Here is a 57,098-nt window from a genome sequence, read left to right on the forward strand (position 1 = left end):
CCGGCCGCGGCCCCCGCCGCCCCGAGCGAGCCGCCCGCGGCCGCCCCGAGCGAGCCCGCCGAGCCGCCGCCGCCTCCGCCCAAGGCCGACCCGCCCAAGCCCAAGGCCGATCCGCCCAAGCCCAAGGCCGATCCGCCCAAGCCCAAGGAGCCCAAGGAGCCCAAGGAACCCAAAACGGAGCCGGAGGAGCCAGTCCCCCCCTCCGACGAGCGATCCCCCAGCTCCGACGAGCGATCCCCCAGCTCCGACGAGCGATCCCCCAGCTCCGGCGAGCGATCCCCCGTATCCAAAAACACATCCCCCCGCACCAAAACGACGCCCCCCGTGTCGAAAAACACATCCCCCAGCTCCGGCGACGGATCCCCCCCGGGGGAATCGTCTCCGGGAGGCGGGGGCTCGTTCGGCAGTGAGGGGGCCTCGTCGGTCCGGGACCTGGGGCGGGCTTTTACACGCGCTCTGCCGATGGCCAGCGGATCGGATGCGGCCTGGGGGAAGCTGCCGGTCGGCAGCGGCGGGTCGATCGAGGTGGCCATGATCATCAGCGAGGAGGGCAAGATCACCGGCGTCGAGCCCCTCGCGCCGAACCCGCCCGCGCACCTGCTCAAGGCCGCCAAGAACACCATGGCCCTGCTCCGCGGCGGGACCTTCGCGCTGCAAGGCGGCTCGGTGACCGCGGGCAAGCAGATCCTCCGGCTCTCGGTCGAGCTCAGCGACACGGAGGCGCCCGAGGATCCGAGCGGCGCCGGCGCGTTTGGCCTGGCGCATCGCTGGGAGGGCAAACGCGGCGTCGCCTCGTTCACGCAGACGAGCGGGCGTCACGTCGAGATCAAGGTCGAGTTCCTGAGGGTCGAGCTCACGCGGGGGTAGGGTCCCGCCGCCACGTCGCTTGCGACCCAAGGGGACGGCTCTACGTGCCGTCCATGACGTCCTCCGCGCTGGCCTTCACGCTTGGCCTGGCCCTCTCTCAGGGGGTCCCGGCTTGCAGCAACCGCGCCGATGCGACCACGCACGATCGCGACTTCACGCCCGTCGCGGCGGCGGCTGCGTTGCCCCCGGCCCCGCCGGGAGAGGCGGGCGTCGCGCTCGACATCTCGGCCCTCGTCGAGACCGTCCGGCCGACCGTGGTGAGCATCGCGGCCACACGCGGAGCCGAGGAGCGCGGCGATCCGCAGCGCGTGCGCGCGGGCGGGACGTCACGCTCGATCGAGCGGTCGCTGGGATCGGGCTTCATCGTGAGCCCCGACGGGCTCGTCGTGACGAATGCGCACGTGGTGCACGGCGCCGAGCGGGTGCGGGTGCAGCTCGCGGATGGGCGCGAGCACGAAGCGTCGGTGCTCGGTGAAGACGAGAAGCTCGACGTGGCGTTGCTCGCGCTGCGCGGCGCGACGGGCCTGCCCGTGGCGCAGTTCGGGACGAGCGAGGCCCTCCGCGTGGGCGACTACCTCGTGGCGATCGGGAGCCCGTTCGGCCTCCGGCACACGGTGACGCTCGGGATCGTGAGCGCGAAGGAGCGCGTGCTCGGCCTCGGGCCCTTCGACCACCTCATCCAGACGGACGCAAGCATCAACCCCGGGTCGAGCGGCGGCCCGGTCTTCGACGGGCGCGGTCGCGTCGTCGGGGTGAGCACGGTCATCCACGCGCGCGGGCAGGGCATCGGCTTCGCGATCCCCATCGACGACGTGCGCGCCGTCATCCCGGAGCTGCGCGACGAGGGGCGCGTGTCGCGCGGCGTGCTCGGCGTCGCGTTCCAGGCGATCTCGTACGACCTCGCGCGCGCTCTGTCGCTGCCGGGGCCGGCGGGCGCGCTCGTGACCGACGTGGAGCCGGGCGGGCCGGCGGAGAAGGTGGGGATCGAGCCGGGCGACGTGATCCTCTCGGCGGACGAAGAGCCGATCGATCAGGCGGCCGAGCTCGCGCGGATGCTCGGGCACCGAAAGCCCGGCGAGTCGATGCGCCTCGTCGTCCGGCACGGCAAGGACGAGCAGATCAAGCGCGTGGTGCTGGCCAAGCCCGCGTCCGAGGAGAACCCGGCGCAGAAGCCCGAGGACGTCGGGCCGCGCAAGACCATCGGGGTGTCGGTGAGCGACGCGCTCGGCGGCGGCGCACGCATCGACGGGCTCGACCCACGCGGCGCCGCGGCGGGCGAGCTCGAGGTGGGCGACGTGGTCGTGGAGGTGAACGGCCAGCGGGTCGAGCACGGCGCGGACTTTTTGCGCGTGGTCGACAAGGCGAAGAAGCCGGGGACGTTGCTCGTGCGGCTGCGCCGCGACGGCGAGGCGCTCTACGCGGCGGTGCGCGTGGAGTGAAGCTCAGCCGCCGGGCTCGAGCCTGCGGCGGATCGAGCGGAGCAGCACGTCGACCGCGGGTCTGTAGCCGAAGGTGGGCTGCACGGGTGAGCTGACCTTGTCGGCGCAGATCGAGGCGACGACGGCCTGCGTGCCGAGCTCTTTCATGACGGCGAGCGGGCGCGTGGCGGGCACGGCGCGGGCGAAGCGCTGCGTCGAGCCGTAGCTGCCGTCGGGGGCCTGGCAGATGGGGTTCGTCGGGGCGTCGACGCCCGCGCACTCACAGTCGGGCTGGCCCGTGCACTCCTTGGGCACGCGGAGCGGGTAGATGCACGCGTACTGGAGGTCGTCGCGGCCTGGGATCGTACGCTCGTGCCCGTTGATCGGGTTCGCGAGCGCGCTCGTCGCCGAGGGCTCTGCGAGCGGGATGCCCGTGAGCGGATGGATGCCGTCGCGCGGATCGATCGAGGGCTGCATCAGGGGATCCGCGGGCGGCTCGCCGGTCTCGGGATCGCCGAGGAGGAGCGACCAGTCGAGCTCCGTCGCGGGGCGCAAGCCCGTCGCGAGCGACTTGGGTTCGACCGCGATGTCCTGCCACGGCACGCCGAGGATGCCGGCGAAGAAGACGAGCTCGCTCGGACGGCCGCTCGCGAAGAGGGGGTTCTGCACGAGCTCGCCGGCGCGGGTTGGGATGACGTCGCGCGCGAAGCCGTCGACGTAACGCGAGGTCGGGTAGAGGAAGTCGATGCCGAAGCGGCGCTTCTGATCGAAGCAGCGGAGGTTCAAGGGATCCTCGCTCGGCTCGACGGGCGTGTTGCACGCGGGATCGAGCTCCACGTCGAGGCAGCCCGGCGGCGTGGGCTGCCCGCAGGAGACGCAGCAAGGATCGTTCGGCGTCGCGGCGCACGCGCTGCGGCCGCGCGGCATGCGGAAGGCCTTGCCGTTCGTGTCCGTGGCCTGGTTGACGGCGTAGAACTGGCCGCCGTCGCGCGTCGAGCAGTCGTCCTCGTCCGTGAGCAAGAGGACGGCGACGAGCGAGTCGGGGCGGAGGAAGTCCGCGCGCTGCTGGAGCAGGACGTCGTCGACGCCGCTCGGAACGGCCTTGTTCCCCTCGACCGTGATGTCGAGGTAGGGCTCGGGGTCGACGAGGAAGCGGTAGATGCTCTCGAGCTGCGCCTCGAAGCCGCAGCCCTTCGTGCCGGCGCCGCCCACGATCTCCGCGAGCTTCGCGCCGAGCGCGCCGAGGTCCGCGTCGCCCGGCGGGCTCTCTGCCTGGCCCGGGTCCCACGCGAGGAAGCCCTTGTTTCCCCACGTCGGCACGGCGCCGCCGCTCGCCGCGCGGGTGAGGAGCCGCGCGCGATCGTTCGTCGTCGGATCGAACGTCGGGCTCACGGGGCTGCAGACGTCCGCGCCGTGGCCGCCGATGCTCGTGGTGATGACGCCGATGTGGATGTCCCTGACAGGCGCGAAGTCCCGCACGCCGACGGGGCAAGGCTCCTCGAGGCTCGCGGTCTCGGAGACGACGGTGCCGAAGCCGTTGACGCAAGCGGGGCGCGTGAGCCGGTCGAGCAGGTAAGGTAACGTCTCGACGAGGAGGCCGTGCGCCGCGTCGAGGTTGCGCGAGTTGTCCACGACGAGCAGAAAATCGAGCTTGTCGGCGCGGGCGGCCGCGGGGGGCGGACCCGCGTCGATCGGCGGGACGGAAGCGTCGGCGGCTTCGTCTTCGAGGGTGGTGGCGAGGTCGGCGCGACCCGCACATCCGAGAGGCAGCGCCGCGGCGAGCACGAATGCCGCGGCCCGGTTCCACGAGCGCATGATGCCCCCGAGGCTACATGCTCGCCCGGGAGGCTGCTACGTTAGCGCCATCATGGGAGCATCCTCCCGATCGACTTGCCCGCAGTGCGGCCGCGAGGCCGTGCTCGGGCCCGACAACCCTGCGCGTCCCTTCTGCTCGGCACGGTGCAAGGTGCTCGACCTGGAGCGCTGGCTCACGGGTGCCTACCGTGTGCCAGGCCCACCCGTCGACACGAGCACGCTGGAGGGCGAGGGGCCGCGCAGGGACGACGACACCGACGAACCGAAGGGAGACGAAGAAACGTGACGACGAAACGTACGGCCCGGCTCGCCGGGATCACGCTCGCCTCCGCGGTCTGGCTCGTATCCTTGGCTTACGTAAGGACCGCAGAAGCACAGGACATGTCGGCCGGAGGCCTCGCGCCTCCGCCCCCGATGGCGCCCGCGCAAAGCCAGGCCCCGGCGGCCTCGGAGACGTCGCAAGACCTCGACGACGCGAAGAAGAGCGACTCGGGCCGCGGCCTCGAGTGGTTTTACCTGGAGGCCGAAGGCGGCTTCCAGCACGTGGGTCTCCGGACCTTCAACATCGACGAGCAGAGCTTCAGCGCGGGGTTCATCGAGACGCAGGCGAACGGCCCGGTGATCGGCGCGGGGCTCGGCGTGCGGCTCTTCTTCATCACGCTCGGCGCGCGCGGCCGCGTGGGCTTCTTCAACTCGTGGGACCTCTTCAGCGTCGGCGGCGAGCTCGGCCTGCACCTGCCGCTCGGCAACCTCGAGCCGCACTTCGAGCTCGGCGGCGGCTACACGGCGCTCGGCAGCTTCAAGAGCGCGCTGCAGAGCGGCGCGGCGGCGACGGCCCTGCAGAACACGCAGATCCACGGGTTTTACGTGCGCGCTCAGGCCGGGCTCGACTACTACATCACGCCGATCTTCTCTCTCGGCGTGAGCGCGAGCGCCGAGGTCCTCGGCCTCACGCGCCCGGGCCTCGATCCCTCGAAGGTCACGGAAATCCAGAGCGACCCGAGCCTCACGTCCCTCCAGCAAGCACGCGCGGAGGTGCTCAAGGCCGAGGGTTCGAGCTACGGTGCCGCGGTCACCGGCACCGCCGTTCTCGGGCTCCACTTCTAGACCGTTGCTCGCCCTGCAGATCCTCATCGGCTTGCTCGCGCTCGCGGCGCCCGTCGCGCTGTACGTGGGGTTTGCCTCGCGCGAAGCGTGGAGACCGTCGAGCCCACGCTCGGTCGTCGCGACGTTCGCGCTCGGCATGCTCGCCAGCGTCCCGGCGGAGCTCTGCGAGCGCGCGCTGACGGGTCTGGTCGGGCCGCGCAAGGTCGGCGTGGGGATCGATCTCGCGGCGCTCGTGTACGCCTACCTCGTGGCCGCGCCGCTCGAGGAGGCGCTCAAGGTCGCGGCCGCGACGCCGGCGTTCCGGCTGCGCGTGGGGCAACATCGGCCGATCGACGCGATCGCGTACGCGACGGCGGCGGCGCTCGGGTTCATGTCGCTGAAGAGCGGGCTGTTCCTGATCGGGCAGCCGTTCTCGCTCATCGCGCCGGCGCGGACGGCGCTGACGACGCTCACGGCGACGTGCCTCGCGACGTGGTGGGGCTTCGCGCTCGGCCGCGACAAGCAGGGCCGCATGGGCGGCGGCTGGTTCAACGGGGCCTGGGTCTGCGCCGCGGGCGGCAACGCGGTCGCGCACCACGTCGCGTTCGCCCGAGGGCCGGCGGCGCTGCTCGCGACGCTCCCGATCCTCGCGTTCGCCGCGGCCATCGCCTGGCTCGCCTTCCGCGACGTGCTGCAGCGAGGCACGGACAAACCGCACATCGAGGCGCGCGAGCGCGAGCACGAGCCGAAGAAGCCGCGCCTCCTGCCGCTGGCGCCGCCGTCGCTGCGAGCGATGCGCGAGGCGCTGAAGCGCTCGGAGCGGCCGATCTCGTTCCTCTGGATCGGGATCGGCATGCTCGTGACGACGGGCGTGATCACCGCGATGCTGGTGGGCGCGGTGCTGCTCGGTCGACGGCTCGGCTTCGAGTTCGCGGCGATCGATCGGGACGCGTCGAACGCCATCGCGCCGCTGCTCCTCCTGGCGAGCGCGGCGCTCTTGTCGTTCCTGTTCGCGGGGTGGATCGTGGCGCGCGCGTCGGCGGCGCGGAGCGTGCTCGAACCGGCGATCAGCGCGCTCCTGGCGATCGGCGGGACGATCGTGCTGCTCGGGCTCGCGGCGCCGGTGGCGGTGGTGATCGCTCTGGCGTGCGCGCCACTCGCGTTCGGGCTCGCGTGCCTGGGCGCGTGGCTGGGGCTGTCGGACGCTTAGCTCAGGACGTCGTCGCCGCGCTCTTCGCGGTCTCGTTCTCGTGGCCGAGTTCGGCCTGAAGCTCCTTCAGGAGCTCCTGCGCGCGGGCCGAGACCTTCTTCGGCACCTGCACCTGCACGACGACCTGGAGCGAGCCGCGGCCGCGGCCGTCGACGCGCGGCATGCCCTTGCCGCGCACGGTGATCACCTCGCCGGGCTGCGTGCCCGCGGGGATGTCGATGCGGACCGTGCTCTCGTCGGGCAGCTCGATCTCGGACGCGCCGCCGAGCGTCGCGCTGGCGAACGACACGGTCGCGCGCGTGACGAGGTCGGCGCCGTCGCGCTCGAAGCGCTCGTCGGGCTGGAGGTCGACGTCGACGTAGAGGTCGCCGGAAGGCCCGCCGAGCGCGCCGGGCATGCCTTGTCCGGCCATGCGGAGGCGCTGGCCGGCGTCGATGCCGGGCGGGAAGCTCACCACGACCTTGCGCGACTTCTCGACCGCGCCGGCGCCGTTGCAGGCGGAGCACGGCGTCTTCACGACCGTGCCTTCGCCGCGGCACTCGGGGCAGGTCTGGGTGAACATGACGAACCCGCGCGCGGTGGACACCTGCCCGGCGCCCTCGCACGTGCCGCACGTCTTGCGCTTCGTGCCGGGCTTCGCGCCGCTGCCCTGGCACTCCTCGCAGGCGACGGGCGTCCGCAGCACGACCTCGCGCTTCGTGCCCGTCATCGCCTCGCGCAGCGTGAGGCGTTGCTCGACGCGGAGGTCTTGCCCGCGCGCCGGACCACGCGAACGACGTTGCCCGCCGAAGCCGCCGCCGCCGCCGCCGAAGCCGCCGAACAGCTCCGAGAAGATGTCCTGGAAGTGCGTGAAGATGTCCTGGCCGCCCATGTCGGGCATGCCCTCGACGCCGGCGTGACCGAAGCGGTCGTAACGCGCGCGCTTCTGGTCGTCGGACAGGACCTGATAGGCCTCGGTGGCTTCTTTGAAGCGCGCCTCGGCCTCCTTGTCGCCCGGGTTCCGGTCCGGGTGGTTCTTGAGGGCAGCCGCCCTGTACGCTTTGCGGATCTCGTCGGCCGAAGCTTCCTTCGCCAGTCCGAGGACGTCGTAAAAATCCCGTTTTTGACTCATGATCGCGGGCGACAGGGACGCCCCGCACAGGTCGCAGGGCCGTGAGACGATAAGTCGCCCCTAGGGGCTGTCAACCAAAGGAGCGAGCGCCACCGCGCGCTCCGAGCCCGTTCCGGAGCCCGTCCCGGTTCGAACGCGAGCCGAAACGGAGCGAAGCGAAGTTGGAGGCGAGCGGCGGGGGGTGTGGGGGGCAAAGGAAGGCCCGACGATCCTCCGCTGCGCGGAGAATCGTCTCAGGGCCGACCGGAGCCCCCGACCATCACTGACCGCGGCGCTGGAAGGCCGGCGTGTCCCAGTCCGCGTCGAGCGGCGGGACGAAGGTCGCGCGCTCGCGCGAGGGCGTGCCCGAGGCGCCCGAGGACAGCGACGCCGGGGCCGGCTGCTGGGCCGGCGCGCCACGACCGCCGCGCACCGTGTAGGCCGGCTCCTCGCGCTGCGGCTGCGGCATGCTGCGCTGCGGCGCCGAGAGCGGCGGCGGGTTCGAACGCGACCCACCGCCCGTGAGGGCGCTCGTCAGCGCGTTCGTGAGTGACGGCGCCGTCGAGATCGGCATCGCCTGCGGCGTACGCGCGCCCGGCATCATCGCGCCCGTGGCTTGCTGCGCGGCGTCGGAGACGTTCATGTCGAAGCCCGTCGCGATGACCGTGACCTTGATCATGTCGCCCATCGTCTCGTCGATGGTCGCGCCGAAGATGATGTTCGCGTCCTCGTGCGCCTGCTCCTGCACGAGCGTCGCGGCCTCCTCGATCTCGCGCATGCGCATGTCGGGGCCGCCGACGACGTTGATGAGCACGCCCATCGCGCCCTCGACCGAGATGTCGTCGAGCAGCGGCGAGGTGATGGCCATCTCGGCGGCGAGGCGCGCGCGGCCCTGGCCCTTCGCGCAGCCCGTGCCCATGAGCGCGCGGCCCATGTTGCTCATGACCGTCTTCACGTCGGCGAAGTCGACGTTGACGATGCCGTTCTGCGTGATGAGGTCGCTGATGCCCTTGATCGCCTGGTAGAGGACCTCGTCGGCTTTGCGGAAGGCGTCCACGAAGGAGAGCTCCTCGTCGCCGAGCGTCAGGAGCTTCTGGTTCGGGATCGTGATGAGCGTGTCGACGTGCTCGGAGAGCATGGCGAGGCCGAGCTCGGCGCGACGCGCCCGCTGCTTGCCCTCGAAGAAGAAGGGCTTCGTCACGACGCCGACGGTGAGGCAACCTTCCTCGCGGGCGAGCTGCGCGATCACCGGCGCCGCGCCCGTGCCCGTGCCGCCGCCCATGCCGGCGGTCACGAAGACCATGTCGGCGCCCTGGATGAGCTCCTTCAGGCGCTGCACGTCCTCGAGCGCCGCCTTGCGGCCCTTCTCGGGATCGGCGCCCGCGCCGAGGCCTCGGGTGACGTTCGAGCCGATGTGCACCTTGATCGGCGCGATGCTCGCCGATAGCGCCTGGGCGTCGGTGTTCACGACCTGGAACTCGACCCCTTCGAGGCCGAAGTTGATCATCGTGTTGACGGCATTGCCGCCCGACCCGCCACAGCCGATCACCTTGATCCGGGCGTCGTAGCCCGCGTGCTCGTCGGCAAACTCGATGGAGAAACTCATGAAACGCCTCCCGGGATTTCTTTCCGGCCGCTCGGGGCCAAGGGAGCCTCGCCTGCTCCCAAGGGCGACTCCATGGGGTGCCTCTCCCCCATGAAACCGCCTATCAATCTCTCACGCTTTCCGAAACTCGACTTCGTTTTACGAAATTTACCCTCGTGCGTCAGCTCAGAAAGCTGCGCGCAACCAATTCCAGAACCGGCCGCCTTGACGTTTTTCGACGACGGGATCCTCGACGAGGTCCCTTCGATCCGGCCGCGAAGGCGCCGTCACGCGCGGCGCCGTCTGGCGCGGCGGCGGCTGCGACTCCACGACGACGCGCGGCTCGCGCGCCTCGCGAAGCTGGTTCGCCCCGTAGTGGAGCAGCCCCACGCCCGTAGCATATTGCGGGCCCGCGACGAGCTGCGTGATTCCACGCATCCCGACCGGTACGCCGAGACGAACCGGCATACCCAGGATCTCCTCGGCGAATTCGCTCATGCCTTCCATCAGCACCGCGCCGCCCGTGAGAACCGCGCCCGCCGCGAGCTGATCGAGCAGGCCCGCGTCCTCGATGCGCTTGCGGATCACTGCAAAAATCTCCTCGATCCGCGGCTCGATGATGTCCGAAAGCACGCGGCGCGGAACCTTGCGCGGCGGATGCCCGCCGACGCCCGGCACCTCGACCTCCTCGTCATCCGCCACCATACGACCGAGCGCGCAGCCGAAATTGCGCTTCAAACGTTCCGCCTCGGCCATCGGCGTGCGCAGGCCCGCCGCGAGATCCGCCGTCACGTTATTCCCGCCGGCAGGGATCACGCTCGCATGCGCGATTCCGCCGTCCACGTAAATCAGCAAATCCGTCGTACCGCCGCCGATATCGATCACGGCGACGCCGATCTCTTTTTCGTCCTCGGAGAGAACCGCTTCCGCGCTCGCGAGCGGCTCGAGGACCACGTCCGCCACGGTCAATCCGCAGCGCTCCGCGCAACGGACCACGTTTTGCACGCAGGACGTGGCGGCCGTGATGAGGTTCACCTTCACGCCGAGGCGAACGCCGCTCATTCCCACGGGATCACGAATGCCGTCCTGGTTGTCGACCGTGAACTCGCGCGGCAGGGCGTGCAGGATCTGCCGATCGGCGTCGATCGGAATGGCACGCGCGCCTTCGAGGACACGCCCCACGTCGACGTCCGTCACCTCGCCGCCGCCCACCGCGACCACGCCGTCCGAGGACTGGCCGCGGATGTGGTTGCCGGCGACGCCCGCATACACCGTGCGAATCTCGACGCCGGCCATCGTCTGCGCCGCCTCGATGGCCTCGGCGATCGACCGGACGGTCCAGTCGATGTTCGCCACGATGCCTTTGCGCAGCCCGCGGCACGGGACGTTGCCCACGCCGAGGATGGTGATCCCATCGGCGTCGACCTCGCCGACGACGGCAGACACCTTCGTCGTCCCGATGTCGAGACCGACGACAATCTCGCTCTGCTCCATCCTGCTCTTCATTCGCATCCACCCGATACGGAGGCCGTGCGCCTCGCGAAGCAGGCCGACGCTGACATGGCGAGCGGTGGCTGGCCAAATTTCGCGAACGACAACGACGAGGCGCGCGCGTTCATCGCATCCTCACGACGACCCGCTCGGGGTGCGCTTCGTTGTCCAGGAAGATCACCGCGGGATTCGCCTTGCGCTTTCCGAGCTCCATCAAGACGCGCGCGGCCTGCTCGATCTTCTCGCGAAACCGCGTCTGGCCCAGGTAAAGCGAGATCGCGTCCTTGCCGATCGTCATCACGATCGTGCCGTCGCGCTCGAGGTGGACCTCCTGGATGGGGTATCGCTTGCTGATCCCGGCCCGGTCCATGTCCTCGACCACGTCGAGCGCGCGACGCAGCGCGGCGACCACGCCGGGCCGGTCCGCCACGACCTTTTCGGGCGTGATGCCGGTCACGACGGGCAGGTCGATCGGGTCGCCGTCGGAGACGCGCTTGAACGGGTCGCCGTCGCGCGTGACGAGGTAGAGCTCGCCGCCGATCGTGGCCACGGCCCAGGCCTCGCGCTCGACGACCGTGATGCGCACGGTCGAGGGGAGCGTGCGCGTCACCTGGGCCTTTTCGATCCAGGGCTCGGTGGTGATGGTGGCGCTCGCCGTCTCGAGGTCGAGTTCGAAGATGTTGCGGCCCACGGTGACGCCGCCCGTGCCGGCGACCTGCTCGGCCGGCAAGCGGCGGTTTCCATCGACGAGCACCGTGCGGATCGCGAAGCGCGGGCTCGTCGTGATGTACCGGCGCGCGCCCCAGGCGACCGCGACCGAGGCCGAGAGGACCACCATCACGCCGAGCAGGAGCGACAGCGCGCGCGGGAGCTTCGGCCGCGGGAGCGTGAGGCGCGGCTTCGCCTTGGGCTTCGGCGGGCGGATCGTGCTCGTCGTGGCCCCGGGCGGCGGCGGCGAGTCGTGCTCGGGTTCGGGATCCTTTGGAGCAGCAACGACCGGCGGCGTCGAGGGCTTCTTCAGCCGGCGGTTCGGGGGCAGCGTGTCGCTCATGGACCACCCTCCCGGCTCGCCGGCGGAGGCTCGGTGACGCCCTCGAGCCGCGCGCGCAGGCCCTTCAGCATGTTGTTGATGTCGCCCGCGCCGAGGGCGATCACGACGTCGCCGGGGCGCACGACCTTCGCGAGGACCTCGGGCAAATCGGCCTTGTTCGGCACGTACGTGGCGTCGTGGTGGCCGTGCTCGCGGATCGACTGCACGAGCCGCTCGGCGCTCACGCCGGGCAGCGGCGCCTCGCCCGCGGCGTAGATGTCCGTGACGAAGAGGACGTCCGCGAGATTGAACGCGCGCGTAAAGTCTTCGAAGAGATCCTTCGTGCGCGTGTAGCGGTGCGGCTGGAAGGCCACGACGATGCGGTGCGCGTCGTCGGGGTAGGCGCGGCGCGCGGCCTCGATCGTCGCGCGGATCTCGGCCGGGTGATGGCCGTAGTCGTCGACGAGGGTGACGCCCTGATGCACGCCGACGACCGTGAAGCGACGCGCGACGCCGCCGAACGTGGCGAGGGCTTGCTTCGTGACGTCGAGCGGCACCTCGAGCTCGTCGGCGACGGCGATCGTCGCGAGGCAGTTCAGCACGTTGTGCGCGCCGGGCATCTTCACGGTGAAGCCGCCGAGGGGCTGGCCGCGACGATACGCGTTGAAGCTCGTCTCGAGGCCGCGGAACTGGATGCCACGCGCGCAGTAGTCCGCGTGCGGCGACACGCCGTAGGTGACGTGGCGGCGCGGGATGCGCGGCAGGATGTCCTGCACGTGGGGATGATCGAGGCAGAGCACCGCGAGGCCGTAGAACGGCACGCGCGCGGCGAACTCGATGAAGGCGTCCTTGATCTTCTCGTGCGTGCCGTAGTGATCGAGGTGCTCGGGGTCGATGTTCGTGACCACCGCGATCGTGGGCGTCAGCCGCAGGAACGAGCCGTCGCTCTCGTCGGCCTCGGCGACGAGCAGATCGCCGGCGCCGAGGCGCGCGTTCGAGCCGAGCGCGGCCATCTTGCCGCCGACGACGACCGTGGGATCGAGGCCCGCGTGGCGCAGCACCGTGGCGACGAGCGAGGTCGTCGTGGTTTTTCCGTGCGAACCCGCGATGGCCACGCCGTACTTCACGCGCATCAGCTCGGCGAGCATCTCGGCGCGACCGATGACGGGGATGCCGAGGGCGCGGGCCTCGACGAGCTCGGGGTTCTCCGGGCGGATCGCGCTCGAATACACGACGACGTCGACGCCGCGGACGTTCTCGGCGCGGTGGCCGATGTCGATGCGAACGCCGAGCGAGGCGAGTCGCTGCGTGGTACCGCCGCTCTTCACGTCGGAGCCGGAGACGTCGAACTCGAGCGAGCGGAGGATCTCCGCGAGGCCGCTCATGCCGACGCCGCCGATGCCCACGAAGTGGATGTGCCGGACGCGCCCGCGGAACATCATGCCGTCCTTCCCCGGGCTTTCTCCCGGTGTTTCGATTCCCGCAAACGCGCGAGCTCGAGCAAGTCCGCCGCCACGGCCTTCGCCGCGTCGGGCGCCCCGATCTCGGTCGCGGCGCGCGCCATGGAAGCGCGTCGCTCGGGTGAGCCCGCGAGCTTCCGGATCTCGTCCGCGACCCGATCGGCCGTGGCCTCGGCCTGCGGCAGCGCCACGGCCGCGCCGCGCTTCTCCAGCGAGCGCGCGTTCTTGAGCTGATGATCGTCGGCCGCGAACGGATACGGGACGAGGATCGCGGGGCGTCCGACGGCGCAGAGCTCGGCGAGCGTGGAGGCGCCGGCGCGGGCGATCACGAGGTCGGCCGAGGCGAGCGCGCGCGCCATGTCGTCGATGAACGGGACGACCTCGGCGGCCCCGGACAAACCGAGCGACTCGTAGAGCGCGCGCGCTTCGACCTCTCGCTCGCGGCCCGTCTGATGGGTGACGCGCAAGCCTGGGACCTGGCTTCCGATCTGGGAAATCGCGCGCGGCACGGTCTCGTTCAGGGCTTTCGCACCCTGGCTGCCACCGAGGACGAGGATCGAGAGTTTGTCCTTCTGGACCTCGTACGGCGCGGGGGCGAAGGCCTTGCGGAGCGGCACGCCGAGGCGGCGCACGATGCTCGGGCGGAAGAAGCGATCGACCTCGGGGAACGTGGTGTACGCGCGCACGGCGAACGGCGCGAGCAGGCGGTTCGACAGGCCCATCACGCTGTTCGGTTCGAGCACGGTCACGGCGACGCCGAGCGTGCGCGCAGCGAAGCAGACCGGGCCGCCCGCGTAACCGCCGACGGAGAGGACGGCCGAAGGCCCGAGGCGGCGGACGAGATCCCGCGCCGCAGGGATCGAGGCCGCGGCGTGCTGCGCGCCCTTGAGGAACCCGGACAAACCACCGCCGCGAAGGGGCAGGATGTCGAGCAGCTCGAGCTCGCCGCCCTGCTCGGGCACGACGCGCGCTTCGAGGCCGCGAGCCGTGCCGACGTAGACGACACGCGCGGAAGGGTCGGCGGCGCGAACGGCTTCGCCCACCGCGAGCATCGGGAAGACGTGGCCGCCGGTGCCGCCGCCTGCGAGGAGAAGGGTCGTCACGCGCTCGCTCCCTCCGCGGCCGCGGCGCCTTCCCGGGCCTCTGTGGCGATGAGGACCGACGCGCTCGGCGCGCCCTCACTCGTGCGCACGGGCGCGGGTTTGTCTTGCGGAACTTCGTTCGTCCGCGGACGGCTGATGCTGAGCAGGATGCCCGCGCCGGCGGCGTTCACGAGCAGCGACGAGCCGCCGTAGCTCATGAACGGCAGCGTGAGGCCCTTCGTCGGCAGGATGGCCATGGCGACGGCGAGGTTCACGAGCGCTTGCACGCCGAAGAGCGTGGCGATGCCGAAGGCCATGAAGCTGCCGTAGTCGTCGTGCGCCTCGAGGGCGATCTTCACGCCGCGCGAGACGATGACGAGGTAAGCGCTGACGAGGCCGAGGATGCCGAGGAAACCGAGCTCCTCGCCGATGATCGCGCTGATGAAGTCCGTGTGCGCCTCGGGCAGGTAGAGCACCTGCAGGCCCTTGCCGAGCCCGAGGCCGGTCCACCCGCCCGAGCCGAAGCTCATGACGGACTGGAACGGCTGATAGGCGAGGTCCTGGCGGTGGTTGTCCATGTCGATGAACGCCAGGTAGCGCCGGTAGCGGTAGTCGCTGAAGGCCACGAGCGCGGCGGCGCCCATGCCGAGCAGAGCCGTGAACGCCGCGATGTACGGCAGGCGCGCGCCCGCGACGAAGAGCAGCGTGAACGTGAGGAACAGGAGCACGACGGCGCTGCCGAAGTCGGGCTGCTTCAAGAGCAGCATGATGAGGAAGCCGACGACGATGAGGTGCGGCAAGAAGCCGATCGAGAAGCTCTTGATCTTGTCGGCCTTCTTCGACAGCGAGTACGCGAGCCAGAGGACGATGCCGAGCTTGGCCGTCTCCGCTGGCTGGATGTGCACGGGGCCGATCGCGATCCAGCGGTAGGCGTTGCCCGCCTTGTGACCGAGGCCGAGGATCGTCAGGCCCAGCATGAGCGTGACCGCGACGAGGATCGGGTACGTGAAAGGCTTGAGCTTGCGGTAGTCGAAGCGGCTCACGAGCCACATCGTCGAGAGCGCGACGAGCGCGTAGACACCCTGGCGCTTCAGGAAGAACTGCGCGTCGTGGTACTTCACGGTCGCTTCGATCGCGCTCGCGCTGTAGACCATGACCACGCCGAAGCCCACGAGCGCGATCACCACGGCCGCGAGCACCGAGTCGACGGGGCCGGCCTTGCTCGAACGGAGGAGCGCGGTGACGCCGCTCCCTGCGCTCTCCTTGCGCGGCGCGCGGGGTTCGTTCTTCGGCGGCGCGGGCGGCGGATCACTCGGCGGAAGGAGGCGGTTCCTCGGCGGAGGCGCGCTCGAATGGCGGCGCTCGCCGACGACGTTGTTGCCCGAGAGGACGGCGCTGCTGCTCACGACCGAACCTCCAGCATGGACTGGACCGTCTGGGCAAATTGGTCGCCGCGATCCTTGTAGTCGCGGAACATGTCGAAGCTCGCACAGGCCGGGCTGAGCAGGACGGCGTCGCCGGGTTCGGCCAAACGGCGCGCGGCCTGCACGGCCTCGGCCATGGATCCGGCGCGCTCGATGGGAAGCACGCCCTTGGCGGCCGCGGCGATGCGATCGGCCGCCTCGCCGATGAGCACGAGAGCGCGGCCCTTGTCGCGGAGCGCGTCGACGAGCGGCTCGTACGCGCCGAGTTTGTCCTTGCCGCCCGCGATGAGGACGGCCTTGTCCTCGGCGAGGCCACGCAGCGCGGCGACCGAAGCGCCGACGTTCGTGCCCTTCGAGTCGTCGTAGTAACGAACGCCGTCGATCTCGCCGACGAGCACGGTGCGATGGCCGAGGCCGCGGAAGTTGCGGACGGCGCGCGCGAGCCACGAGTCGGCGCTGTCGCCTCCCGGCACGTCGAACGCGGCCACGACGCCGAGCGCCGCGCAGGCGTTCTCGACGTTGTGTTTGCCTGCGATCTGGAGCGCGCCCCGCGGGAAGCTGTGCCACGCGTCGCGATGCACGATGTTGCCGCCCACAGGACGAACCGTGGCGGCCTCCTCGGTCGCGCTGAACGTGACCACACGCGCGCCGCCACGCGCGGCTTGCTTCGCGCAGAGCGGATCCCCGTACGGGATCACGGCCGTGTCCTCGGCCGTCATCCGCACGAACGGGTTTCCCTTCGCGTCCGCGTACGCCTGGAAGTTCGGGTAGCGATCGAGGTGATCGTCCGTGATGTTGAGCAGCGCGTGCGCGCGCGCATGCAACGTGGGCACGCGCTCGGCCTGGAAGCTCGAAATTTCGAGGACGATCGCGTCGAACGACTGCCCCACGACCTCGGCGAGCGGCGTGCCGAAGTTGCCGCCGATGAACGTCTTCTTCCCGGCCGATTCGAGCATCGCGTGCACGAGCGCCGTCGTCGTGCTCTTGCCGTTCGTCCCACCGATCAGCGCGATCGGCGTCCCCACGAAGAACCGCGCCGCGAGCTCGAGCTCGCCGATGACCTCGCCGCCCGCCCTCTCGAACGCTTCGAGCGCGGGAAACGAGGGCACGCCGGGCGAGATCACGACGAGGTCGATCCCGTCGAAGAGCGAGGCCGGATGCCCGCCCGCGACGAGCGTCGCGCCCGCGGCTTCGAGCGCGAGCGCCTCCTTGGACAAACGCTCGCGCGGGGTCGCGTCGGTCGCCGTGACACGCGCGCCCTTGTCGAGGCAGAGCCGCGCCGCGGCGACGCCGCTCCGGCCGAGCCCGATGGTGAGAACCCTTTGACCTCCAAGATCCATGGGCCTCACCGGAGCTTCATGGACGCCAGCGAGACCAGCGCCAGGAGGATGGAGATGATCCAGAAGCGAACGATGATCTTGGGCTCCGCCCACCCCTTCTTCTCGTAGTGGTGGTGGATCGGCGCCATCAAGAACACGCGCTTGCCCGTGAGCTTGAACGACGTCACCTGCGCGATGACGCTGACCGTCTCGACGAAGAAGACGCCGCCGAGCAGGACGCTCAAGAGCTCGTTCTTCGTGAAGATCGCCAGCATGCCGAGGCCCCCGCCGAGGGCCAGCGATCCCACGTCGCCCATGAAGACCTGGGCTGGGTAGGTGTTGTACCAGAGGAACCCGATCCCAGCGCCGATGACCGAGCCGCAGTACACGCTGAGCTCGCCGGCGGAGGCGATCTTCGGGATGTCGAGGTAGTTCGCGAGCGAGAAGTTCGCGATGGTCGCGCCCGCGACGTACGACCAGATGAGGTACGTGCCCGCGTTGATCATCACGGGGCCGATCGCGAGGCCGTCGAGGCCGTCGGTGAGGTTCACGGCGTTCGACCAGGCCACGACGATGAAGACCGCGAACGGGACGTAGAACCAGACCGGCAGATCGATCGAGTGCTTCGAGAAGGCCGCGAACGGGAGCGCGAGCCGCGTCTTGATCTCGGCCCAGTCGGCCGGAAGCTTTGACGTAAAAAGAAACGTGTAGGAGATGGCGGCGCCGCCGATGAGCACCTGGCCGATCAGCTTGTACCGCCCGGGCAAACCACCCGTGTTCTTGCGCTTGATCTTGAGGTAGTCGTCGAGGTAGCCGATGACGCCGTAGCCCGCCGTCACCGCGGTCGTCGCGAGGACGAAGGGGTTGCGCAGGTCGGCCCAGAGCGCGGTCGGCAGGAGCAGCGAGAGCAGGATCAGCGCGCCGCCCATGGTCGGCGTGCCCGCCTTGACCTTGTGCGTCTCGGGGCCCTCCTTGCGGACGACCTGCCCGATCTGCTTGCGCCGGAGCTCGCGGATGAACCACGGCGCCAGCACGAACGTGAGGATCATGGCGGTGATCGTCGCCATGATGGTCCGGAACGGGATGTACCGGAGGACGTTCAGCCAGGAGAGCGAGCTGTAATGAAACTTGAGCGGGTAGAAGAGCTCGTAGATCACGACGGCACCTCCGCGAGGGCACGCACGATTCGCTCGGTCCCAACGCCGCGCGAACCCTTCACGAGGACCAGATCCCCAGGCTGAACGGCGAGCGCGACGGCCGGGGCCGCGTCAGCGCTCGTGTCGAAGAACTTCGCAGGAATGCCTGCTTCCGCAGCGCGATCGGCGATCCGACGCGCATCACCGCTCACCGCAACCACGAGCGCCGCGCCGCTCGCCGCCGCGACGCGGCCGACGTCGTCGTGCCCGCGCGGCGACTCGTGGCCGAGCTCGTACATCGCGCCGAGCACGAGCACGAGCCTGCGGCCCGCGTCACGCGCGAGCTCGGCCGCCGTGCGGATCGACGCGGAGGACGAAGCAGGATTCGCGTTGTAGCTGTCGTCGATCACGATGACGTCGCGGGCGAGCAGGCGCGGGACGAGGCGACCGCCGCCGCCGCCCACGTCCGCGAGGGAGAACGCTTCCTCGGCGATCGGCGACGTCACGCGCTCCCCCGTGAGGGTCTCCGCAGCCGCCACGGCCGCGGCGCACGCATAGGCGCCGGCCTCGCCGATGAGCGGGGTGCGGAACCAGAACGACGAGCCGTCCGGGCGCGCGAGCGTGACGCGCGACGAGGAAAAACCGTCCGGGCGACGCTCGACGATCCGCAGATCGTGCCCGTCCGCCGTGCCGTAACGGACACGGCGCGCCGCGGGCGAACCTGCCATCTCCGCCACGACACGCGCGTCGTCGCCGTTGCCGATCGCGACGCCGCCCTCCGAGAGCGCGCGAAACAGCGCGCCCTTCTCGTGCGCGACGCCCTCGATCGAGCCGCACCCCTCGACGTGCGCCGCCGCGACGAGCGTGACGATCGCGATGTCCGGCTGGGCCATCGCCGCGAGGGACGCGATTTCGCCGGGCTTGTTCATGCCCATCTCGACGACCGCGTACTTGTGCTGCCTGTCGAGCCCGAACAGCACCATCGGCACGCCGACCTGGTTGTTCAAGTTGCCCCGCGTCGCGTGCACGGCCTCCGGGAAGAGGCGTTCGAGGAGGGCAGCCGTGGCCGAGCGCGTGGTGGTTTTGCCGGCCGAACCCGTGATCGCGACGATCTTGCGGTCGCCTTTTCCGCGCGCGCGCCACGCGTCGACGTGGGCCCGCGCGAGCGCGCCGAGCGCGTCGATCGTCGAGCGAACCCGAAACATGGTCAGGCCCGGGACGTCATCGACGGGTCGCTCCACGAGCGCCGCGCGCGCGCCCTTCTCCGCGGCCTGCGCGAGGTAGTCGTGCCCGTCGAAGCTGTCGCCCGCGAGGGCCACGAAGAGCCCGCCGGGCTCGATCGTGCGCGTGTCGGTCGAGACGCCTTGCACCGAGCCGAGCAAGAAGAGGCTGCGGCCGTAGAGGACGTCGCCCTGGACGATCTGGATCAGATCGAGGGCCTGGAAGTAGGCCTGGTTCGTGGGGATCGGCGTGCCCATCTCAGGCCTCTCCCCGCGCGGCGCGACGCAGACCGAGCGCGCGCTCTGCCTCGACCCGATCGTCGAACGGCAGCGTGACCGCGCCGATGATCTGGTAGGGCTCGTGGCCCTTGCCCGCGACGAGGACGACGTCGCCCGGCGCGGCTTCGAGCACCGCGCGCTCGATGGCCTTCGCGCGATCGAGCTCGACGTGCACGGTCGCTTTCCCGCCCGCGAGTCCCGGCAAGATCGCCTCCGCGATGGCGCGCGGATCCTCGCTGCGCGGGTTGTCGTTCGTGACGATCGCCACGTCCGCGCCACGCGCCACGGCCTCACCCATGAGCGGGCGCTTCTTCGGATCTCGATCGCCGCCGCAGCCGAAGACGCAGTGCACGCGGCCCTGACCGAACGCACGCACGCTCTGCAAAACCCGATCGAGCGCGTCCGGCGTGTGCGCGTAGTCGACGAGCACGATGACGTCGTCCCGCGTCGGATCGTCGCAACGTTCGAGCCGCCCCGGCACGCGGATCGTCCCCGAGAGGACACGCGCCGCAGCGTGGAGGTCGATCTCCAGGAGCCAGCAGATCGCCACGGTCGCGAGCAGGTTCTGCACGTTGTGCGCGCCTACGAGCGGCGACCGGATCGAGAGCTGCCCCGCGGGCGTCCGCGCCACGAGCCAGATGCCCGACGACGTGTGCTCCACCGAGACCGGCGCGACGTCGGCCTCGTCCGGCGAGATGCCGATCCGCGTGGAGAACCGCGCGATCGTCGACGACGACGGTCCCGCCAAACCACGCGGCGCGAGCCTCTTCACGAGCTCGGCGCCGAAGGGGTCATCGATGTTGATCGCCGCCGAGCCGGGGCCGAGGTCGACGAAGAGGCGCGCCTTCGCCTCGGCGTAGGCCTCCATCGTGCCGTGGTAGTCGAGGTGATCCTGCGTGAGGTTGAGGAACGCCGCGACGCGGAAGCGCACGGCCTCGACGCGGCGCGCCGCGAGCGCGATGCTCGACACTTCCATCACGAGGTGCGAAGCGCCGCGCAGGTGCATCGCCGCGGCGATCCGCGCGAGCTCGTCGGCCTCGGGGCTCGTGTGCGTCGACGGCAGGTCGAGATCACCGAACCGATACCCGAGCGTGCCCACGATCCCCGGTCGTTGCCCCGCGGCCGCGAGGCACGCCTGCACGAGGTGCGTCGTCGTCGTCTTGCCGTTCGTCCCGGTGACGCCCACGACCTCGAGCGCGAACGTCGGATGCCCGTACACGGCCGCCGACGCGTACGCGAGCGCGCTCGGCACGTCCGCGACCTCGATCCGCGGCAGGCCGTTCGTCTCGACACTCACCCCCGGCGCCGCGAGCACCGCGCTCGCGCCGCGCCCGATCGCGTCCGCCACGAAGCGCTCGCCGCTCGTGCGCGCGCCCGGCCGCGCGACGAAGAGATCGCCCGGGGCGACACGCCGCGAGTCGTGATGCACGCCCGTGATGAAGACGCTCGGATCCCCGGAGGCGAGCTTCGCGCCTGGGATCTCGTTCACGAGATCGCCGAGCTTGCGGCCGAGCTTCGCCTGCTTGCACGACGGCGGCGCGCCTTCGCTCGTCTCCCGCGGGTGGAGGAGCTCTTCGTTCGTCCTTTCGTTCGTCATGACGAGGGCTCGAAGAAAAGCTTCACCGCCGAACCTTTGGGCAGCACCGTCCCCGCCGGCGGCTCGACCTTCGACAGACGACCCGTGCCGAACGCCGTGGGCGTCAGGCCCGCCGCGGTCGCCGCGCGGATCGCCTCGCGCACGGGTTGTCCGGTCAGATCCGGGACGCGCGTCTCGCCGCTCTTCATCGGCGCCGACGGCGTCACGACGCCCGGCGTGATCGGAGCCACGGCCGCGCGCGCCTCCGTGAGGACCTGGTACGTACTCGTCGCCGGATCCCCGACCTTCGCTCGATCCGAAACCTCGCTGAGCTTCATGGGCACACTGCCGCGAGGTGTGACACCGAGGTAACGCAGCGCCATCTCGCCGATGCGACGGAACACCGGCGCCGCGACCGAACCACCGCCGTAGGTGCCGCCGAGCGGCTCGTCGAGCACCACCGAGATGACGAGACGCGGCTTGTCCGCCGGGACGAACCCGACGAACGAGGCGACATAGTGCGTGTCCGTATATCTCCCCGTCGCCGGGTCGATCTTCTGCGCCGTCCCGGTCTTCCCGGCGACACGAAAGCCTGGAATCGCGGCCTCGACGCCCGTGCCTTCGCCCTCGGTCACGGCGACGAGCATCTCCGACATCATCTTCGCGACCGTCGCCGACACGGCCTCGCGCCGCACGCGCGGCTGCGTCTCCGAGAGCATCGTGCCCCCGCCGTCCGTCACGCGCTTGATCAGCACGGGCTCGAGCAACTTGCCGCCGTTCGCGATCGCGGCCATCGCCATCGTGATCTGCAGCGTCGTCACGCTGATGCCCTGACCGAACGACGCCGCCGCCGTCTCGACGGAGACCCACGGCCTGCCGCGCGGGCGCAAGACGCCCATGCTCTCGCCGGGGAACGGGATGCCCGTCGTGTCGCCGAAGCCGAACCGACGGAAGCCCTCGTAGAGCCGCTGCTCGCCGAGCCCGAGCGCGATCTTCGACGTCCCGATGTTCGAGGACAAACTGAGGATCTGCGTGACCGTGAGAAACTTGGCCGGGTGCGTGTCGTGGATGACGACGTTGTCGATCGCCATGTTCCCCTCCTCGCAGTAGATCGAGGCGGTGGGGTTCACGCTGCGCGCGGCGAGCGCGGTGCCGATCGAGAAGACCTTGATCGTCGAGCCGGGCTCGAAGCGATCGACGACGCAGCGGTTGCGACGCGCGTCGGGGTCGGCGGCGCTGTAGTCGTTGGGGTTGTAGCCAGGCGCGCTCGCCATCGCGAGGATCTCGCCTGTCTGCGGATCCGCCACGACGACCGCGCCGCCCGTGGCCTCGTAGGTCTTCATCGCGGCGTCGAGCTCGCGCTCGGCCGTGAACTGAATCCCCTTGTCGATCGTGAGGTAGACGTTGTGGCCCGCGAGCGCGGCCTCGTCCTCGATCCCCTCGGAGAAGATCAGGCGGCCCGAGCGATCACGCAGGCCGCGCACCTCGGAGCTCTTGCCGCGTAGCTCGTGATCGAGCGCGAGCTCCAGGCCCTCGCGCCCCTCGCCGTCCGGCGAGACGAACCCGATGAGCGGACCGCCGAGCTCGCGGTTCGGGTAAAACCGGTGGCCCTCGCCCTCGATCTGGAGGCCACGCAGCGGGTAGCGCTGGTTCTTCTCGCCGAGCGCGCGCACGGCCGCGACCTCGGCCTCCGAGACCCGGCGCTTCAGCCACACGAAGCGCCGGCGACGGCCGATCTTCTCGACGACCTCCTCCTGCGGGAGGTTCAAGGCCTGCGCGATGCGCTCGCCGTACTGCTGGATCCGCATCGGCAGATAGCGGTCCTCGATGCCGCGCAGGAGCTCGACCGCGTCGAGCGAGACGCTCGGCACCTCGACGCTCTCCGCGAGCGACGCGCCGTTGCGGTCGTAGATCGTGCCGCGCTTCGGCGTCACGTGCAGGCGCCGCTGACGCTGCCGCTCGGCGAGGTCGTACCAGTCCTGCCCGTCCTCGACCTGGATGCGGTGCGCGCCCGACACGATCACGCCGAGCCCGAGGCCCATCATCCCGCAGAGGATCCCCATGCGGATGCGGATCCAGCGCGCGCGCTTGGGATCGAGGTTTTTCACGGAGAACCTCCGGGCGCAGGGGCCTGAGGCGCGGCGGGATCCCCGGCGGGCGCAGCCGGATCGGGCGCCGCGCCTTCCTGCGCCTGCTCGTCCTGGATCTTCACGACCCAGCGCACCGGGACGACGCGCTCGGGCGGCGGCGGCGTCATGCCGAGCAACGTCCGCGCGACCATCTCGACACGCTGCGGGGTCTCGTAGCTCGCGGCCTCCAGCGAGAGCACGCGCTTCACTTCACGCAAACGCCCTTGCTCGGCGCGCGCGCGGCCGAGCTTGTAGCCGAGATCCACGATCCTCCCGCGCAGGCCCAGGTGCACGACGAACGCCGCCACGCTCGCGACGACCGCGAGCGACCAGAGGGCGAGGAACGGCCGCTGCTTCATGCGCTCGTTCATGCGAACACCTCCTCACCGGCGAGCGCGACGCGACGCGCCGCGCGGAGCTTCGCGCTCCTCGCGCGCGGATTCCCCGCGACCTCCTCGTCCGACGCGACGAGCGGCTTCTTCCAGAGCTGCTCCCACACGCTCGCCTCGCGCAGCGCGTGCTTGACGATCCGGTCCTCCAGCGAGTGGAACGAGATGATCGCCACGATGCCGCCGATCTTCAGAACACGCGTCGCCGCGCGGATCAGCGCTTCCAGCTCGTCGAGCTCGCCGTTCACCGCGACGCGCAACGCCTGAAACGTCCGCGTCGCCGGATCGACCCCGCCCACGCGCGACGGCCCCACGGCTCGCACCACGGCGCGGCGCAGATCCAGCGTCGTCTTCAGTTCTCCGTTCGCCAGCGCTTGCTTGATGCAGCGCGCCACCCGACGGGACCTTCGTTCCTCGCCGTAGTGGTAGATCACGTTGGCCAGCTCGTCGTCGTCGAGCCGCTCGATCAGCTCGAGCGCCGTCTCGCCCGTCGACGGATCCATCCGCATGTCGAGCGGCCCTTCGGCGCGGAAGCTCATCCCGCGCGTCGCGTCATCGATCTGCATCGACGACACGCCCACGTCGGCGATGAGCCCGTCCACCGGCCCCACGCCGAGCTTCTCGAGGTGCTCCTCCACGTCCGAGAACCGCCCGTGCACGAGCGTCACCCGGTCGCCGAACGGGGCGAGCCGCTCCTTGGCCAGTGCGAGCGCCGACTCGTCGCGATCGAGCCCGATCAGCCGGCAGCCTGGGGCTCGTTCGAGGATTGCCTCGGCGTGGCCGCCTGCGCCGAGGGTCGCGTCCACGTAGATGCGGCCTGCTTCCGGCGCCAGCGCATCGACCACCTCGCGCTGGAGGACGGTCACGTGGGGCGCCTTTTGCGGCTCGGGGGGTGGGGCCTTGTCTCGCATCGGCACGACGTTCACCACGTTCATAGGCGGAACTGCTCCGCGATCGCGGCCTTGAAGCTCGCGAGCTCGGCCTCGCTCATCGTCTGGGCGGCCTTCCACCGCTCCTTCGACCAGAGCTCGGCCGTCGCGCCCATCCCGGCCCAGAGGACATCCTTGTGCAGATCCGCGTGCTCGCGGAGCGACGGCGGCACGAGGATCCGACCTTGTTTGTCGAGCTCGCACTCGACTGCGGCCGACAGGTACTTCCGGCGGAAGGCGACGACGTTCGGCTCGAACTGGGGGAGCGCCGCGATCTTGGCTTCGAGCTCCTCCCAGGCGCGCAGCGGGTAGCAGTGCAGACAGGGGTCGAAGAGAGCCGGCGTGAGGATCAGCGCGATCTGCCCCTCGGGGGCCTGGGGTTTGGGGCGTAGGGCGCCGTCAGGCGACCCGGAGCCCCAAGCGGCATCGAGCACGTCGCGAAAGCGCGCGGGCAGGCTGGTGCGCCCTTTCGCGTCGATCGCGTGCTCGAAATGACCGCGAAACATGGTTCCCACCGAGTCGGCTCCGCTCGTGTCCGCTGGCCGGACGAGACGCCCGCGCCGGAGATGCCCTCCGGGTCATGGGCATCTTTGCCACTTTCTCCCACGGGGCACCGCCACGCTACGGAGAGGGCCCTTGGGTGTCAACAGTTTGCATTTTTTGTGGAGTTTGGCGGATCCCAAGGAAGGTGGGAGTCCTCCCCTCTCCTACCTTTCCAGACCAACCTCGGACGTGACGAACTGGCCCTCCGGAGGCGAGATCCAGGCTTCGGTGGGGAGAAGTGGTGGGATCTGGAGTGACCAACGGGTGGTCCTTCGACGATCCGGAACCGATGCTCCTCTGCACGAGTGCGCAGGTAGACCGATAACGATGGAAATGGCCAAAAAACCCGCACCGATTGGCAGGGCCGGGGCGCTTGGCTTTTGGTGAATGAGGAGGGGAAAAGTTCTGTGGCTTGCATCGACCGCATCGCGGTCGATGCACCTTCGGTCCAGGCCGTGCCTGGTCCGGGTCCAGGGGTGGATAACCCCTGGTGGGGCCCGGGGTGAAACCCCGGCGCTACGTTCTACTCGGCCACGTGCTCGTGGACCCAGTCGATGATGCTCTTCAGCGGGGTTCCGGGGGTGAAGACGCCCTTCACGCCTGCTTCTTTCAGCCGGACGATGTCGTCGTCTGGGATGATCCCGCCTCCGAACACCACGATGTCGTCTGCGCCGCGGGCTCGGAGGGCCTGGATCACGGCGGGGAACAGGGTGTTGTGGGCGCCGGACATGATCGACAGGCCCACGGCGTCCACGTCTTCCTGGACGGCGGCGCTGGCGATCATGTCGGGCGTCTGGTGCAGGCCTGTGTAGATGACCTCGAACCCCGCGTCTCGTAGCGCGCGCGCGACGACCTTGGCGCCGCGGTCGTGGCCATCGAGGCCGGGCTTGGCGACGAGGATGCGGATCTTTCGTTCGGTCATGGCGATTCGATACCGTCCTCTCCTCAGGAAATCAAAGCGGTTTTGTCGGTCGCGCTCATTGCGCTGCGAACACGAATGGGATGTTCACCGGGGTCGAGCCTCCGGAAGCCGGGAATTTCCAGCCCTTGATGCGGCTGGCGATGCAGCTCGACAAGCCCGGGTAATCCTTTTCCGCTCCGCTCGCGCTCACCGATTGCACCGCTCCTGAAGGCGCGATGACAATCGAGGCCGACACGCGCGCCGACGAGCCGCCCATCCCCTTCGTCGCGTCCAGGGCTGGCTGCCAGCAGCGGCGCTTCACGAGCGGACGGTTCGCCTCGACCACGGCGCTGATCTCGCCCGCGGACAGCTGCCCCGCGCCGGCCGTCTGCGGCCCGCCCGTGGTGCCGGCCGTCGGGCCGGCGACGTTCGGGCCTTGGAAGCCGGACATATCGATGGCGGCGGCCGGCGTGCCGCTCTTCGCGGCTTGCGGCCACGGTCCGCCGAGCGGCCGCGCCGAGGTGCCGGCTTTGGGGGCCTCGGTGGGGTCGCCTACGGGAGCGGTGGCCTCCGTCGTGGGCCCGGCCGAGGGCGGAGCTGCCGGGGCGGCGCTGGCGGAGGCCGTGACGTAGACGATCTGCGGCGCCGACGGGGCTGGGCGGAGCAGGAGGAAGGCCGCGACCCCGCCGAAGACGGCGCCTGCCGCGATGAGAGCGAGCGCGGCCGGGTGGAGGGAGCCTTTCTTGCGGCGACCGAGGAGGGCGTCCTCGTCGATGTCGTCTTCCGGGATCTCGGGGGCGACGGTGCCGAGCGACGTGGCCGGGGCGCGTGGGGGCTCGACTGGCTCCGGGGCGGGCGCGGGCGCCGGACGGACGAGGGTCGCGGCGGCGTCGCTCGTGGTCGCCGCGCCGGGGGAGACCTGGGGCGCCTCGGCGAAGGGGTCGCGCAGGGCGAAGGGGTCTTCGAGCACGTCGAGCGCGTCGGGCGCGGCCGCGAACGCGTTTTTTCTCGTGGGAAACGCTTCCGCGGACGCCGCGGACCCGATTTTTTGGTGGGAAACGTCTTCGCGCGCGGCGGGAGCCGTTTCCGCCGTGGGAAACGCGTCCGCAGGCGCCGCGAACGCGTTTTCTACCTGCTCGGGCGCCTTCGCGGCCGGCGCGAACGCGTTTTCCGTCGGAAAAACGGGTTCGGGCGCGCCGGGAGCCGTTTCCCCCTGAAAAATCGGGTTCGCGGGCGCCCCCAAGGCGTTTCCCACCGGCAAGGGCGCCTTCGCAGTCGCCGCGAACGCGTTTCCCACGCGCGGGGGCGCGATCGGGCGCGGCGCGGAAGGACCGACGGCCGAGGCGCCGATGCCGGTGGGCCGGGGCGGAAGGCCCGCCGGTGCGCGCGGCGGGACGAAGCTCACGTGTCCGCACGACGCACACGTCACGCGGCCTGTCGCGCCGGGGTCCAAGGGGGCTTTGCACTTCTGGCAGGAGAGGTTCATCGAGGACGCCGCGCGCGGAGGCTCGGAGTCTACTCGACTCGGTCGCGAGGCGAAACTTCCGGGCGCAGAGCCTTGGGTGCGCTACCCGCGTTGAAGCTTCACGGCGGGCCCTTTATCCCTGAGGGCGGAAGGATCTCGGATGGGAACGTCGAGCGACGGCTTCAGCTACGTGGGACCACACCCGATACGGTTCGAGCCCCCGGACATCGTCTTTTGCAGGCCCATCGGACGGATCTCGGCCGCCGACGTGCGCGGCGTGCTCGACTTCAACTCGACGATCGCCAAGCAGATCGGGCGCGGCACGTTCTATCTGGGGGATTCCTCGCGGCTCACGGGCTACTCGATCGGCTCGTCGCTCCAGCTCTTCCAGTCGAGCCCGATGGAGCACATCCGGGGCACGGCCATCTTCGGCGAGAACTTCCACCAGCGCATGCAGAACAGCGCGGTCCTGCGAGCCATCCGGCTGCTCGGGCACCCGATGAACCGCCTGCCGATCGAGACGTTCCCCGACGAAGCCTCCGCGCGCGCCTGGATCGACGAGCTTCGCCGCAAAGGATAGAGATCGAACGATGGACACCCCTAGCGACGGTTGGGAGTACCTGGGTCCCCATCCCATCCGGTTCGAACCGCCGGACATCGTGATCTGCCGGCCCACCGGCCCCGTCACCGTCGAGGATATGCGCGCGGGGATGGCGTATCTCGAGAAGACCTCGAAGCAGATCGGGCACGGCGTGTACTACCTGGCGGACCTCTCGAAGCTCACGCGGTACGCGCCCGAGATGGTGGTGCAGAGCTTCAAGGAGTTCCCGGTGAGCGCCCTGCGCGGCTCGGTGATGTTCGGCGCGGACCTCTACCATCGCGCGGTCGTCGACATGGTCCTGCGCGCCATACGGCTGCTCAAGCTCGAGATAGGCCGCATCCCGCTCGCGTCGTTCCCCGACGAAGCCGCGGCGCGCGCCTGGGTCGAGGAGCTGCGCCGCAAGGGCTAGAGCAGGCCGACGAGGATTTCCTTGATGGACTGGCGCGTCGGTTCGTCCGGCGCGACCCGCAGCGCGCGCTCCCAGATCTCGACCGCTTTGTTCCGGAAGCCAGCCTTCTGGTAGAGGACCGCAAGGTTCTTCAGGGCCGGGAAGTGGCGGTCGTTGATGCGCAGCGCCGTCTCGAGCTCGCTGATCGCGTCGTAGATCTGGCCACGCTTGCCGAGCAAGAGGCCGAGGTGGAAGTGCAGGCGGTACGCGAGCGGGTCGATCTTCGTGCCCTCGCGGAGATAGCCGATCGCCTCGTCGAAGTTGCCGGCCTGGTACGCCGCGATCCCCGCCGCGAGCTTCTTCTCCGCCTCCGCCGAGATCCGCTCCGGATCCGCCGGCACCGCCTTGCCCTGCGCCTGCTCGATCGCCCGCTCGAGCGCCTCGATGACGTCCGTCACGCGGAACGGTTTTTCGACGTACGCGTCGACCTTGTAGCTGGCCTTGAGGTCCTCCGCGAACCGCCAGCCCCGATACACCGCCGAGACGATCACGATCGGGATGTGCCCGTAGCGCTCGGAGCCCTTGAGCTGGCGCGCGATGTCGAAGCCGTGGAGCTCGCCCGGGAGCATGGCGTCGAGGACGATCGCGTCGGGCACGTCCTCCTTGAGGATGCGCAGCGCCGCCTCGCCGCGATCGGCTTCGAGGACGCGGTAGCCGCGCTGCTCGAGGACGAGGCGGAGGATGTTGCGGATCTCGACCTCGTCGTCGACGACGAGCACGGTGCGCTCGCCCGGCTGGCGCGGCGGGCGGAGCGCGCCCGGGCCCGCGATGACCGAGAGATCCCGCGGGGCCTTGCCGAAGTCGGCGTCGGAGACGTCGGCGTCCGCGGCCGCGCGTTGCATGGCGTCGTCGACGATCGCGCCGATCTGGTTGCGGGTCGTGACGCGCTTCGGCGGCGGGATCGCGGCCTGCGAGGCGTCGGCCGGCGAGGGCGCGACGACGCTGCCCTCGAAGGGCGTCTCGGTCGCGCCGCCTTGCGTGCGCGTGGGCAGCGGGACGCCGGCCTTGCGGCGGACCTCGGGCGGGCAGTTCGGCCCGACGTAGTGCGACTCGCCCCGCTCCTTCATCTCGTACGCGATCGGAATGATCTTGCGGAGCTGGGCTTCGAGCGCGACGTACGGGAAGACGCGTTTGCCGGTGGTGAACTCGATCTCGTCGATGACCTTGCGGTTCGTCGGAGCCGCCATCGCGAGGTGGAGCTTGTCGTCCCGCACGAGCACCGGGAGCAGCTTGTGCTGGAGCGCGATCTGACGCGGCACGATGGCGAGGTCGGTGAGCTTCAAGCAGATCTGCTTGAGGTCGACGCCCGGCACGCCGTTCTGCTCGCTGAGCGCCTTCAAGCCGGCGAGCTCGCTGATGGTGCCGGCCTCGGTCAACCGCGACGCGAGGGGGACGGCCGAGCCCTTGCCCGTTTCGAGCGCGCGTTCGAGCTGCTCTTCGGAGAGCGCGCGTTGCTGGACCAAGATCTTGCCGATCGGCTTTTTCGTAGGAATTTCCACGCTGTCCCGCGCCTCTGTCTCCACCGTATCCGAGGGGGAAATTCCGGGCAAGATGCGCACGGGCGCGCCGAGGCCGAGCAGGAGGGTGCCGCGCCGAGCCCCACGATGTCCGCGTTTCCAGGCCCTCATGCCCAAAAAGCGCTGGTACGGCGCTCGCTCGGATACGAGGGGTGCGACTCGACGCGTGGCTCAAGCGGTATTTTCCGGTTGTCGTGGGCCTGCTCCTCCTCGCATCGGCCTATTTCCAGGCGAAGGGGCTCGGCTACCTCGTAGGCGCGGCGATGCTCGACGACGCGCCGGTGACGAAGCGGCCAGGGCCGAAGATCGCCGCGCACCATGAGGAAGAGGCCGCCCGACCGAGCGGGAACGTGATCCTCGAGCGCAATCCGTTCGATTCGATGACGGGCCCGCTCGTGCCGCAAGAGCCGCTCGGGCCTCCGCCGACGCATCCGCTCGACGATCCGCCGTGCGAGGTCGGCATGGTGACGCTGATCGTGTGGTCGGAGGAGGACCCCGCGTGGTCGTTCGCGGCGATCGCAGGGCCGGAAGGCGTGCATCTGCACCGACAGGGCGATCAGCTCGGCAGCTTCCAGGTGGCGCACATCGGGCCGGATCGGATCTGGCTGACGCGCGAAGGGCGGTTCTGCCAGATCGAGGTGCACGACACGGAGCGGCGCAAGGCGATGCAGGGGATGCAGCCGCCGATGAACGATCCGCCGAGGATGACGCCGCCGATGAACGGGAACGGGCCGCAAACAGCGCCGTCCGCGACGCCGGGGAAGAGGCCGAAAGGGCAGCTACCGCCACACATCGCGGAGCGGATCCGGCAAACGGGGCCGAACCAGTACGACATCGACCGGACGGTGGTGGACGAGATCCTGACGAACCAGGCGGAGTACCTGCAGAAGGTGCGCGTGGTGCCGGCGCGGCAGGGGGATCAGACGACGGGGATGAAGATCATGGGCGTGCGCAAAGGCACGGCGCTCGACGCGATCGGGCTGAAGCACGGCGATCAGCTGCAGCGCATCAACGGGTTCGAGATGACGAACCCGCAGAGCGCGCTCGAGGCCTACGCGCGGCTGATGTCGGCGAACCAGATCCGCGTGGACGTGGTCCGAAACGGTCAGCCGACGACGCTGGAGCTGAACATCAAGTAGCGGCGCGCGCGGCCGTGTCCTCGGCCGCGCCCGCTTCCAGCCCCGCGAGCCACTCCTTCGCGAACGCGTCGTACCGGCCCGCGAGGATCGCCTCGCGCGCCTCGCGCACGAGCGTGCCGTAGAGGTGCAGGTTGTGCGCAGTGATGAGCCGCAAGACGAGGATCTCGCCCGCGAGGAAGAGGTGCCGGAGGTAGGCGCGCGAGTAGCCCGCGGCGCAGGTCGGGCAGGCGCAGGTAGGATCGAGCGGCGATGGGTCGGTGCGGTAACGGGCCTGCTTGATGACGACCTTTCCAGTGCGCGTGAGGGCCTGGCCGTTGCGCGCGTTGCGGGTCGGCAAGACGCAGTCGAACATGTCGACGCCCGCGCCGATGGCCCGTACGAGATCGTAAGGGGTGCCGACGCCCATGAGGTAATGCGGTCGCTCGGGATCGAGCGTGGGCCCAACCTCCATGAGGACCTCGTGCATGCGGGCGATCGGCTCGCCAACGGAAAAACCGCCGAGCGCGAGGCCGTCGAAGGGCATGGCCGCGAGCTCCTCGGCGTGCGCGCGCCGGAGGGCCGGATCGGTGCCGCCCTGCACGATGCCGAAGACGGCTTGATCCGGCCGCTTGGCCGCGAGGCAACGCTTGGCCCAGCGCGTGGTGCGCGCGCACGCGGCCTCGAACTCGGCGCGCGAGGCGTCGCTGGGCGGGCAGATGTCGAGCTGCATGGCGATGTCAGCGCCGATCTTGCCCTGCACCTGCATCGCCACCTCGGGCGTGAGGACCTTCTTCGAGCCGTCGAGGTGCGAGCGGAAGACGAACCCGTCCTCGCTCGTCTGCCGTCGCTCGGCGAGGGAGAAGGCCTGAAAGCCGCCCGAGTCCGTGAGCATGGCGTGCGGCCACTTCGTGAAGCCGTGCAGGCCCCCGAGCTCGGCGACGATGTCGGGGCCGGGCCGGAGCCAGAGGTGGTAGGTGTTGCCGAGGACGATGCGCGCGCCCGTGGCCGCGACCTCCTCCGGGCTCATGGTCTTCACGCTGCCCTGCGTGCCGACGGGCATGAACGTCGGCGTGGGGACGTCGCCGTGCGGCGTCGTCAGGATGCCCGCGCGCGCCGCGCCGCTCGTGGCGAGGGTGCGGAAGGCATATCCGGGCGTGCTCGGGCCGCTCATCGTCGTCTCCTCAGAAGCATCGCGTCGCCGTACGAGTAAAACCGGTACCTCTCCTCGATCGCGACGCGGTAACTCTCGAGGATACGCGGCAGGCCCGCGAAGGCAGAGACGAGCGCGAGGAGCGTCGACTCCGGCAGGTGAAAATTCGTCAGCAGCCGATCGACCACGCGAAAGCGATAGCCCGGCTGGATCAAGAGGCGCGTCTCGCCTTCCCGCGCGACGACGTGGCCCTCGCGCTCGGGGTCCGCGGCGCTCTCCAGGGCGCGCACACTGGTCGTCCCGATCGCCACGATCTCCCGTCCTTTCAGGCGCGCGCGCGCCACGGCGTCGGCCGTCTCGGGCGGCACGCGGTAGGCCTCGGCGTGCATCGGGTGATCATCGAGATCCGACACTGTCACCGGCTGGAACGTGCCAAGACCGACGTGGAGCGTCACACGCGCGAGCTCCATCCCACGCGCGGAAAGGCGCTCGATCAGAGGCTCGGTCAGGTGCAGGCCCGCGGTCGGCGCGGCGACGGCGCCGGGCTCGCGGGCGTAGACGGTCTGGTAGCGCGCGCGGTCCGCGGCGTCGTCGTCGCGACGGATGTAGGGCGGGAGCGGGACGTGGCCTGCGGCCTCGACGGCATCAGGGACGGAGCGGCCCTCGGGCGAGAAAAGGACGACGTCGAAGAGGCCTTCGGGGTCCTTGCCTTCGATACGCGCGACGAGCGAGGCGGGGCCGTCGATCGTGATCTCGGTGCCTTCGCGGAGGGGTTTGGAGGAGCGACCGAGGGCGCGCCATCGCTCAGCAGGAAGGCGCTCGCCGCTGCGATCGACGTGCGTCTCGGCGACCTTGCGAACGAGGAAGATCTCGACCTTGCCGCCGCTCGTGGCCTTGCGGCCGAGGAGGCGCGCGGGCAGGACGCGGGTGTCGTTGACGACGACGAGCGCGCCTTCGGGCAAGCGGTCGGGTAGGTCGCGGATGAGGGCGTGTTCGAGGTGGCCGGGCTCGTCGTCGACGACGAGCAGGCGCGCGCTTTCACGATCCGGGGACGGATGCGCGGCGATGAGCTCGGGCGGGAGTTCGTACGTGAGGAGGTCGCGGCGCACGCGCGGCTGTTAGCACGCGACTTGCGCAGGCGCCGGAGTCTTGGCTTGCAGGAGACGGCTGAGCTCGGAGAGGGCGTAGGGCTTGGGGATGAAGCCGGCCGCGCCGCAGTCGGCGCGCTCCATCTGCCGCGAGGAGAGGTGGTAGGCGCTCGCGAGGTAGACGCGCACGTTCGGGAACATGCGGCGAATCTGACGCACGAGGTCCAGACCACTCATGCCTGGAAGCATCAGGTCGACCATCGCGACGTCGACGGTCTTGTCGGCGAGCAAGCGCAGCGCCTCTTCACCGGAGGCCGCGCCGAGGACCTCGAACCCCTCCAGCCGAAGGCCAATGGAGAGCGTCTTGCGCTGATTCTCCTCGTCGTCGACGATCAACACGCGCGGCATGGGAAGGACCCCTTCGGAGACGACGCCGACACGAAAGCGCTCGGGTTCGTCTTTGCCGTTTTTCGAAGCAACGCGCGTTCCATCGGTGGATCCCGCGAAAAACCTGCGGTCTTCGACGCCGCAACGCATCATCCGGGGCAGACGCTTTTCGCCTCGAACATTGCATGTCGGAAAGGTGCTCTGCGGAGGACCTTTCAGATTTGCAATGTCCGAGGGCGGAATCCGGGGGTTGGGCGGGGTTCAGAGGGGAGGATACGTGATCGCCAGGCGTGTCATCTTGCGCCAGAGCGTGGTGGCGCTGATGCCGAGCACCTCGGCGGCGCGCTCGCGGCTGCCGTCACACTCGCGCAGCGCCGCCTCGATGGCCTGACGTTCGGCGGAGTCGACGACGTCGGCGAGGGCGCGGCCGCCGCTCGTCGGGGCCGTCTTCTGCGAGGGGCCGGGCGCGAGGCCGAGCTCGTCGATCGTGATCATGCCGCCGCCCGAGAGCGCGACGGCCTGCTCGACGAGGTTCTCGAGCTCGCGGATGTTGCCCGGGAACTCGTAGTTCGAGACCGCTTCGAGCACGCCGTCGCCGACGCGCGCCTTCGCGCTCATCTTGCGGTTGTACTTGTCGAGGAAAAACTCGAAGAGGACCGGGATGTCCTCGCGACGCTCGCGCAAGGGCGGCAGGATGAAGCGCGCCACGTTGAGGCGGTAGTAGAGGTCCTGCCGGAAGCGGCGCTCGGCGACGGAGGTCAAGAGGTCCTGGTTCGTCGCGGCGATGATGCGCACGTCGACGCGGATCGGCTTGTTCTCGCCGACGCGGCGGATCTCGTTCTCCTGGATCGCGCGGAGCAGCTTCGCCTGGAAGGTCAGCGGCGTCTCGGCGATCTCGTCGAAGAAGAACGTGCCGCCGTCGGCCTCCTCGAAGAGGCCCTTGCGCGCCGAGACCGCGCCCGTGAAGGAGCCACGCGCGTGTCCGAAGAGCTCGCTCTCGAGGAGCGTCTCGCTGATGGCCGCGCAGTTGACCGGGACGAAGGGGCGATCGGCGCGCTTCGAGTTCGCGTGGATCGCCTTGGCCACGAGCTCCTTGCCCGTGCCGCTCTCGCCCGTGATGAGCACCGTCGCGTCCGTCGGCGCGACGCGCACGATGCGCGCGAGCACCTCGCGGATCGCGTGCGAGCGGCCGATGATGTTCTCGAACTTGTAGCGCTCGCGGAACTCGGTCGCGAAGAGCGAGACCTGGCCCGTGAGCCTGCGGTTCGCGATCGCGCGCTCGACCTTCACGAGCAGCTCCTGCTCCGTGAAGGGCTTCTGGATGTAGTCGAAGGCGCCGAGGCGCATGGCCTCGACGGCGCTCTCGATCGTGCCGTACGCGGTCATCACGATGACCTCGGTCATCGCGTGCGTCTCCTTGACCGAGCGCAGGACGCCGATGCCGTCGTTGCCGCCCATGCGCAGGTCGGTGAGCACGAGGTCGTATGCGCCCTTCGAGCCCCGATCCGCGCCTTCTTTTCCGTCGCTCGCCTCGTCGACTTCGTAGCCCGCGCTTCGCAACATCATCGCGAGCGTCGTGCGCATGTTGCGCTGATCATCGACGACGAGAATCTTCGCCATGGAATCCCCCGGCCTCCATCTGGGGGCCTGTGCACGTGAGAGCATGTCGCGCGGACAGCCAGACGCCTGGTGCCGCGCGACCCTATCATCGCCACGATTGGCCCGATCGTCAGCTCTTGCAGTGCGAGAGCTTCTGCGAAAGGTAAAGCGGTTCGCCCAGCTTCTGAAGCAAATCGAGCTGGGTTTCGAGCCAGTCGATGTGCTCTTCCTCGCCGGCCAGGATGCCACGGAGCAAGTGTTCGCTCTGGTGGTCACCCTTCTCACGACAGAGAGCGATCGAGCTGTTCAATCGCGTGACGGCCGCGTACTCGAGCTCGAGGTCGCTCTTGAACTGCTCGGGCACGTTCTGGCCCACGTTCAGTTTGTCGAGGCGCTGCAGGTTCGGCAGGCCTTCGAGGAAGAGGATGCGCTGCATGATCGCCTCGGCATGGCGCATCTCGTCGATCGACTCGTGGCGGCTGCGCTCGGCAAGCTCCAGATATCCCCAGTTCTCGCACATCTTGGCGTGCATGAAATACTGGTTGATCGCCACGAGTTCGGCGGCGAGCACCTCGTTCAGCGCGTGGATGACGTCTCTGTCGCCCTTCATGGAAGACCTCTAGCCTGCAAGGGTTACGGCCCCGGCGATACGGTGGCCGCGATGTCCGCCTAGCACGCTATCGGATAAATGGGCAGGTGCGGGAAGGGCTCTCGAAACAAAACAGCACCGTCACGCGACAAACGCTGCCGCGCGCACGTAACGCTGGAGATGTCGAAAACCGTTATCGAGAACCGAACGAGCCGAGCCGAACCATCAGGCCGCCGACGAGGCGGATCGAAGCACACGCAGCCGACGAACCCCGCAAGTCGGGGCGGAATCGGCACATTCCGTCGAGACCGGTCCATCCCCCTCGACGAGGGACTTCACGGTCGCCCGACACGAGCCGCATCGCGTGCCAGCCCGCGTCTTTTCCATGACCTCATGGGCCGTCGAGGCACCAGCGCCCACGAGGTCCAAGATGTCTTGCTCCGAAACCGCCTCACAGATGCAGACGTACATAGGTGCTTCCGACCGTCCGGCGTCCTGTTGATGTTGAGAATAGCTTTCAACATCAGCAGGGTCAACCCCGTTCCAAGGATCGGCCGTCTGTTCGAGGCGGAGGGGGTCACATGGCGAGGCCGCCGTCGACGTCGATGGTGCGGCCGTTGAAGTACTCGCACTCGATGACGAAACGAACGGCGAGCCAGAGGTCCTCGGGCAAGCCGATGCGGCCGACGGGGATCGCGGCGACGAGGGCGTCTTTGGCCTTCTGGTTCATGCCCTGGGTCATGGGCGTCTCGACCATGCCCGGCGCGACGCAGCCGACGCGGATGCCGAACGGCGCGAACTCGAGGGCCCAGGTCTTGGTGTTGGTGGCGAGCGCGGCCTTCGCGGCGCTGTAGTTCGACTGTCCACGGTTTCCATGGCGCGCGATCGAGCTGATGTTGACGATGACGCCCTTCTCGCCGGCCCCGGCCATCTTGGCGACGACGTCGCGGACCATGTACGTCGCGCCGGTGAGGTTGACGTCGATGACGGCCTGCCACTGCTGGGCCGAGAGCTTCGTGATCGCGCCGGTCGTGCGGTCCTTCTTCACGAGCAGGCCGTCGCGCAGGATGCCGGCGTTGTTGACGAGGCCGTTCAGGCCGCCCATGGCCTCGTGCGCGAAGTCGACGAACGCGGAGACCTCGGCCTCGCTCCCGACGTCGATGCGCTTCGGGTGGATCTTGCCGCGGAGATCCTTGGCTTCCTCGGCGAGCGAGGCGAGCGCGGCCTCGTTCACGTCGCCCGCGACCACCTGTCCGCCCGCCTCCGCGAGGCGATAGGCGTAATGACGGCCGAGGCCCGAGGCGGCGCCGGTGACGATGAACTTGGTGTCTTCGAGTCGCATGGTCTCCTCCAGAGAACGAGGGCCGAAGAGCCCTCGGAGCGGGGTGATACACGGGCGGATGGAGATCGGGAAGGCCACGCTTGCGCCGGATGCGTCGGGTGTTATTTCCCGAGCCATGCTTCGCCGCGCGCTGCTCGTTTTGTGCATGGCCCTCGGCTCCGTGGCCGCATGCAACCGCGACGTGTCCGTCCCCGCGTCGTCCGATCCCAACGGGAAGGACCTGGTGGAGGGCGCCGTGGTCGCGGCGGCCGAGTCGAGCGGAGGCATCCGGCTCTACAAGATCGTCCACGTCGACGACTACCCGGAGCCCGCAGGGCCCGAGTACCACATGATCGCCTACAACCCGAAGGTGCCGACGTTCCAGGACGCGGCGAACCTGTGGAAGCACAAGCGGAGCGAGGTCACCGTCGCGCTCGACCACATCTTCGTGCGGCTCGTGAGCTTCGGCAAACGCGACCACCGCGTGCTGTTCGTCGAGCCGGTGACGGACGAAGAGAAGGCGCCGTACCTGAAGGCCAAACGTTAACGCGTCCGGGCAGCGATCGCGGTCGCGAGCGACTGGATCGCCTGCGCGTGCAGGCGGCTCGCCCAGCTCTTGCTGATGCCGAGGTCCGCGGCGATCTCGTCGAAGTCCTCGCCCTGGAAGTAGTGCCGCTCGATGAGCGTGCGCTCGCGCTCGGGGAGCGCGCCGACGGCGTGGCGAAGGGCGCGAGCCATCTCGGCGCGCGAGGTGTGCTCCTCGGGCGTGCCCGCGCCCGAGACGAGGCCGAGCGCGAGGGCCGCGGCATGCGCTTCGAGGAGGCGATCGAGGGCGGAGACGTGGTCGTCCTCGGAGAAGCCCGCGTCATCCGGGGCCGCGGCGAGCTCGATGGAGAAGCGCTCGGCGCAGAGGAGGGCCGTGGCGCGGGAGAGCGCCCGGCGTGAACGGCGCTCACGCTTGACGCCGTCGAGGATGGCCCAGCGGACCTTGCGCGCGACGTACGTGGGGAGCGAGGCGCGGGTCGGATCGAAGGTGCGCGCGGCTTCGAGCAGGCCCTCGTGCGCACAGGCGCGCATGTCCTCGGGCGGGACCACGTTCCCGAGCCTGCGCCCCATCCAGCGCAGGACATGCTCCAGGATGGGCCGTCCCTCGTTGTAGTAGCGCTCGATCGCGGGGTTTTCGCCGAACGAAGCGATGCGCAGGTTCACTCGCCGGCCCCGGACCCGGTTCGCCGAGAACGAATGTCGCTGGCCCGCCGGGTCTCGGGCTCATCCTCGCCCTCGAAGGCCGCCCCGACGAACGCCTCGCCGCTCTGCTCGACGTGCCTCGGCGCAGCCCGGCGGAGGAGGCGCGCCGCGTGCTCGTCGGTGGCGAGCCGTTCGGCGAGCTCATCCCGCAGGAAATCGAGGTCCGCGCTGGGGAGGAGGTCGCGGTACGGGGCGACGGCTGCGTCGATGCGCGCCGCGACCCAGGGGTCGGCGAGGAGAGGGTGCATCGGTAAGGACAAACCTAGCACCCGGAGGAGCGGCGAAACAAGGGGAAAGTGGGGGTCCGAGGTCCGCTCGGACGAACCAGGTTTTTCCGCGGGGTTTTTCCAGGGGGCGCGGGCGAACCACGCGCCCTCGCATCACTTCGGCGGGTCCTCTCCGTTGAGGCACTCGTCGAACGCCTTCACGCTCTTCGCGGCCATCGCGCATTCGAGCCGCTTCCGCTCGGCCACCTTGCCGACGAGGCTCTCGATGCAGCCGTTCGCCCACGGCTCGCCCATCTTCCCGACCACCGCGTCGATGTTCTTCACGGCCTGCTCGCGCTGTTTGTCCGTGAGCCGCTTGTCGAGCCCGGCGATCTGGTCTGCGCGTTGCACCGCGACGTACTGCTTGCCGAGCTCGATGCAGTCCTTCTCCGTGAGCGTGTAGTCGGCGGCGGCGCCCTCGTCGGTGATCTTCTTCGCGCCGTGCGAGAGCGGCTTCGGCTCGGGCTCCGGGGGCTCTGCCGTCGCCTCGCGCGGCTCGCTCGCCCCGTCGTCCGGGGCAGAGTCGTTCTGGTTCGTGGCGTCCTCGGGCGGCGGGGTGGAGGCGCCGCAGCCGAGGGCCGCGAGCGAGAGGATCGTTGCGAACGTCGTGGCGAGCGCGGGCGCGGCGAGCGTGGAGAGCAGGGAGCGACCGTTCATGGACGGAGAAGCGTACGCTCGCTCCTTTTGGCCTGTCCATCCTCGCCGGTACGTCGGTGCACGGACCGAGGTCCTTGCCAGGCCGATCGCCGTTGGCAAAGCGCGTGCAGGCAGGTCGCACGGGGCGGAAACCAAATGCGATCGTTCTGGGTTTACATCCTGCTCGTCGTGGGCGCGGTGCTCCTGCTCGGCTCGCTCGAGGGGAGCGAAGAGCGAATTCCTTACGCTCGGTTCAGGGACATGGCCGAGCAAGGCGTGCTCACCGAGGTGCAGATCAAAGGGGACACGTACATCGGGCGCACGGCGCCGAACGCGCCCGTCGGCACGTCGCAGACGTTCCGGACCGGCCGTATCGAGGGAGCCGAGACCGCCCTGCTCGCGACGCTCGACGCGAAGGACGTCCCGTACACCCGGGTCTCCGACGGCGGGCCGTCGCTGTCGATGATGCTGCTCTGGGCGCTTCCGCTCGTGGGCGTGCTCCTGCTCGTGGGCTCGATGTCGCGCAAGGCGCCGACGCCGAACATCACGAACCCCGCGCTGAACTTCGGCAAACACAAGGCGCGGCTCTACGTGGACAAGGGAGCGCCGATCACGTTCCGCGACGTGGCCGGCAGCCACGAGGCGAAAGCGGAGCTCACCGAGATCGTCGAGTTCCTGAGGGCGCCGGAGCGATATCGCAGGCTCGGCGGGCGCATCCCGAAGGGGTGCCTGCTCGTGGGGCCGCCCGGAACGGGCAAGACGCTGCTCGCGCGGGCCGTGGCCGGCGAGGCGAACGTGCCGTTCTTCAGCATCTGCGGCTCGGAGTTCGTGGAGATGTTCGTCGGCGTGGGCGCAGCGCGCGTGCGCGATCTCTTCGCCCAGGCGCGCGAGAAGCCGGCCGCGATCCTGTTCGTCGACGAGCTCGACGCGGTCGGCAAGGCGCGCGGCGCGGCCGGGCCGATCGGCGGCAACGACGAGCGCGAGCAGACGCTGAACCAGCTCCTCACGGAGATGGACGGCTTCGACGGCGCGACGGGCCTCGTGGTGATCGCCGCGACGAACCGGCCCGAGATCCTCGACCCGGCGCTCACGCGCGCCGGGCGCTTCGATCGGCGCGTGTACGTCGATCGGCCGGACCTCCGGGAGCGGCGCGAGATCCTGGAGGTGCACGCGCGAAGGGTGCTGCTCGGCCCGGACGTGAACCTCGACGACATGGCCGCGCAGACGACAGGGCTCGTGGGCGCGGACCTCGCGAACCTGCTCAACGAGGCGGCGCTGCTCGCGGCGCGCAGGCACGCGACGGCGGTGAGCAAGTCGGATCTCGAGGAGGCGATCGAGCGCGTGATCGCGGGGCTCGAGAGGAAGAGCCGCAGGCTCGGCGCGCACGAGCGGGTGGTCGTGGCGTACCACGAGGCGGGGCACGCGATCGCGGCGGAGCTCTTGCCGACGCAAGATCCGGTGCGGAAGGTGTCGATCGTTCCGCGCGGGATCGGCGCGCTCGGCTACACGCTGCAGAAGCCGCGCGAGGATCGGTACCTGATGAGCCGGCAGGAGATCCTCGATCGGCTTGTGGTGCTGCTCGGCGGGCGCGTGGCGGAGCAGCGGACGTTCGGGGACGCGTCGACGGGGGCGCAGGACGATCTCGTGAACGCGACGGACATCGCGCGGCGTATGGTGCGCGAGCTCGGGATGGGCGGCGCGTCGCTCGGGCTCGCGTCGTTCGATCCGCGGCGAAGCGTGACGTTCGAGCGCGGCGGCTACGACTACAGCGAGGAGACGGCGCGGACCGTGGACGCCGAGGTGGGGCGGCTGCTCGCCGACGCGGAGGCGCGGACGAAGGCGCTCATCAACGAGCACTTCGCGGCGCTCGAGCGAATCGCGCGGCGGCTGCTCGAGGTGGAGACGCTGTCCGGCGAGGAGGTGCGAGCGCTCTTGCACGCGCCGTCCACGGAGAAGCCGAAGGTCGCGGAGGCGGAGAACGTCGACGTGACGCTCGAAGAAGTGCCGACGAGCGAGGCGCGGCCGCGGGCGGCTTGTCGGTAGGAGCGTCGATCAGGGCTCGCCGGCCGCGGGCTCTTCGTCCTCTTCGTCGTCCCCGAAAAGAATGCCTACCTGGAGCGGGATCGCGTCGAACGGCTCGGCGCGAACCCGCTCGCCGCGTTCGGCGACGAGGATCTCCAGGTAGCCGGCAGGCTCCCAGCGATACACGGACAGGCTCTCCTCGACCGGATCGACGATCCAGCAGTGAGGGACCTCGTGCCGGTGGTAGACGCGCTTCTTCTTGACGAGATCGTTGCGTCGGTTCGTCGAGAGAATCTCGCAGACCCAGTCAGGGCGAACGCGGATCGGCGTTCCAAGCGGCTGCTCGGGGACGCGCTCACGCCTCCAGCCCGCAACGTCGGGTACGAACGTGCTCTTCGGATCGAAGAAGATGTCGACCTCGGTGGCAAACCACCATCCACCGGGGAAGCGACCACCAGGGCGCCGATCGAACGGCTCAACGTACCCGGACAACCTGCGCTGCGCGCGACCATGCTCCCCAGTCGCAGCACCCTTCTCGTGAATCACGCCCTCGATCAGCTCGTGCCGCCGCTTTTCCTCGGGGATGGCGTACAGGTCCTCCAGGGTCGCGGGAGGCGCAGCAGGAGGAGCCTTGCGAGCCGGCACGTTCATGCGTCGGAGGATACTCGATCCCCGCCCGCCTCGCCCCTCACCGGATCGACCGGAACAACCGCTCGAAATCGAGCCCCTCTCCCCGGAACAGCACCCCGAGCACCTGCCCGCGCACGAGCGCGCTCGGCACCGTGCCCATCACCCGGCTGTCGAGCGACGCGGGCCGGTTGTCGCCCATCACGAACAGGTGATCCCGAGGCACCACCAGAGGACCGAAGTCCTCGAAGTCGCGGCCCCCCGACTCGTGCGCGAGCGCGCCGAGGTGCTCCAAGAACCGGCCGTCCGGGAGCCGCTCGATGCGCTGCGGGCGACCGTCGATGTAGAGGATGCCCCGCTTCACCGCGACGGTTTGCCCCTCCGTCGCGACCACGCGCTTGACCAGCGGGATCGCGCCGCCGCGCGGATCGGCGAAGACCACGACCTCCCCGGGGCGCGGGCTCCTGTGGTGGAAGAGCCAGGCCTCGGTGAACGGGATGCGCAGGCCGTAGGCGGCTTTCGCCACGAAGATGCGATCGCCGGGTTCGATCGTCGGCCACATCGAGCCCGTCGGCACGTGGTACTGGTCGGCGAGCGAGGCGCGCGCCGCCGTCAGCACGAAGACGAGCGCGACGAACTTGAGGGCACGCTTGAAGAGGGCTGCGAGGAGGCGCTTGCGTCGCGACGCGACGGGCGGCGTAGCCTCTTCGGAGAGCGTGAGGGAAGGCTCGAACGAGGCCATCGCGTGGTGGTCGGTAGCATCACGGCCAAGGCCGATCCAGCCTGCGCGCATGACGAACGCCCACGCCTCCGGCGCGAAGCTCACGCTCTGTGGATCGATTTCGCTTTATCCGGTCTCCCTCGGCTCTGCGATGCACCTCGCGGGCTACCGCGCGCTCGGCTTGCCGTTCACGTACGTGCCGTTCCGCGTGACCGATCTCGGCGGCGCGATCACGGGCATGCGCGCGCTCGGGATCCGCGGGCTCGGCGTGTCGATGCCGTACAAGCAGCAGATCCTCCCGCTGCTCGACGCGATCGATCCCCTCGCGGCGAAGATCGGCGCGGTGAACACGGTCGTGCAGGAGGACGGGCGGCTCCTCGGGTACAACACCGACTGCGTGGGCGCGGTGCGCGCGCTCGAAGAGGTCGCGCCCGTGAAGGGCGCGCGCGCGCTCGTGCTCGGGGCCGGCGGGGCCGGGCGCGCCGTGGCGCACGGGCTCGCGGATGCAGGCGCGAAGGTCGTCGTGACGAACCGGAGCGTCGACAAGGCCGAGGCGCTCGCGGCCGAGATCGGAGGACGCGCGGCCGGCGTGGAGGAGGCGCGGAGCGCGGGGGACTACGACATCGTGGTGAACGCGACGTCCGTGGGCATGGGGGAGATCGCGGCCGAGAGTCCGGTGCCCGAGGAGGCCATCCCCGCGGGGCTGCTCGTGATGGACATCGTGTACAAGCCGATCGAGACGGCGCTCGTCCGCGCGGCGATGCGGCGAGGCGCGCGGGTGATCCACGGCGGGCGCATGCTCTTGCACCAGGCGGCGCGGCAGTTCGAGCTCTACACGGGCGAGCGAGCGCCGCTCGACGCCATGGATGCCGCGCTTCGGGAGCAGATCGCCATGCTCGGGTGAGCCCGGCCCGAGGCCTCTGTCGGACGATGGGGGCTACGCTCGGACGAGCCGAGCTACGCCCCCAAGCCCCCCTTTTGTTTGCAGACCGTCGTCGTCTGCCGGCATGCTCCGCGCCGTGGATCGTCGGGCCTTGCTCCTCGCGCTGCTCGCTGTCGTGGCCCTCGGATGCAGCGTCGAGGCCTCCCCTGCCCCCGCGCCCGCCTCGACGAACGTCGCCGCTTCCGCTCCCGCAGCCGCTCCCGCTTCCGCTTCCGCTTCCGCAACCGCCGCCGCCCCCGCTCCCGCGCCCGAGCCTCCGCCCGAGGGCATGATCGCCCTGCCGCCGGCCATCTACCTCATGGGCTCACGCGCGCTCGAGGGGCTGCCCGAGGAGAAGCCGATGCACGAGGTCGTCCTCGCCGGCTTCTACCTCGACCGCACCGAGGTCACCGTCGCCGCCTACCGCGCCTGCGTCGCCGCCGGCGCTTGCACCCCCGCGCACACCGGCGAGACCTTCTGCCCCGGCGACGCCCCCGACAAGGCCGATCACCCCATCAGCTGCATCGACTTCCCCCAGGCCGAGGCCTACTGCGCCTTCGCCAAGAAGCGCCTGCCCACCGAGCGCGAGTGGGAGTACGCCGCCCGCGCCGGTAACGAGCACCGCAAGTTCTCCTGGGGCGACGACCCGCCCGACGAGAAACACGCCTGCTACGACCACCCCGGCACCTGCCCCGTCGCCTCGTTCCCCGCCGGCGCCTTCGGCCTATACGACATGTCGGGCAATGTGTGGGAATGGACCTCCACCGTCTACGGCCCCTACCCGGACGAGCTCACCACCGGCACCCACCGCGTCTACCGCGGCGGGAGCTGGAGCCGCCGCTTCCCCAAGTGGCTCCGCACGGCCCTGCGCAATCGTTACGAACCCAACAAATGGAGCGCCTCGCTCGGCGTGCGTTGCGCGAAGTCGCAAACCCCCCTCGCCTGCCCGCCCGATACCGAGCCCCGCGGCGACGCCTGCGTCCGCGTGAAGGGCGAGCCCATGTGTGAACCCGGCCTCTCCTGGAATGGAAAAGCCTGCTCGCTCGGCGGCGTCGCCCTGCCCGTCGGCGCCGAGGTCGCCACGAGCCCGGCCGCCACGGCCGCCCCCGCTGCCGGGCCCCCCGCCGCGGAGCCCGCGCCCGTCCGCCGCACCCGCACGCCTCGATTCGACGATGATTGCAAGGCACATTACGCCGGCCGCCCAGCGGCTTATCGTTACGAGGGGGGCACGTTTTACAGTCGGAACCCGGTCATCGCCGGCGACGGCTGCACGAAACGGGATATGGGCGAGAACTGGACGAGCGCATGCTGTTCGGGATAACGCATCCACGAGGGGTGTGGTTTTCGCGGGGCCTCGGACGCCCGTGACCGTCCCCGGGTGGCCTAAGGCCGCTCGCCCATCTAGGCTGTCGCGCCTCTGGGGGATCCCGCTGAGCTCGGACGAGCCGAGCCACCGCGCCACCCGAGCCTCTGTTTCCCATGCTGCCCTTCGAGATTCGCGCCGCCACCCTCGGTGATGAGGAGCAAATGCTCCGCGTCGCGCGACACCTCAACTCGGTCAACCTGCCGCACGATCGGGACGAGATTCACGAGATCGTGAGCCTCTCCCACAAGAGCTTCACCGGCGAGATCAAGGACCCGCGCCTCCGGCAGTACGTCTTCGTCCTCATCGACCGCGCGAAGGACCACATCATCGGCACCTCGATGATCATCGCGCAGCTCGGCCGGCGCGGCGCGCCCTACATCTACTTCGACGTGCTCGACGAGGAGCGGTACTCGGCCACGATCGACCGGCACTTCCACCACACGCTCCTGCGCATCGGCTACTCGTACGACGGCCCGACCGAGATCGGCGGCCTCGTGATCATGCCCGAGTACCGCCGCACCGACCGGCTCGGCACGTTCATCTCGTACGTGCGGTTCCTCTACCTCGCCGCCCACCGCGAGCTCTTCCAGCAGGAGGTCCTCGCCGAGCTTTTGCCCCCGCTCGAGCCCGACGGCACGAGCCACCTCTGGGAGGCCCTCGGCCGTCGCTTCACGGACCTGACGTACGCCGAGGCCGACCGGCTCTCGAAGAAGAACAAGGAGTTCATCAAGGGCCTCTTCCCCGAAGGGCCCATCCACGCGTCGCTCCTGCCCGAGGAAGCGCAGAAGGTCATCGGCAAGACGGGCCTGCAGACCCGCGGCGTCGAAAAACTCCTGCGCCGCATCGGCTTCCGTTACGCCCACCGCGTCGACCCCTTCGACGGCGGCCCGCACTACACGGCGCGGATGGACGAGATCACGCTCATCGCCGACACGAAGCGCACCCGCGCCGACCGCCCCTACTCCCCGGACGTCGGCGACCGCAAAGGCATCCTCGCCGTCGAGATGCCCGAGCCCCCGTTCTTCCGGGCCGTCCTCGGCCACTTTCGCGAGGGCCCGCGCGGCGTCGCCGTCGACGACGAGGCCTGGGAGACGCTCAACCTCCACCACTCGAGCCCGCTGATCGTCCTGCCGATCGAGTAACGCTCGGGGGCTACGCTCGGCGAGCCGAGCTGCGCCCCCGAACCCCCCGGCCGCTCCGAGGCAACGCTCTGGCTGCACGGCGAGCCCGTCGCGCTCGCCCCCTTGTATTCTGTGCGTTCTTTCGCTACAGAATTTTTAGTACACAAGGGAGCCACGCATGGTTGCTCACCCGGACCCTTCGCTCTCCGTCCCCAGCGATCCCGAGGGCCTCGCGCGTGGCCTGCATCGCAAGGCGTCTGCCGCCCCGCGCGCGGACCGAGGCCGGTGGCTCTCCGCGCGTGAGCTCGACATCCTGACGGCGGTCGCCGAGGCCGCCCTCCCCCCGGGGCGCTTCCTCGAAGGGGCGGGCCGCGACACCGCCGAGGCCACGCACCGCTACCTGTCCGACATCCCCCGCGAGGCGATCCGCGTCTTTCAGGGCTCCCTCTGGGCCGTCGAGCTGTCCACGCTGCCCACGAAGCGAAGGCCGTTCTCGGAGCTCTCCGTGGAGGACCGGCTCGCGGCGCTCCGGCGCTTCGAGCGATCGCGCGTGCTGCCGGTCCGCGAGATCGTCCGGGTCCTGCTCACGCCGCTCAAGGCCATGCATTTCGACCGGCCCGAGATGTTCCGCCACGTCGGCTGCCGCTACGAGCTCGAGACGGTGCGCGACGAAAAACCCCGCTGGATGGCCCGCGTGACCGACGGGCGCGAGGTCGATACGGATCTCGACCTCGAATGCGAGGTCGTCGTGGTCGGCACGGGCGCGGGCGGCGCGGCCGCGGCCTACGAGCTCGCCTCGCGCGGACGGGCCGTGCTCCTCCTGGAGGAGGGCCATTACCACAGGCGATCGAGCTTCAACGGCAGGCCCTCCCGGGCGTTTGGCAATCTCTATCGCGACAAGGGAATGACCGTCGCGCTCGGCAACGTGAACATCCCCGTCTGGGCCGGACGCGCCGTCGGCGGCAGTACGGTCATCAACTCGGGCACCTGCTACCGCGCCCCCGCCCGCACCTTCGCCTACTGGCGTGATCACCACGGCCTGCCCCGCGACTTCTCGCCCGAGGGCCTCGGCCCCTATTACGAGCGCGTCGAGGCCATGCTCGGCGTCGCCCCCGCGAATCCGCTCCACCTCGGCAAGATCGCCGGCATCATCGCGCGCGGCGCCGAGCACCTGGGCCTCCGCCACCACGCGATCACCCGCAACGCCCCCGATTGCGACGGCCAGGGCATTTGTTGCTTCGGCTGCCCCACGGGCGCGAAACGCTCCACCGACGTGAGTTACGTGCCCGCCGCGCTCGCCCACGGCGCCGAGCTCGTGACGGCCGCGCGCGTCGATTTCGTGGACATCGTGGCCGGACGCGCCCGCGGCGTCACCGCGACCCTCGGCGCCGAACGAACGAAAGGCCGCGCCCCGCGCCTCCGCGTCCGCGCGGACGCCGTCGTCGTCGCCGGCGGCACGCTCATGACGCCGCTCCTGCTCCGCCGCAGCGGCGCTTGCCTGTCCTCGGGGATGCTCGGGAAAAACCTCTCGATCCACCCCGCCTCGAAGGTGATGGCGCTCTTCGACGAACGCGTCGATCAATGGAACGGGATCCCGCAAGGGTATTCGATCGACCAATTCGCCGAGGAAGGCTTGCTCTTCGAGGGCGGCTCGCTCCCGTTCGACGTCGCCGCGCTCGGCGTGCCGTGGTCGGGGCCGAGGTACGTCGAGGTGATGGAAAAATACCCATACCTCGCGACGTTCGGCTTCATGATCCAGGACCATAGCCGCGGCGAGGTCCGCACGGGCCCCGGCGGCCGCCCGCTGCTCTTCTATCGCATGAACGAGCGAGATACGCGGCTCCTCCAGCGCGGCGTCGAGATCCTCTGCGACGTCTTTCAGGCCGCCGGCGCGCGCCGCGTCCTGCCGTTCGTCGCGGGTCACGACGAGGTGAGCACGAAGGAGGCCCTCGCCCGCCTCCGGTCGAGCCGCATTCAGCCGAGCGACATCGAGGTGACGGCTTACCACCCCCTCGGGACGTGCCGTATCGGCACCAATCCCGCCCGCTCCTGCCTCGGACCCGACCACGAGGCCCACGACGTCGCCGGACTCTACGTATGCGACGGCAGCGCCATCCCGTCCTCCCTCGGCGTGAACCCGCAGATGACCATCATGGCCATGGCCCTGCGCGCCGCTGAAATCCTCCATCAGCGGCTCGGCTAGCAGCGGCTCCACTTTGCTAGACGAATTGCCGCTTTAACAGACGATTTTCCATGGTCATCGGACATTCCACGTCCGTCCGATAATCGACCGGACGCTTCCACGTCCGTCCAAGCAGTGGTAAGGTCGGTCGCCCGAGGGACGGTCCCCGGGGCGATTCCAGCGGATCATTTCCTTCCGAAAACTGCGGCATGGTCGCCTGAAAAATTGCCGCGCGTGCGGCCGGAGCGCCGACGAACGCGAAAGACCGTGCGGTGGGGGACAGAAATGAACCGCTCGAATCGAGATGTGCCTGCTTTCCAGGAAGGTTCCAACAGCGATGAGTAGCAAAGCGCAGTCCCCCCGAGGGGGGTGGCGATGGGCGCTCACGGCGGCTTTCATGAGCCTCGCCGTGGCCTCGTGGACGGGGTGTAGCGACGGCGGCGGATCGAACACGACCGACGGCAATGGCGGCGCCGGCGCGACCGGCGGCACCGGCGGCACCGGCGCGACCGGTGGCACCGGCGGCACCGGTGGCACCGGCGGCGGCGATACGTGTCCGGCCGGACAAACCGATTGCGACGGGACCTGCACGCTCACCGACATCGATCCGAACAACTGCGGCGCGTGTGGCAAGGCCTGCGCGGCCGGCGAAACCTGCACCGCGGGGCAATGCGGCCTGGCGTGCGCCGGTGGCACGACGAACTGCGAGGGCAAGTGCGTCGACACCACCATCGACCCGGAGAACTGCGGCACGTGCGGCACGGCCTGCGCGGCCGGTGAGGTCTGCTCGGGCGGCCAGTGCGGCACGCAATGCGTGGGCGGCACGACGAACTGCGAAGGCAAGTGCGTCGACACGACCATCGACCCGGGGAACTGCGGCATGTGCGGCACGGCCTGCGCGGCCGGCGAGGTCTGCGCGAACGGGCAATGCGGTCTCGCCTGCGTCGGCGGCACGACGAACTGCAATGGCAAGTGCGTCGACCTCACCATCGACGCGATGAACTGCGGCATGTGCGGCACGGCGTGCCCGGCCGGTCAGGCTTGCTCGAACGGGCAGTGCGCCACGCAATGCGTCGGCGGCACGACGAACTGCAATGGCAAGTGCGTCGACCTCACGATCGACCCGACGAACTGCGGCATGTGCGGCACGGCCTGCGCGGCCGGCCAGGTCTGCGCGAACGGGCAATGCGGCCTCGCCTGCGTCGGCGGCACGACGAACTGCAATGGCAAGTGCGTCGATACCACCGTCGACCCGCTGAACTGCGGCATGTGCGGCACGGCGTGCCCGAACGGCCAGGTCTGCTCGAACGGGATGTGCCAGCTCGCCTGCGTCGGCGGCACCACGGTCTGCAATGGCAAGTGCATCGACCTGTCGCTCGACCCGCTGAACTGCGGCGCGTGCGGCGCGGCGTGTCCCTTCGGCGAGGTCTGCACGGCCGGCAAGTGCCAGCTCAACTGCGTCGGTCAAACGACGAAGTGCGGCACGCTCTGCGTCGACATCAAGACGGACACGGCGAACTGCGGCATGTGCGGCAAGGCCTGCGCCGCCGGCCAGGTCTGCTCGAACGGCGTCTGCCAGCTCAACTGCGTCGGCGGCACGACGAAGTGCGGCAATGAGTGCGTCGACACCGAGACCGACGGCGCGAACTGCGGCATGTGCGGCAAGGTCTGCGCGGCCGGCGAGGTCTGCGCGGCCGGTCAATGCAACCTGAACTGCGTCGGCGGCACGAAGAAGTGCGCGAACACCTGCGTCGACACGAAGAACGACCCGGGCAACTGCGGCGCCTGCGGCGTCGTCTGCGGCGCCGGCCAGGTCTGCACGAACGGCCAGTGCGCCGCGCAATGCGGCCCCGGCACGACGAAGTGCGGCAACCTCTGCGTCGACACGAAGCTCGACCCGAGCAACTGCGGCGCCTGCGGCAATGCCTGCGCCGCCGGCCAGGTCTGCTCGAACGGGCAATGCGGCGCGACCTGCGCGGCCGGCACGACGAAGTGCGGCAGCGAATGCGTCGATACGCAGACGGACGAGGCGAACTGCGGCATGTGCGACAACGCCTGCTTGCCGAGCGTCGCCTGCTACGCGGGCGTCTGCCAGCCGGCCGGCGGGTGCGGCACGCTCGGTGATTGCGGCACTTGCGAGCAATGCGCGCTCGACGGGCTCTGCTCGGACGAGCTCGCGACCTGCGCGAACAGCCAGGACTGCGTCGACCTCTACAACTGCATCGCCATGTGCGACCCGGCCAATACGATGTGCCCGAACATGTGCGGCCAGCAGTTCCCGAACGGGATCAACCCGTACAACGACTTGCTCGATTGCCTCTACTGCCAGGAGTGCGGGACGGTCTGCGGCGTCGACCCGGTGGCATTCCAGTGCCCCGCGTCCTGCGACAACAAGAACAATTGCCAGAGCTGCTTCGACTGCTCGATGGCGATGGGCGGCATCTGCGAGGACGACCTTCAGATCTGCCTGAACAACCCGGAGTGCACGGCGCTCTCGCAGTGCCTCGACATGTGCCCGGCCGGCGACGTGCAGTGCCAGATCAATTGCGAGCAGGCGCATGTGTTCGGCATTGCCGACTACAACGCGATCATCATCTGCGGCGTCTGCCAGGAATGCCCGAATGACTGCAACGGCGGCATGACCTGCCCGTGACGCTATGAGCGCTCGTCCGGATCCGAGGGAAAACTTCGGATCCGGACGGGAGCTGTTCCCGGCCACACCTCGGGTGGAGTAAGCTCCGCCCATGCCGAAGACCCCTCCCCCGAAGCGCGGCCCGGGCCCGAAGAAGAAGCCCGGCGTCGAGCTCCCGCCCTCGCAGCGATTCGCCCCCCTCGCAATCGGTCTCGGCATCGGCATGATGTTGCTGATCACGGTGACGGCGCTGCGAAGGCGGCCCCCGCCGGCGCCCGCCGCCTCGACAGAGCCCGGCACCGAAACCCCCGCGCAGCGAAGCGAACGGCTCGCCCGCGCCTGCGAGGCCGCGCGCACGATGCTGTGGACCGGCGGCATGTGGGGCGCGATGCCGCTCGAAGGATTCACGGTGCGGCTGTGGCTCGGCCCGAAAGACGGGAAGATGGTCACGCATCCGGTGATCGAGGCCGCGGGCCAGAAGAGCAAGCTCGGCGAGGACGTGGACGCGGTGCTCGCGAAGGTGAACGACGGGTCCGTCTCGGTGGTGCGCCACGAGCCCGAGGGCGAGCTCGAAATCACTTTCTCGGAAGGGTATGCGCGGGCCTTTTTCGAGCTCGAAGGCCGCAATCGATTCATCGGCCTCGGCGAACGAATCGCGCGCGAGACGAACGCCGACGGCGCCGCGCTCTACGCCGGCTGCGCGCACCTCGACACGCGCGACGTCGGCGCCTGGTTCCACGGCAAGGACACGAAAAAGGCCGCCGCCGCCCTGGTCTACGTGATGGGTTTGCCCGGCGGCGTCCGGACGCCGAAGCACGTGCCGGCCGCGAAAGACCTGGCCACGATCCAGGCCGCCACGGCCCCGCTCGACGACAACGCGATCCTCGAAATCGTGCGCGACGACGGCGCGCGCACGGTCACGACCGACGGCGTCTCGATCACGTTCCCGTTCTCGAACCCGGTCCGCGCCGCGCAATCGAGCGCGAAGATCGCGGAGAAGCTCTCCCTGGTAAAACCCTAGGCCTCGGCCGCCGCTGCGGGCGCCGCGGGCGCCGCGCCCGCTTTTTCGCTCTCGAACGGGGATTGACCGCGACGAACGTCGCTCTCGATCCTCCCGTCGGTCACCGTCACCATCCGCGGCATCGACTCGGCGAAGCTCGGGTTGTGTGTGACGACAACGATCGTCGTTCCGTGCTTGCGATTGATCTCGAAGAAGAGGTCGTGCATCGCCTTCGAGGTGCTCGAATCGAGGTTGCCCGTCGGCTCGTCGGCGAGCAAGAGCTTCGGCGAGAGCACGAGCGCGCGCGCCAGCGCCACGCGTTGCTGCTCGCCGCCCGAGAGCTCACCGGGCCGATGCGTCACGCGGTGCGCGAGGCCGACCTCCGTGAGCAGCGCCGTCGCGGGCGCCTCCATTTCCCTGCGTGATTTGCCCTGGATCAGGCCGGGCATCATCACGTTCTCCAGCGCATTGAACTCGGGCAGGAGGTGATGGAACTGGAACACGAAGCCAATCGTGCGGTTCCGGATCGCCGCGAGGCGCGCGCTCGGCAGGCCCACGAGGTGCTCGCCCGCGAGCTTGATCTTCCCGGCCGTCGGCAAATCGAGCGTGCCGATGCAATGGAGGAGCGTGCTCTTGCCCGCGCCCGAGGGGCCGACGATCGCCACGACCTCGCCTTGATCGATGACGAGGTCGATCCCACGGAGCACGTCCAGCCGACGCCCCATGTGGACGAACGATTTTTGCAGGTTCTCGATGACGATGAGCGGCTCGCTCATGGGCTCACTCGTAACGGAGCCCGTCGACGGGCGATAGCCTCGACGCCGCGCGGGCCGGATAAAGGGTGGCGATCGTGCAGATGATGAGCGCGGCGACCGCGACCATCGCGTAGTCGCTCCCGTTCACGTTCACCGGCAATCGGTCGATGTAATACACGTCGGGATCCAACCGGACACCGAAGCGCGCGAGGCCCGAGCACGCGGCGAACGCGGTGCCCACGCCGAACACGGTGCCGATGCCGCCGATGATGACGCCTTCGAGCATGAAGATGCGCATGATCGCGCCGTCCGAGGCGCCGAGCGCCTTCAGGATCGCGATCTCCTTGCCCTTCTCGGTCACCATGAGGAGCAGCGTGCAGACGATGCAGAAGCTCGCGACCGCGATCGCGATCGAGAGGATGATGAACGTCGCGATCTTCTCCAGCTTGAGGGCGCTGAAGAGGTTCTTGTTCATCTCCACCCAGTCGCGCACGCGGAGCGGCTCCTTGCCCTCCCCCATGTCGAACTTCGCGGCCGCGGCTTGCACGAGCGGTGTCACCTCCGCGACTCGCTCGGGATCCGGCACGCGCACGTCGATCTGGCTGATGTTGTCGCCCATGCTGAAGAAGCTCTGGGCCACGTCGAGCTTGATGTACGCGTGCGTCGCGTCGTACTCGTACATCCCGCTGTAGAAGATCGCCGCGACGCGGAACCTGCGCGTCCGCGGCATCACGCCCATCGGGCCGAGCTCGCCCATCGGCGAGAGCAAGGTGATCTCGTCGCCCACGAGCACGTGCAGGCTCTTCGCGAGCTCCTTGCCGATGATCACGCCCGGCAGGATCTTCACGTCCTTGCGCAGCGCCGCCTTCACGGCCGGATCGAGGTCCGCCGAGGCGCGCAGGTCCGGCCCCTTGAAGTACGGCTCGCCCCCGGGGCCCCGGCCGATGATCGTGTCGGCCGGCAAATCCGCGAGCTTCTCCGGGTCGTCGAGCCAGTCGAAGTTGCCGACCTCGATGTTCTGCTTGAGGTCGATCACCTGCGCGATCGTGTTCGTGTCGATGCCACGCACGAGCGCGCCCGCGGTGTTCGACGCCGACGAGCCCATCGCATCGCCCGCCACGACCGGCGTCGCCGCCCCGCCCTTCGGCGCGACCGCGAGCCGGATGCCGTCGAGCTTGTCCTCCCAGTCGCCGTAGCCGCCGGGCCGCGTCACGTCGACGACGATGTGCGCGTTGTTGCCCAGGATCTTGCGCTTCAGGTCGGCGCCGAAGCCGCCCATGATGCTCGTCACGGAGCAGAGCGCGCACGAGCTCACGGCGACGCCGGCCATGCTGAGCACGCTGATCACCGTGAGAAACCCGCTCTTCGTGGCGCGCACGTGCCGCGCGCCCACGTACGAGCTGAAGCCCCGGCGCTCGAGGAGGTCGAGGATCACCGGCAAGAGCGCGGCGAGCACCGCGAGAAGGAAGATGACGCCCGTGCCGAGCGCGGAGAACCCGACGATCTCGTCCCGCAGCTTGAACGGCGCGAATCGCTCGCGCGGGGTCTTCGACGCGAAGTGCGAGAGCACGACGAAGGCGAACCCGAACAGCGATCCGAAGATCCAGCCGATGCCCCGCGGCGAACCTGCGTGCAGGCGCCGGACGCCGAGCACGGCGAGCCACACGGCCGCGAGGACGGAGAGGATGCGCAGGACGAGGAAGGGCACCTGGTCGATCAACTGCCGCTCGCCTCGGGCCGGAGGAGGGGGAAGAGAATGACGTCGCGGATCGACGCGGCGCCCGTGAGCAGCATCGTGAGCCTGTCGACGCCCATCCCGAAGCCCGCGGTCGGCGGCATGCCGTACTCGAGCGCGCGCACGTAATCGGCGTCGTAGTCCATCGTCTCCTCGGCCCCCTTGGCCTTCTTCTCCACCTGCGCCCGGAAGCGCGCGTCCTGATCCTCGGGATCGTTCAGCTCGCTGAAGGCGTTGCAGAGCTCGCGGCCGTCGACGAAGAGCTCGAACCTGTCGACGAGCGCTTCATTCCCGTCCTTCTTCCGCGCCAGCGGCGAAACCTCGAACGGGTAGTCGATGATGAACACGGGCAGGCTCTTCGAGCCGTCGTCCGTCCGGTAATCCGCGGTGAGGAAGGGCTCGGCGAGGTACTCGTAGGCGCAGAAGACGCGCTCGCCCTCGCTGTCGCACTTCTTCATGCCCGAGCGGAAGTTCGCCCAGTCGATCTCGCGCTTCTTCTCCTTGGCGGCCTTCGCCCAGGCCTTGATCGGCGCGTCGTCGTCGGCGACACGCGTGGCGACCTCGGGGGGCAAACCGGAGCGGGCGAGGGCGTTCTCGATGGCCTTCGCCATCGGGACCCGGACGAACCGCTCGAAGGACCAGGTGCGCGCCTTCGCCCAAGCCGCGTGCTCCTCGGGAACGGCCGCGGCGAGCGCCTCGTCGACGGCCCGCAGCATGGCCTCGGTCTGGTCCATGAGCGTCTCGTACGTGGCGTAGGCCTGGTAGTACTCGAGCATCGTGAACTCGGGGTTGTGCCGCGTGGAGAGCCCCTCGTTCCGGTAACAGCGCGCGATCTCGTAGACGCGCTCGAAGCCACCCACGACGAGCCGCTTCAGGTAGAGCTCCGGCGCGATGCGCATGAAGAGCTCCATGTCGAGCGTGTTGTGGTGCGTCTTGAACGGCCGGGCCGCGGCGCCGCCGATGATCGTGTGCATCGTGGGCGTCTCGACCTCGAGGAACCCTTTGCCGTCGAAGAAACGGCGCAGCGCCGAGATGATGAACGTACGCGCTCGAAAGACCGTGGCGACCTCGCGGTTCGCCACGAGGTCGACGTAGCGCATGCGGTAGCGCGCCTCGACGTCCTTGAAGCTCGTCTTCGTGGGCAGCGGGCGATAGGCCTTCGTGAGCAGGCGGAAGCTCGTCGCCTTGACGCTGAGCTCGCCCTTCTGCGTGGCCATCGCCGTGCCGCTCGCCTCGATGATGTCGCCGAGGTCGATCTCCTCGTGCAGACGCGCGTAGGCCTCGCCGAGCACGGCTTCATCGCAGTAGAGCTGCAGCTCGCCCGTGCGATCGCGGAGGCGCACGAACGAGACGCCGCCCATCTGCCGCAGGAAGAGCACCCGGCCCGCGATGCGCAGGGGCTCGGGCGTGACCTTCTCTGCGTCGTACCGGCCCGCGGCGTTTTTCGCGCCGTCGAACCGCGCACGCGCCGAGGCGAGATCCACGAGCGGCTCGCCCGACGTGACGTCGTTGGCGAACGGGTTTTCCCCGCGCCCGCGGATCTTCGTGGCCTTCTCTTTGCGAACGGCGATGAGGGTCTCCTCCGCGTGCTGCGTCGCCGCAGCAGCCGAAGAGGCCCCCTTTTTCTCCTGCTTGTCCTCGCTCACGCGTCGTCCTCTGCGACCACCTGGCCGCCCTTCTTCAGCGTGCCGCCCGCCGCGGCCATGAGGTACGCCTCGATGAACGAGTCGAGATCCCCGTCGAGCACCGCGTCCACGTTGCCCGACTCCGTCGCGGTCCGCACGTCCTTCACGAGGCGGTAGGGGGCGAGCACGTAGTTGCGAATCTGGCTGCCGAAGTTGATCGCGGTCTTCGAGGCCTGGTACGCGGCGTTCTCGGCGTCGCGCCGCGCGAGCTCGCGCTCGTAGAGCTTCGCCTTCAGCATCTTGAGCGCCATCGCTCGGTTCTGATGCTGGCTGCGTTCCGCGCGGCAGACGATGTTGATCGTCGGATCGGGAAGGTACCGGAGCCGGACTGCCGTCTCGACCTTGTTCACGTTCTGCCCGCCCTTGCCGCCGGCGCGCATCGTCGTGATCTCGATGTCCTTCTCGTTGACCTCGATCTGGATGTCGTCGCCGACATCAGGCGTGATCTCGACCGCGGCGAACGCGGTTTGTCGCGTGTGATCCGCGTTGAACGGGCTCATACGCACGAGCCGATGCACGCCGGTCTCCGAGCGCAGATAGCCGTAGGCGCCCGGCCCCGAGACGGTGAACGAGACGGCGTCGATGCCGGCCTCGTCGCCGTCCTGGTAGTCGATGATCTCCGTCTTGTAGCCGCGCCTCTCGCAGAAGCGCAGGTACATGCGGAGCAGCATCGCGGCCCAGTCCTTGGCGTCGGTGCCGCCGGCGCCCGGGTGGATGCTGACGATCGCGTTCGACTGATCGGCGGGCCCGCTCAGCATCCGTTCGAGCTCGACCTTGCGCAGGCGCCCATCGAGCTCGACGACCTGCTTCTCGCAGTCGACGATCGCGGCGTCGTCGTTCTCGGCGGCCGCGAGCTCCAGGTACTCGGCGGCGTCGTCGATCGCGCGGCCGAGCGTCTGCGCGACCTCGAGCTTCTGC

General features: G+C 69.6%; 51 protein-coding genes (1 of these 51 running past the window's edge). 16 read left to right on the plus strand and 35 right to left on the minus strand.

Annotated elements, in window-relative coordinates:
- Positions 1-462: 462 nt before the first annotated feature.
- A complete protein-coding gene (locus QHF83_RS31355; RefSeq protein WP_282421666.1) occupies positions 463-867 on the plus strand; it encodes a hypothetical protein in 405 nt (134 codons plus the stop codon).
- 53 nt (positions 868-920) lie between these two features.
- Entirely contained in the window at positions 921-2,306 is a 1,386-nt protein-coding gene (locus QHF83_RS31360; RefSeq protein ID WP_282421667.1) for a trypsin-like peptidase domain-containing protein, read from the plus strand.
- 3 nt (positions 2,307-2,309) lie between these two features.
- Here the strand turns inward: QHF83_RS31360 and QHF83_RS31365 are convergent, their stop codons facing one another.
- Positions 2,310-4,100, minus strand: a complete 1,791-nt coding sequence (locus tag QHF83_RS31365) for a hypothetical protein (protein ID WP_282421668.1) — start codon at positions 4,098-4,100, stop codon at positions 2,310-2,312.
- Positions 4,101-4,152: 52 nt separating this feature from the next.
- On the opposite strand from QHF83_RS31365, the gene yacG reads away from it, so the two are divergent.
- From yacG to QHF83_RS31380, 3 genes are read left to right on the plus strand one after another with little or no spacing between them, the layout of a single operon-like run.
- Positions 4,153-4,386 carry a DNA gyrase inhibitor YacG gene (gene yacG / locus QHF83_RS31370; protein ID WP_282421669.1) on the plus strand — a complete coding sequence of 78 codons (234 nt, stop codon included), beginning with the start codon at positions 4,153-4,155 and terminating at the stop codon, positions 4,384-4,386.
- A complete protein-coding gene (locus QHF83_RS31375) occupies positions 4,383-5,207 on the plus strand; it encodes a hypothetical protein (RefSeq protein ID WP_282421670.1) in 825 nt (274 codons plus the stop codon). The genes yacG and QHF83_RS31375 overlap by 4 nt, the downstream gene beginning before the upstream one ends.
- A 4-nt stretch (positions 5,208-5,211) precedes the next feature.
- Positions 5,212-6,396, plus strand: a complete 1,185-nt coding sequence (locus tag QHF83_RS31380; protein WP_282421671.1) for a protease PrsW — start codon at positions 5,212-5,214, stop codon at positions 6,394-6,396.
- Between the two features lies 1 nt (position 6,397).
- Here QHF83_RS31380 and dnaJ read toward each other — a convergent pair whose 3' ends face one another.
- The 17 genes from dnaJ to QHF83_RS31465 form a co-directional block, all read right to left on the minus strand.
- Entirely contained in the window at positions 6,398-7,507 is a 1,110-nt protein-coding gene (gene dnaJ, locus QHF83_RS31385; protein WP_282421672.1) for a molecular chaperone DnaJ, read from the minus strand.
- Between the two features lie 259 nt (positions 7,508-7,766).
- Positions 7,767-9,092: a cell division protein FtsZ gene (gene ftsZ, locus QHF83_RS31390; protein WP_282421673.1), complete on the minus strand. Its 1,326-nt coding sequence runs from the start codon at positions 9,090-9,092 to the stop codon at positions 7,767-7,769.
- A 165-nt stretch (positions 9,093-9,257) separates the two neighbouring features.
- Entirely contained in the window at positions 9,258-10,577 is a 1,320-nt protein-coding gene (ftsA, locus tag QHF83_RS31395; protein WP_282421674.1) for a cell division protein FtsA, read from the minus strand.
- A 109-nt stretch (positions 10,578-10,686) separates the two neighbouring features.
- Positions 10,687-11,613, minus strand: coding sequence for an FtsQ-type POTRA domain-containing protein (locus QHF83_RS31400; RefSeq protein WP_282421675.1), 927 nt, complete (start codon positions 11,611-11,613; stop codon positions 10,687-10,689).
- Positions 11,610-13,031, minus strand: coding sequence for a UDP-N-acetylmuramate--L-alanine ligase (gene murC, locus QHF83_RS31405; RefSeq protein ID WP_348980486.1), 1,422 nt, complete (start codon positions 13,029-13,031; stop codon positions 11,610-11,612). Before murC ends, QHF83_RS31400 begins: the two co-directional genes overlap by 4 nt.
- The gene (gene murG / locus QHF83_RS31410; RefSeq protein ID WP_282421677.1) at positions 13,031-14,155 is read right to left on the minus strand and encodes an undecaprenyldiphospho-muramoylpentapeptide beta-N-acetylglucosaminyltransferase; all 1,125 of its coding nucleotides are present in this window, start codon (positions 14,153-14,155) and stop codon (positions 13,031-13,033) included. Before murG ends, murC begins: the two co-directional genes overlap by 1 nt.
- On the minus strand, positions 14,152-15,540 hold the full coding sequence (gene ftsW, locus QHF83_RS31415) for a putative lipid II flippase FtsW (RefSeq protein WP_282421678.1): 1,389 nt from the start codon (positions 15,538-15,540) through the stop codon (positions 14,152-14,154). Before ftsW ends, murG begins: the two co-directional genes overlap by 4 nt.
- Positions 15,537-16,898 carry a UDP-N-acetylmuramoyl-L-alanine--D-glutamate ligase gene (gene murD, locus QHF83_RS31420; protein ID WP_282421679.1) on the minus strand — a complete coding sequence of 454 codons (1,362 nt, stop codon included), beginning with the start codon at positions 16,896-16,898 and terminating at the stop codon, positions 15,537-15,539. Before murD ends, ftsW begins: the two co-directional genes overlap by 4 nt.
- A gap of 5 nt (positions 16,899-16,903) precedes the next feature.
- Positions 16,904-18,034, minus strand: a complete 1,131-nt coding sequence (mraY, locus tag QHF83_RS31425) for a phospho-N-acetylmuramoyl-pentapeptide-transferase (RefSeq protein WP_282421680.1) — start codon at positions 18,032-18,034, stop codon at positions 16,904-16,906.
- Positions 18,031-19,491 carry a UDP-N-acetylmuramoyl-tripeptide--D-alanyl-D-alanine ligase gene (gene murF / locus QHF83_RS31430; protein WP_282421681.1) on the minus strand — a complete coding sequence of 487 codons (1,461 nt, stop codon included), beginning with the start codon at positions 19,489-19,491 and terminating at the stop codon, positions 18,031-18,033. Before murF ends, mraY begins: the two co-directional genes overlap by 4 nt.
- A 1-nt stretch (position 19,492) precedes the next feature.
- On the minus strand, positions 19,493-21,109 hold the full coding sequence (locus QHF83_RS31435) for a UDP-N-acetylmuramoyl-L-alanyl-D-glutamate--2,6-diaminopimelate ligase (RefSeq protein ID WP_282421682.1): 1,617 nt from the start codon (positions 21,107-21,109) through the stop codon (positions 19,493-19,495).
- Entirely contained in the window at positions 21,106-23,196 is a 2,091-nt protein-coding gene (locus QHF83_RS31440; protein WP_282421683.1) for a penicillin-binding protein, read from the minus strand. The genes QHF83_RS31435 and QHF83_RS31440 overlap by 4 nt, the downstream gene beginning before the upstream one ends.
- Positions 23,193-23,588, minus strand: a complete 396-nt coding sequence (locus tag QHF83_RS31445; protein WP_282421684.1) for a cell division protein FtsL — start codon at positions 23,586-23,588, stop codon at positions 23,193-23,195. Before QHF83_RS31445 ends, QHF83_RS31440 begins: the two co-directional genes overlap by 4 nt.
- Entirely contained in the window at positions 23,585-24,541 is a 957-nt protein-coding gene (rsmH, locus tag QHF83_RS31450; protein ID WP_282421685.1) for a 16S rRNA (cytosine(1402)-N(4))-methyltransferase RsmH, read from the minus strand. The genes QHF83_RS31445 and rsmH overlap by 4 nt, the downstream gene beginning before the upstream one ends.
- Positions 24,538-25,041 (minus strand): division/cell wall cluster transcriptional repressor MraZ, encoded by a 504-nt coding sequence (gene mraZ / locus QHF83_RS31455; protein ID WP_282421686.1) that lies wholly within the window; start codon positions 25,039-25,041, stop codon positions 24,538-24,540. Before mraZ ends, rsmH begins: the two co-directional genes overlap by 4 nt.
- A gap of 560 nt (positions 25,042-25,601) precedes the next feature.
- Positions 25,602-26,000 (minus strand): cobalamin B12-binding domain-containing protein, encoded by a 399-nt coding sequence (locus QHF83_RS31460; protein WP_282421687.1) that lies wholly within the window; start codon positions 25,998-26,000, stop codon positions 25,602-25,604.
- A gap of 55 nt (positions 26,001-26,055) precedes the next feature.
- On the minus strand, positions 26,056-27,384 hold the full coding sequence (locus QHF83_RS31465) for an AgmX/PglI C-terminal domain-containing protein (protein WP_282421688.1): 1,329 nt from the start codon (positions 27,382-27,384) through the stop codon (positions 26,056-26,058).
- A gap of 220 nt (positions 27,385-27,604) precedes the next feature.
- Here QHF83_RS31465 and QHF83_RS31470 point away from each other — a divergent pair, with 220 nt between their 5' ends.
- Positions 27,605-28,024 carry an STAS/SEC14 domain-containing protein gene (locus QHF83_RS31470; protein WP_282421689.1) on the plus strand — a complete coding sequence of 140 codons (420 nt, stop codon included), beginning with the start codon at positions 27,605-27,607 and terminating at the stop codon, positions 28,022-28,024.
- A 10-nt stretch (positions 28,025-28,034) separates the two neighbouring features.
- Positions 28,035-28,454, plus strand: coding sequence for an STAS/SEC14 domain-containing protein (locus tag QHF83_RS31475; RefSeq protein WP_282421690.1), 420 nt, complete (start codon positions 28,035-28,037; stop codon positions 28,452-28,454).
- Here QHF83_RS31475 and QHF83_RS31480 read toward each other — a convergent pair.
- The gene (locus QHF83_RS31480) at positions 28,451-30,121 is read right to left on the minus strand and encodes a response regulator (RefSeq protein WP_282421691.1); all 1,671 of its coding nucleotides are present in this window, start codon (positions 30,119-30,121) and stop codon (positions 28,451-28,453) included. The genes QHF83_RS31475 and QHF83_RS31480 overlap by 4 nt on opposite strands.
- 41 nt (positions 30,122-30,162) lie before the next feature.
- On the opposite strand from QHF83_RS31480, the gene gspC reads away from it, so the two are divergent.
- Positions 30,163-31,149 carry a type II secretion system protein GspC gene (gene gspC / locus QHF83_RS31485; protein ID WP_282421692.1) on the plus strand — a complete coding sequence of 329 codons (987 nt, stop codon included), beginning with the start codon at positions 30,163-30,165 and terminating at the stop codon, positions 31,147-31,149.
- Here gspC and tgt read toward each other — a convergent pair.
- The 7 genes from tgt to QHF83_RS31520 form a co-directional block, all read right to left on the minus strand.
- Positions 31,142-32,299 carry a tRNA guanosine(34) transglycosylase Tgt gene (gene tgt, locus QHF83_RS31490; RefSeq protein ID WP_282421693.1) on the minus strand — a complete coding sequence of 386 codons (1,158 nt, stop codon included), beginning with the start codon at positions 32,297-32,299 and terminating at the stop codon, positions 31,142-31,144. The genes gspC and tgt overlap by 8 nt on opposite strands.
- Positions 32,296-33,387, minus strand: a complete 1,092-nt coding sequence (queA, locus tag QHF83_RS31495; RefSeq protein ID WP_282421694.1) for a tRNA preQ1(34) S-adenosylmethionine ribosyltransferase-isomerase QueA — start codon at positions 33,385-33,387, stop codon at positions 32,296-32,298. Before queA ends, tgt begins: the two co-directional genes overlap by 4 nt.
- 9 nt (positions 33,388-33,396) lie before the next feature.
- A complete protein-coding gene (locus QHF83_RS31500; protein ID WP_282421695.1) occupies positions 33,397-33,774 on the minus strand; it encodes a response regulator in 378 nt (125 codons plus the stop codon).
- A gap of 240 nt (positions 33,775-34,014) precedes the next feature.
- Positions 34,015-35,373, minus strand: a complete 1,359-nt coding sequence (locus QHF83_RS31505; RefSeq protein ID WP_282421696.1) for a sigma-54 dependent transcriptional regulator — start codon at positions 35,371-35,373, stop codon at positions 34,015-34,017.
- 109 nt (positions 35,374-35,482) lie between these two features.
- Positions 35,483-35,962, minus strand: coding sequence for a bacterioferritin (bfr, locus tag QHF83_RS31510; protein ID WP_282421697.1), 480 nt, complete (start codon positions 35,960-35,962; stop codon positions 35,483-35,485).
- Positions 35,963-36,166: 204 nt separating this feature from the next.
- A complete protein-coding gene (locus QHF83_RS31515) occupies positions 36,167-36,412 on the minus strand; it encodes a (2Fe-2S)-binding protein (RefSeq protein ID WP_282421698.1) in 246 nt (81 codons plus the stop codon).
- A gap of 106 nt (positions 36,413-36,518) precedes the next feature.
- Positions 36,519-37,283 (minus strand): SDR family NAD(P)-dependent oxidoreductase, encoded by a 765-nt coding sequence (locus QHF83_RS31520; protein ID WP_282421699.1) that lies wholly within the window; start codon positions 37,281-37,283, stop codon positions 36,519-36,521.
- Between the two features lie 115 nt (positions 37,284-37,398).
- Between QHF83_RS31520 and QHF83_RS31525 the strand changes: the two genes are divergently transcribed.
- Positions 37,399-37,809: a hypothetical protein gene (locus QHF83_RS31525; protein WP_282421700.1), complete on the plus strand. Its 411-nt coding sequence runs from the start codon at positions 37,399-37,401 to the stop codon at positions 37,807-37,809.
- On the opposite strand, the gene QHF83_RS31530 is transcribed toward QHF83_RS31525, so the two are convergent.
- The 3 genes from QHF83_RS31530 to QHF83_RS31540 form a co-directional block, all read right to left on the minus strand.
- Positions 37,806-38,471 carry a sigma-70 family RNA polymerase sigma factor gene (locus QHF83_RS31530; RefSeq protein ID WP_282421701.1) on the minus strand — a complete coding sequence of 222 codons (666 nt, stop codon included), beginning with the start codon at positions 38,469-38,471 and terminating at the stop codon, positions 37,806-37,808. The two genes, QHF83_RS31525 and QHF83_RS31530, sit on opposite strands and share 4 nt — an antisense overlap.
- The gene (locus QHF83_RS31535; protein ID WP_282421702.1) at positions 38,468-38,758 is read right to left on the minus strand and encodes a hypothetical protein; all 291 of its coding nucleotides are present in this window, start codon (positions 38,756-38,758) and stop codon (positions 38,468-38,470) included. Before QHF83_RS31535 ends, QHF83_RS31530 begins: the two co-directional genes overlap by 4 nt.
- Positions 38,759-38,890: 132 nt before the next feature.
- Positions 38,891-39,433: a hypothetical protein gene (locus tag QHF83_RS31540; RefSeq protein ID WP_282421703.1), complete on the minus strand. Its 543-nt coding sequence runs from the start codon at positions 39,431-39,433 to the stop codon at positions 38,891-38,893.
- A gap of 135 nt (positions 39,434-39,568) precedes the next feature.
- Here QHF83_RS31540 and ftsH point away from each other — a divergent pair, with 135 nt between their 5' ends.
- Positions 39,569-41,455, plus strand: coding sequence for an ATP-dependent zinc metalloprotease FtsH (ftsH, locus tag QHF83_RS31545; RefSeq protein WP_282421704.1), 1,887 nt, complete (start codon positions 39,569-39,571; stop codon positions 41,453-41,455).
- Positions 41,456-41,464: 9 nt separating this feature from the next.
- Here ftsH and QHF83_RS31550 read toward each other — a convergent pair whose 3' ends face one another.
- Both QHF83_RS31550 and lepB read right to left on the minus strand, forming a co-directional pair.
- On the minus strand, positions 41,465-42,085 hold the full coding sequence (locus QHF83_RS31550) for a Uma2 family endonuclease (protein WP_282421705.1): 621 nt from the start codon (positions 42,083-42,085) through the stop codon (positions 41,465-41,467).
- A 37-nt stretch (positions 42,086-42,122) separates the two neighbouring features.
- Positions 42,123-42,887, minus strand: a complete 765-nt coding sequence (gene lepB / locus QHF83_RS31555) for a signal peptidase I (protein WP_282421706.1) — start codon at positions 42,885-42,887, stop codon at positions 42,123-42,125.
- Between lepB and QHF83_RS31560 the strand changes: the two genes are divergently transcribed.
- The 6 genes from QHF83_RS31560 (at position 42,853) to QHF83_RS31585 (ending at position 52,026) form a co-directional block, all read left to right on the plus strand.
- The gene (locus QHF83_RS31560) at positions 42,853-43,686 is read left to right on the plus strand and encodes a shikimate dehydrogenase (protein ID WP_282421707.1); all 834 of its coding nucleotides are present in this window, start codon (positions 42,853-42,855) and stop codon (positions 43,684-43,686) included. The genes lepB and QHF83_RS31560 overlap by 35 nt on opposite strands.
- 115 nt (positions 43,687-43,801) lie before the next feature.
- A complete protein-coding gene (locus QHF83_RS31565) occupies positions 43,802-45,025 on the plus strand; it encodes an SUMF1/EgtB/PvdO family nonheme iron enzyme (RefSeq protein ID WP_282421708.1) in 1,224 nt (407 codons plus the stop codon).
- A gap of 158 nt (positions 45,026-45,183) precedes the next feature.
- Positions 45,184-46,212, plus strand: a complete 1,029-nt coding sequence (locus QHF83_RS31570) for an arginine N-succinyltransferase (protein WP_282421709.1) — start codon at positions 45,184-45,186, stop codon at positions 46,210-46,212.
- A 157-nt stretch (positions 46,213-46,369) separates the two neighbouring features.
- Positions 46,370-48,394 carry a GMC family oxidoreductase gene (locus QHF83_RS31575; RefSeq protein WP_282421710.1) on the plus strand — a complete coding sequence of 675 codons (2,025 nt, stop codon included), beginning with the start codon at positions 46,370-46,372 and terminating at the stop codon, positions 48,392-48,394.
- Between the two features lie 376 nt (positions 48,395-48,770).
- Complete coding sequence (locus QHF83_RS31580; protein ID WP_282421711.1) at positions 48,771-51,026, plus strand: MXAN_6577-like cysteine-rich protein; 2,256 nt, start codon at positions 48,771-48,773, stop codon at positions 51,024-51,026.
- A 91-nt stretch (positions 51,027-51,117) separates the two neighbouring features.
- Positions 51,118-52,026: a hypothetical protein gene (locus QHF83_RS31585; RefSeq protein ID WP_282421712.1), complete on the plus strand. Its 909-nt coding sequence runs from the start codon at positions 51,118-51,120 to the stop codon at positions 52,024-52,026.
- Here QHF83_RS31585 and QHF83_RS31590 read toward each other — a convergent pair.
- From QHF83_RS31590 to prfB, 4 genes are all read right to left on the minus strand, one after another.
- Positions 52,023-52,781 (minus strand): ABC transporter ATP-binding protein, encoded by a 759-nt coding sequence (locus QHF83_RS31590; protein WP_282421713.1) that lies wholly within the window; start codon positions 52,779-52,781, stop codon positions 52,023-52,025. The genes QHF83_RS31585 and QHF83_RS31590 overlap by 4 nt on opposite strands.
- A 4-nt stretch (positions 52,782-52,785) precedes the next feature.
- Complete coding sequence (locus QHF83_RS31595; protein ID WP_282421714.1) at positions 52,786-54,468, minus strand: ABC transporter permease; 1,683 nt, start codon at positions 54,466-54,468, stop codon at positions 52,786-52,788.
- Positions 54,469-54,476: 8 nt separating this feature from the next.
- Positions 54,477-56,141 (minus strand): lysine--tRNA ligase, encoded by a 1,665-nt coding sequence (gene lysS / locus QHF83_RS31600; RefSeq protein WP_282421715.1) that lies wholly within the window; start codon positions 56,139-56,141, stop codon positions 54,477-54,479.
- The gene (gene prfB / locus QHF83_RS31605) for a peptide chain release factor 2 (RefSeq protein ID WP_282421716.1) occupies positions 56,138-57,098 on the minus strand (it continues 186 nt past the right edge of the window). Within the gene, positions 56,138-57,098 belong to an annotated coding region that runs on past the window's edge; the region does not span the whole gene. The genes lysS and prfB overlap by 4 nt, the downstream gene beginning before the upstream one ends.

It is taken from the genome of Polyangium sp. 15x6 (assembly GCF_029960785.1).
Lineage (GTDB): Bacteria > Myxococcota_A > Polyangia > Polyangiales > Polyangiaceae > Polyangium.

Excerpts from the sequence above, each read along its gene's own strand:
- QHF83_RS31355 (WP_282421666.1), top strand. The coding sequence starts at position 463 with ATGGCCAGCGGATCGGATGCGGCCTGGGGGAAGCTGCCGGTCGGCAGC.
- QHF83_RS31360 (WP_282421667.1), top strand. The coding sequence starts at position 921 with ATGACGTCCTCCGCGCTGGCCTTCACGCTTGGCCTGGCCCTCTCTCAG.
- QHF83_RS31365 (WP_282421668.1), bottom strand. The coding sequence starts at position 4,100 with ATGCGCTCGTGGAACCGGGCCGCGGCATTCGTGCTCGCCGCGGCGCTG.
- yacG (WP_282421669.1), top strand. The coding sequence starts at position 4,153 with ATGGGAGCATCCTCCCGATCGACTTGCCCGCAGTGCGGCCGCGAGGCC.
- dnaJ (WP_282421672.1), bottom strand. The coding sequence starts at position 7,507 with ATGAGTCAAAAACGGGATTTTTACGACGTCCTCGGACTGGCGAAGGAA.
- ftsZ (WP_282421673.1), bottom strand. The coding sequence starts at position 9,092 with ATGAGTTTCTCCATCGAGTTTGCCGACGAGCACGCGGGCTACGACGCC.
- ftsA (WP_282421674.1), bottom strand. The coding sequence starts at position 10,577 with ATGAAGAGCAGGATGGAGCAGAGCGAGATTGTCGTCGGTCTCGACATC.
- QHF83_RS31400 (WP_282421675.1), bottom strand. The coding sequence starts at position 11,613 with ATGAGCGACACGCTGCCCCCGAACCGCCGGCTGAAGAAGCCCTCGACG.
- murC (WP_348980486.1), bottom strand. The coding sequence starts at position 13,031 with ATGTTCCGCGGGCGCGTCCGGCACATCCACTTCGTGGGCATCGGCGGC.
- murD (WP_282421679.1), bottom strand. The coding sequence starts at position 16,898 with ATGGATCTTGGAGGTCAAAGGGTTCTCACCATCGGGCTCGGCCGGAGC.
- murF (WP_282421681.1), bottom strand. The coding sequence starts at position 19,491 with ATGGGCACGCCGATCCCCACGAACCAGGCCTACTTCCAGGCCCTCGAT.
- QHF83_RS31435 (WP_282421682.1), bottom strand. The coding sequence starts at position 21,109 with ATGACGAACGAAAGGACGAACGAAGAGCTCCTCCACCCGCGGGAGACG.
- QHF83_RS31445 (WP_282421684.1), bottom strand. The coding sequence starts at position 23,588 with ATGAACGAGCGCATGAAGCAGCGGCCGTTCCTCGCCCTCTGGTCGCTC.
- rsmH (WP_282421685.1), bottom strand. The coding sequence starts at position 24,541 with ATGAACGTGGTGAACGTCGTGCCGATGCGAGACAAGGCCCCACCCCCC.
- mraZ (WP_282421686.1), bottom strand. The coding sequence starts at position 25,041 with ATGTTTCGCGGTCATTTCGAGCACGCGATCGACGCGAAAGGGCGCACC.
- QHF83_RS31460 (WP_282421687.1), bottom strand. The coding sequence starts at position 26,000 with ATGACCGAACGAAAGATCCGCATCCTCGTCGCCAAGCCCGGCCTCGAT.
- QHF83_RS31470 (WP_282421689.1), top strand. The coding sequence starts at position 27,605 with ATGGGAACGTCGAGCGACGGCTTCAGCTACGTGGGACCACACCCGATA.
- QHF83_RS31475 (WP_282421690.1), top strand. The coding sequence starts at position 28,035 with ATGGACACCCCTAGCGACGGTTGGGAGTACCTGGGTCCCCATCCCATC.
- QHF83_RS31480 (WP_282421691.1), bottom strand. The coding sequence starts at position 30,121 with ATGAGGGCCTGGAAACGCGGACATCGTGGGGCTCGGCGCGGCACCCTC.
- tgt (WP_282421693.1), bottom strand. The coding sequence starts at position 32,299 with ATGAGCGGCCCGAGCACGCCCGGATATGCCTTCCGCACCCTCGCCACG.
- QHF83_RS31500 (WP_282421695.1), bottom strand. The coding sequence starts at position 33,774 with ATGCCGCGCGTGTTGATCGTCGACGACGAGGAGAATCAGCGCAAGACG.
- QHF83_RS31505 (WP_282421696.1), bottom strand. The coding sequence starts at position 35,373 with ATGGCGAAGATTCTCGTCGTCGATGATCAGCGCAACATGCGCACGACG.
- bfr (WP_282421697.1), bottom strand. The coding sequence starts at position 35,962 with ATGAAGGGCGACAGAGACGTCATCCACGCGCTGAACGAGGTGCTCGCC.
- QHF83_RS31515 (WP_282421698.1), bottom strand. The coding sequence starts at position 36,412 with ATGTACGTCTGCATCTGTGAGGCGGTTTCGGAGCAAGACATCTTGGAC.
- QHF83_RS31520 (WP_282421699.1), bottom strand. The coding sequence starts at position 37,283 with ATGCGACTCGAAGACACCAAGTTCATCGTCACCGGCGCCGCCTCGGGC.
- QHF83_RS31525 (WP_282421700.1), top strand. The coding sequence starts at position 37,399 with ATGCTTCGCCGCGCGCTGCTCGTTTTGTGCATGGCCCTCGGCTCCGTG.
- QHF83_RS31535 (WP_282421702.1), bottom strand. The coding sequence starts at position 38,758 with ATGCACCCTCTCCTCGCCGACCCCTGGGTCGCGGCGCGCATCGACGCA.
- QHF83_RS31540 (WP_282421703.1), bottom strand. The coding sequence starts at position 39,433 with ATGAACGGTCGCTCCCTGCTCTCCACGCTCGCCGCGCCCGCGCTCGCC.
- ftsH (WP_282421704.1), top strand. The coding sequence starts at position 39,569 with ATGCGATCGTTCTGGGTTTACATCCTGCTCGTCGTGGGCGCGGTGCTC.
- QHF83_RS31550 (WP_282421705.1), bottom strand. The coding sequence starts at position 42,085 with ATGAACGTGCCGGCTCGCAAGGCTCCTCCTGCTGCGCCTCCCGCGACC.
- QHF83_RS31560 (WP_282421707.1), top strand. The coding sequence starts at position 42,853 with ATGACGAACGCCCACGCCTCCGGCGCGAAGCTCACGCTCTGTGGATCG.
- QHF83_RS31570 (WP_282421709.1), top strand. The coding sequence starts at position 45,184 with ATGCTGCCCTTCGAGATTCGCGCCGCCACCCTCGGTGATGAGGAGCAA.
- QHF83_RS31575 (WP_282421710.1), top strand. The coding sequence starts at position 46,370 with ATGGTTGCTCACCCGGACCCTTCGCTCTCCGTCCCCAGCGATCCCGAG.
- QHF83_RS31580 (WP_282421711.1), top strand. The coding sequence starts at position 48,771 with ATGAGCCTCGCCGTGGCCTCGTGGACGGGGTGTAGCGACGGCGGCGGA.
- QHF83_RS31585 (WP_282421712.1), top strand. The coding sequence starts at position 51,118 with ATGCCGAAGACCCCTCCCCCGAAGCGCGGCCCGGGCCCGAAGAAGAAG.
- QHF83_RS31590 (WP_282421713.1), bottom strand. The coding sequence starts at position 52,781 with ATGAGCGAGCCGCTCATCGTCATCGAGAACCTGCAAAAATCGTTCGTC.